Annotated in this window: 55 protein-coding genes, 2 tRNA genes and 1 pseudogene (1 of these 58 running past the window's edge); 41 read left to right on the top strand and 17 right to left on the bottom strand. The window is 53.1% G+C overall.

Annotated features, from left to right (window positions below):
- From cysI to D9738_RS00690, 4 genes and pseudogenes are all read left to right on the top strand, one after another.
- Window positions 1-1,316, top strand: the 3' portion of a protein-coding gene (cysI, locus tag D9738_RS00710; RefSeq protein WP_130259335.1) for an assimilatory sulfite reductase (NADPH) hemoprotein subunit. The gene continues 397 nt to the left of window position 1, outside the view; only the last 1,316 of its 1,713 coding nucleotides appear in the window; its start codon lies beyond the left edge, outside the window; the stop codon is at window positions 1,314-1,316.
- A gap of 73 nt (window positions 1,317-1,389) precedes the next feature.
- Window positions 1,390-2,124, top strand: coding sequence for a phosphoadenosine phosphosulfate reductase (gene cysH / locus D9738_RS00705; RefSeq protein ID WP_130259334.1), 735 nt, complete (start codon window positions 1,390-1,392; stop codon window positions 2,122-2,124).
- Window positions 2,125-2,388: 264 nt separating this feature from the next.
- Window positions 2,389-2,541, top strand: coding sequence for a Hok/Gef family protein (locus D9738_RS00695; protein WP_000956458.1), 153 nt, complete (start codon window positions 2,389-2,391; stop codon window positions 2,539-2,541).
- A gap of 238 nt (window positions 2,542-2,779) precedes the next feature.
- Window positions 2,780-4,162: pseudogene (locus D9738_RS00690) on the top strand (CRISPR-associated endonuclease Cas3''); the annotation flags it as partial.
- Window positions 4,163-4,208: 46 nt separating this feature from the next.
- Here D9738_RS00690 and iap read toward each other — a convergent pair.
- Complete coding sequence (gene iap / locus D9738_RS00685) at window positions 4,209-5,246, bottom strand: alkaline phosphatase isozyme conversion aminopeptidase (RefSeq protein ID WP_130259333.1); 1,038 nt, start codon at window positions 5,244-5,246, stop codon at window positions 4,209-4,211.
- Between the two features lie 250 nt (window positions 5,247-5,496).
- On the opposite strand from iap, the gene cysD reads away from it, so the two are divergent.
- The 12 genes from cysD (at window position 5,497) to rpoS (ending at window position 15,270) form a co-directional block, all read left to right on the top strand.
- Window positions 5,497-6,405 (top strand): sulfate adenylyltransferase subunit CysD, encoded by a 909-nt coding sequence (cysD, locus tag D9738_RS00680; RefSeq protein ID WP_130259332.1) that lies wholly within the window; start codon window positions 5,497-5,499, stop codon window positions 6,403-6,405.
- Window position 6,406: 1 nt separating this feature from the next.
- Window positions 6,407-7,834: a sulfate adenylyltransferase subunit CysN gene (cysN, locus tag D9738_RS00675; protein ID WP_130259331.1), complete on the top strand. Its 1,428-nt coding sequence runs from the start codon at window positions 6,407-6,409 to the stop codon at window positions 7,832-7,834.
- Window positions 7,834-8,439: an adenylyl-sulfate kinase gene (cysC, locus tag D9738_RS00670; protein ID WP_130259454.1), complete on the top strand. Its 606-nt coding sequence runs from the start codon at window positions 7,834-7,836 to the stop codon at window positions 8,437-8,439. The genes cysN and cysC overlap by 1 nt, the downstream gene beginning before the upstream one ends.
- A gap of 49 nt (window positions 8,440-8,488) precedes the next feature.
- A complete protein-coding gene (locus tag D9738_RS00665) occupies window positions 8,489-8,812 on the top strand; it encodes a DUF3561 family protein (RefSeq protein ID WP_064528120.1) in 324 nt (107 codons plus the stop codon).
- 193 nt (window positions 8,813-9,005) lie between these two features.
- On the top strand, window positions 9,006-9,317 hold the full coding sequence (ftsB, locus tag D9738_RS00660) for a cell division protein FtsB (RefSeq protein ID WP_000517476.1): 312 nt from the start codon (window positions 9,006-9,008) through the stop codon (window positions 9,315-9,317).
- 18 nt (window positions 9,318-9,335) lie between these two features.
- Window positions 9,336-10,046 carry a 2-C-methyl-D-erythritol 4-phosphate cytidylyltransferase gene (gene ispD, locus D9738_RS00655; RefSeq protein ID WP_130259330.1) on the top strand — a complete coding sequence of 237 codons (711 nt, stop codon included), beginning with the start codon at window positions 9,336-9,338 and terminating at the stop codon, window positions 10,044-10,046.
- Window positions 10,046-10,525 (top strand): 2-C-methyl-D-erythritol 2,4-cyclodiphosphate synthase, encoded by a 480-nt coding sequence (ispF, locus tag D9738_RS00650; protein WP_001219242.1) that lies wholly within the window; start codon window positions 10,046-10,048, stop codon window positions 10,523-10,525. The genes ispD and ispF overlap by 1 nt, the downstream gene beginning before the upstream one ends.
- Window positions 10,522-11,571, top strand: a complete 1,050-nt coding sequence (gene truD, locus D9738_RS00645; RefSeq protein ID WP_130259329.1) for a tRNA pseudouridine(13) synthase TruD — start codon at window positions 10,522-10,524, stop codon at window positions 11,569-11,571. The genes ispF and truD overlap by 4 nt, the downstream gene beginning before the upstream one ends.
- Window positions 11,552-12,313, top strand: coding sequence for a 5'/3'-nucleotidase SurE (surE, locus tag D9738_RS00640; RefSeq protein WP_001516955.1), 762 nt, complete (start codon window positions 11,552-11,554; stop codon window positions 12,311-12,313). The genes truD and surE overlap by 20 nt, the downstream gene beginning before the upstream one ends.
- The gene (gene pcm / locus D9738_RS00635; protein ID WP_000254703.1) at window positions 12,307-12,933 is read left to right on the top strand and encodes a protein-L-isoaspartate O-methyltransferase; all 627 of its coding nucleotides are present in this window, start codon (window positions 12,307-12,309) and stop codon (window positions 12,931-12,933) included. The genes surE and pcm overlap by 7 nt, the downstream gene beginning before the upstream one ends.
- A 193-nt stretch (window positions 12,934-13,126) precedes the next feature.
- The gene (gene nlpD / locus D9738_RS00630; RefSeq protein WP_240725533.1) at window positions 13,127-14,215 is read left to right on the top strand and encodes a murein hydrolase activator NlpD; all 1,089 of its coding nucleotides are present in this window, start codon (window positions 13,127-13,129) and stop codon (window positions 14,213-14,215) included.
- 62 nt (window positions 14,216-14,277) lie between these two features.
- Window positions 14,278-15,270 carry an RNA polymerase sigma factor RpoS gene (rpoS, locus tag D9738_RS00625; RefSeq protein WP_000081550.1) on the top strand — a complete coding sequence of 331 codons (993 nt, stop codon included), beginning with the start codon at window positions 14,278-14,280 and terminating at the stop codon, window positions 15,268-15,270.
- A 99-nt stretch (window positions 15,271-15,369) separates the two neighbouring features.
- On the opposite strand, the gene D9738_RS00620 is transcribed toward rpoS, so the two are convergent.
- Window positions 15,370-15,777 (bottom strand): MarR family transcriptional regulator, encoded by a 408-nt coding sequence (locus D9738_RS00620; protein ID WP_130207658.1) that lies wholly within the window; start codon window positions 15,775-15,777, stop codon window positions 15,370-15,372.
- A 146-nt stretch (window positions 15,778-15,923) separates the two neighbouring features.
- Between D9738_RS00620 and D9738_RS00615 the strand changes: the two genes are divergently transcribed.
- The 3 genes from D9738_RS00615 to D9738_RS00605 are packed head-to-tail and all read left to right on the top strand — an operon-like array spanning window position 15,924 to window position 18,191.
- Complete coding sequence (locus D9738_RS00615; protein ID WP_130221533.1) at window positions 15,924-16,517, top strand: non-oxidative hydroxyarylic acid decarboxylases subunit B; 594 nt, start codon at window positions 15,924-15,926, stop codon at window positions 16,515-16,517.
- The gene (locus D9738_RS00610) at window positions 16,517-17,944 is read left to right on the top strand and encodes a non-oxidative hydroxyarylic acid decarboxylases subunit C (RefSeq protein WP_130259328.1); all 1,428 of its coding nucleotides are present in this window, start codon (window positions 16,517-16,519) and stop codon (window positions 17,942-17,944) included. Before D9738_RS00615 ends, D9738_RS00610 begins: the two co-directional genes overlap by 1 nt.
- A gap of 10 nt (window positions 17,945-17,954) precedes the next feature.
- Window positions 17,955-18,191: a non-oxidative hydroxyarylic acid decarboxylases subunit D gene (locus tag D9738_RS00605; protein WP_015963262.1), complete on the top strand. Its 237-nt coding sequence runs from the start codon at window positions 17,955-17,957 to the stop codon at window positions 18,189-18,191.
- 40 nt (window positions 18,192-18,231) lie between these two features.
- On the opposite strand, the gene pphB is transcribed toward D9738_RS00605, so the two are convergent.
- The gene (gene pphB / locus D9738_RS00600) at window positions 18,232-18,888 is read right to left on the bottom strand and encodes a protein-serine/threonine phosphatase (RefSeq protein WP_130259327.1); all 657 of its coding nucleotides are present in this window, start codon (window positions 18,886-18,888) and stop codon (window positions 18,232-18,234) included.
- A gap of 105 nt (window positions 18,889-18,993) precedes the next feature.
- The gene (gene mutS / locus D9738_RS00595) at window positions 18,994-21,555 is read right to left on the bottom strand and encodes a DNA mismatch repair protein MutS (protein ID WP_130207648.1); all 2,562 of its coding nucleotides are present in this window, start codon (window positions 21,553-21,555) and stop codon (window positions 18,994-18,996) included.
- A gap of 286 nt (window positions 21,556-21,841) precedes the next feature.
- Between mutS and D9738_RS00585 the strand changes: the two genes are divergently transcribed.
- Window positions 21,842-22,186 carry a nitrous oxide-stimulated promoter family protein gene (locus D9738_RS00585; protein ID WP_021560470.1) on the top strand — a complete coding sequence of 115 codons (345 nt, stop codon included), beginning with the start codon at window positions 21,842-21,844 and terminating at the stop codon, window positions 22,184-22,186.
- A 40-nt stretch (window positions 22,187-22,226) separates the two neighbouring features.
- Here the strand turns inward: D9738_RS00585 and D9738_RS00580 are convergent, their stop codons facing one another.
- From D9738_RS00580 to hypA, 7 genes are all read right to left on the bottom strand, one after another.
- Window positions 22,227-22,655, bottom strand: coding sequence for a TOBE domain-containing protein (locus D9738_RS00580; RefSeq protein ID WP_130259326.1), 429 nt, complete (start codon window positions 22,653-22,655; stop codon window positions 22,227-22,229).
- 44 nt (window positions 22,656-22,699) lie between these two features.
- Window positions 22,700-24,778 carry a formate hydrogenlyase transcriptional activator FlhA gene (gene flhA, locus D9738_RS00575; protein WP_130207640.1) on the bottom strand — a complete coding sequence of 693 codons (2,079 nt, stop codon included), beginning with the start codon at window positions 24,776-24,778 and terminating at the stop codon, window positions 22,700-22,702.
- 71 nt (window positions 24,779-24,849) lie between these two features.
- Entirely contained in the window at window positions 24,850-25,860 is a 1,011-nt protein-coding gene (hypE, locus tag D9738_RS00570) for a hydrogenase maturation carbamoyl dehydratase HypE (protein ID WP_130207638.1), read from the bottom strand.
- Window positions 25,857-26,978, bottom strand: coding sequence for a hydrogenase formation protein HypD (gene hypD, locus D9738_RS00565; protein WP_130259325.1), 1,122 nt, complete (start codon window positions 26,976-26,978; stop codon window positions 25,857-25,859). Before hypD ends, hypE begins: the two co-directional genes overlap by 4 nt.
- Window positions 26,978-27,250 (bottom strand): hydrogenase 3 maturation protein HypC, encoded by a 273-nt coding sequence (hypC, locus tag D9738_RS00560; protein ID WP_000334874.1) that lies wholly within the window; start codon window positions 27,248-27,250, stop codon window positions 26,978-26,980. The genes hypD and hypC overlap by 1 nt, the downstream gene beginning before the upstream one ends.
- Complete coding sequence (hypB, locus tag D9738_RS00555) at window positions 27,241-28,113, bottom strand: hydrogenase nickel incorporation protein HypB (protein ID WP_130259324.1); 873 nt, start codon at window positions 28,111-28,113, stop codon at window positions 27,241-27,243. Before hypB ends, hypC begins: the two co-directional genes overlap by 10 nt.
- Window positions 28,114-28,116: 3 nt before the next feature.
- Entirely contained in the window at window positions 28,117-28,467 is a 351-nt protein-coding gene (gene hypA / locus D9738_RS00550; protein WP_130207634.1) for a hydrogenase maturation nickel metallochaperone HypA, read from the bottom strand.
- Between the two features lie 211 nt (window positions 28,468-28,678).
- Between hypA and hycA the strand changes: the two genes are divergently transcribed.
- From hycA to hycI, 9 genes are all read left to right on the top strand, one after another.
- A complete protein-coding gene (gene hycA, locus D9738_RS00545) occupies window positions 28,679-29,140 on the top strand; it encodes a formate hydrogenlyase regulator HycA (protein ID WP_130259323.1) in 462 nt (153 codons plus the stop codon).
- A 124-nt stretch (window positions 29,141-29,264) separates the two neighbouring features.
- Window positions 29,265-29,876 (top strand): formate hydrogenlyase subunit HycB, encoded by a 612-nt coding sequence (hycB, locus tag D9738_RS00540; protein WP_001079186.1) that lies wholly within the window; start codon window positions 29,265-29,267, stop codon window positions 29,874-29,876.
- Window positions 29,873-31,699 (top strand): formate hydrogenlyase subunit 3, encoded by a 1,827-nt coding sequence (gene hycC / locus D9738_RS00535; protein ID WP_130259322.1) that lies wholly within the window; start codon window positions 29,873-29,875, stop codon window positions 31,697-31,699. Before hycB ends, hycC begins: the two co-directional genes overlap by 4 nt.
- Window positions 31,700-31,701: 2 nt before the next feature.
- The gene (hycD, locus tag D9738_RS00530; RefSeq protein WP_130207628.1) at window positions 31,702-32,625 is read left to right on the top strand and encodes a formate hydrogenlyase subunit HycD; all 924 of its coding nucleotides are present in this window, start codon (window positions 31,702-31,704) and stop codon (window positions 32,623-32,625) included.
- A 17-nt stretch (window positions 32,626-32,642) separates the two neighbouring features.
- A complete protein-coding gene (gene hycE / locus D9738_RS00525; protein WP_001288134.1) occupies window positions 32,643-34,352 on the top strand; it encodes a formate hydrogenlyase subunit HycE in 1,710 nt (569 codons plus the stop codon).
- 9 nt (window positions 34,353-34,361) lie between these two features.
- Window positions 34,362-34,904, top strand: a complete 543-nt coding sequence (gene hycF, locus D9738_RS00520; protein WP_000493785.1) for a formate hydrogenlyase subunit HycF — start codon at window positions 34,362-34,364, stop codon at window positions 34,902-34,904.
- The gene (gene hycG / locus D9738_RS00515) at window positions 34,904-35,671 is read left to right on the top strand and encodes a formate hydrogenlyase subunit HycG (RefSeq protein ID WP_000067399.1); all 768 of its coding nucleotides are present in this window, start codon (window positions 34,904-34,906) and stop codon (window positions 35,669-35,671) included. Before hycF ends, hycG begins: the two co-directional genes overlap by 1 nt.
- The gene (gene hycH, locus D9738_RS00510; RefSeq protein WP_001291925.1) at window positions 35,668-36,078 is read left to right on the top strand and encodes a formate hydrogenlyase assembly protein HycH; all 411 of its coding nucleotides are present in this window, start codon (window positions 35,668-35,670) and stop codon (window positions 36,076-36,078) included. Before hycG ends, hycH begins: the two co-directional genes overlap by 4 nt.
- Window positions 36,071-36,541 carry a hydrogenase maturation peptidase HycI gene (hycI, locus tag D9738_RS00505; RefSeq protein WP_130207626.1) on the top strand — a complete coding sequence of 157 codons (471 nt, stop codon included), beginning with the start codon at window positions 36,071-36,073 and terminating at the stop codon, window positions 36,539-36,541. Before hycH ends, hycI begins: the two co-directional genes overlap by 8 nt.
- A gap of 157 nt (window positions 36,542-36,698) precedes the next feature.
- On the opposite strand, the gene ascB is transcribed toward hycI, so the two are convergent.
- On the bottom strand, window positions 36,699-38,123 hold the full coding sequence (gene ascB, locus D9738_RS00500) for a 6-phospho-beta-glucosidase AscB (RefSeq protein ID WP_130259321.1): 1,425 nt from the start codon (window positions 38,121-38,123) through the stop codon (window positions 36,699-36,701).
- 8 nt (window positions 38,124-38,131) lie between these two features.
- The gene (gene ascF / locus D9738_RS00495) at window positions 38,132-39,589 is read right to left on the bottom strand and encodes a PTS cellobiose/arbutin/salicin transporter subunit IIBC (RefSeq protein ID WP_130259320.1); all 1,458 of its coding nucleotides are present in this window, start codon (window positions 39,587-39,589) and stop codon (window positions 38,132-38,134) included.
- A gap of 259 nt (window positions 39,590-39,848) precedes the next feature.
- Between ascF and ascG the strand changes: the two genes are divergently transcribed.
- The 3 genes from ascG (at window position 39,849) to hypF (ending at window position 43,940) form a co-directional block, all read left to right on the top strand.
- The gene (ascG, locus tag D9738_RS00490) at window positions 39,849-40,859 is read left to right on the top strand and encodes a DNA-binding transcriptional regulator AscG (RefSeq protein ID WP_165383309.1); all 1,011 of its coding nucleotides are present in this window, start codon (window positions 39,849-39,851) and stop codon (window positions 40,857-40,859) included.
- Window positions 40,860-41,007: 148 nt separating this feature from the next.
- Window positions 41,008-41,535 carry an electron transport protein HydN gene (hydN, locus tag D9738_RS00485; protein ID WP_001078777.1) on the top strand — a complete coding sequence of 176 codons (528 nt, stop codon included), beginning with the start codon at window positions 41,008-41,010 and terminating at the stop codon, window positions 41,533-41,535.
- 152 nt (window positions 41,536-41,687) lie between these two features.
- On the top strand, window positions 41,688-43,940 hold the full coding sequence (hypF, locus tag D9738_RS00480) for a carbamoyltransferase HypF (RefSeq protein WP_130259318.1): 2,253 nt from the start codon (window positions 41,688-41,690) through the stop codon (window positions 43,938-43,940).
- Window positions 43,941-44,115: 175 nt separating this feature from the next.
- Here hypF and norW read toward each other — a convergent pair whose 3' ends face one another.
- Window positions 44,116-45,249 carry an NADH:flavorubredoxin reductase NorW gene (gene norW, locus D9738_RS00475; RefSeq protein ID WP_130259317.1) on the bottom strand — a complete coding sequence of 378 codons (1,134 nt, stop codon included), beginning with the start codon at window positions 45,247-45,249 and terminating at the stop codon, window positions 44,116-44,118.
- Window positions 45,246-46,685 carry an anaerobic nitric oxide reductase flavorubredoxin gene (gene norV, locus D9738_RS00470; protein ID WP_130259316.1) on the bottom strand — a complete coding sequence of 480 codons (1,440 nt, stop codon included), beginning with the start codon at window positions 46,683-46,685 and terminating at the stop codon, window positions 45,246-45,248. The genes norW and norV overlap by 4 nt, the downstream gene beginning before the upstream one ends.
- A gap of 186 nt (window positions 46,686-46,871) precedes the next feature.
- On the opposite strand from norV, the gene norR reads away from it, so the two are divergent.
- Window positions 46,872-48,386 (top strand): nitric oxide reductase transcriptional regulator NorR, encoded by a 1,515-nt coding sequence (norR, locus tag D9738_RS00465; RefSeq protein ID WP_130259315.1) that lies wholly within the window; start codon window positions 46,872-46,874, stop codon window positions 48,384-48,386.
- On the opposite strand, the gene gutQ is transcribed toward norR, so the two are convergent.
- A complete protein-coding gene (gene gutQ / locus D9738_RS00460; RefSeq protein WP_001287415.1) occupies window positions 48,383-49,348 on the bottom strand; it encodes an arabinose-5-phosphate isomerase GutQ in 966 nt (321 codons plus the stop codon). The two genes, norR and gutQ, sit on opposite strands and share 4 nt — an antisense overlap.
- 253 nt (window positions 49,349-49,601) lie before the next feature.
- Here gutQ and mltB point away from each other — a divergent pair, with 253 nt between their 5' ends.
- A complete protein-coding gene (gene mltB, locus D9738_RS00455; RefSeq protein WP_130259314.1) occupies window positions 49,602-50,687 on the top strand; it encodes a lytic murein transglycosylase B in 1,086 nt (361 codons plus the stop codon).
- Window positions 50,688-50,725: 38 nt separating this feature from the next.
- Here the strand turns inward: mltB and D9738_RS00450 are convergent, their stop codons facing one another.
- Window positions 50,726-50,965: a hypothetical protein gene (locus D9738_RS00450; protein WP_130259313.1), complete on the bottom strand. Its 240-nt coding sequence runs from the start codon at window positions 50,963-50,965 to the stop codon at window positions 50,726-50,728.
- A gap of 180 nt (window positions 50,966-51,145) precedes the next feature.
- Between D9738_RS00450 and pncC the strand changes: the two genes are divergently transcribed.
- From pncC to D9738_RS00415, 7 genes are all read left to right on the top strand, one after another.
- A complete protein-coding gene (gene pncC, locus D9738_RS00445; RefSeq protein ID WP_130214441.1) occupies window positions 51,146-51,643 on the top strand; it encodes a nicotinamide-nucleotide amidase in 498 nt (165 codons plus the stop codon).
- A gap of 79 nt (window positions 51,644-51,722) precedes the next feature.
- Entirely contained in the window at window positions 51,723-52,784 is a 1,062-nt protein-coding gene (gene recA, locus D9738_RS00440) for a recombinase RecA (RefSeq protein WP_000963153.1), read from the top strand.
- A 237-nt stretch (window positions 52,785-53,021) separates the two neighbouring features.
- The gene (recX, locus tag D9738_RS00435; RefSeq protein WP_130259312.1) at window positions 53,022-53,522 is read left to right on the top strand and encodes a recombination regulator RecX; all 501 of its coding nucleotides are present in this window, start codon (window positions 53,022-53,024) and stop codon (window positions 53,520-53,522) included.
- A 127-nt stretch (window positions 53,523-53,649) separates the two neighbouring features.
- Window positions 53,650-56,280, top strand: coding sequence for an alanine--tRNA ligase (gene alaS / locus D9738_RS00430; protein WP_130259311.1), 2,631 nt, complete (start codon window positions 53,650-53,652; stop codon window positions 56,278-56,280).
- A gap of 234 nt (window positions 56,281-56,514) precedes the next feature.
- A complete protein-coding gene (gene csrA, locus D9738_RS00425; RefSeq protein ID WP_000906486.1) occupies window positions 56,515-56,700 on the top strand; it encodes a carbon storage regulator CsrA in 186 nt (61 codons plus the stop codon).
- A 313-nt stretch (window positions 56,701-57,013) separates the two neighbouring features.
- Window positions 57,014-57,106, top strand: a tRNA-Ser gene (locus D9738_RS00420).
- Between the two features lie 3 nt (window positions 57,107-57,109).
- A tRNA-Arg gene (locus D9738_RS00415) sits at window positions 57,110-57,186 on the top strand.
- The last annotated feature ends 74 nt before the right edge of the window (window positions 57,187-57,260 follow it).

The following is a 57,260-nucleotide window of genomic DNA, read 5'->3' as shown; positions in this document are numbered from 1 at the left end:
CGCACCAGATGCTGCACTCGGTCGGTCTGGATGCGTTAGCCACCGCCAACGACATGAACCGTAACGTGCTGTGCACCTCGAACCCGTTCGAGTCGCAGCTGCATGCGGAAGCCTATGAATGGGCGAAGAAAATCTCTGAACATCTGCTGCCGCGTACTCGCGCTTACGCGGAGATCTGGCTCGATCAGGAAAAAGTCGCCACTACTGATGAAGAGCCGATCCTTGGTCAGACCTACCTGCCGCGTAAGTTTAAAACCACGGTAGTGATCCCGCCGCAGAACGATATCGATCTGCATGCCAACGACATGAACTTCGTGGCGATCGCTGAAAACGGCAAGCTGGTGGGCTTTAACCTGTTGGTGGGCGGTGGGCTTTCCATGGAGCACGGTAACAAGAAAACCTACGCCCGCACGGCGAGCGAGTTTGGCTATCTGCCGCTGGAGCATACGCTGGCGGTGGCGGAAGCCGTCGTGACAACTCAGCGTGACTGGGGTAACCGAACCGATCGTAAAAATGCCAAAACCAAATACACGCTGGAGCGCGTGGGTGTTGAGACGTTTAAAGCGGAAGTGGAACGTCGCGCGGGGATCAAATTTGAACCGATCCGTCCGTATGAGTTTACCGGACGCGGTGATCGTATTGGCTGGGTTAAGGGCATTGATGATAACTGGCATCTGACGCTGTTTATCGAAAATGGTCGCATCCTTGATTATCCTGGGCGTCCGCTGAAAACCGGCTTGCTGGAGATCGCGAAGATCCACAAAGGCGATTTCCGCATTACGGCGAACCAGAATCTGATCATCGCCGGTGTACCGGAAAGCGAGAAAGCGAAGATCGAGAAGATCGCCAAAGAGAGCGGGTTGATGAATGCCGTCACGCCGCAGCGTGAAAACTCAATGGCTTGCGTGTCATTCCCGACTTGCCCGCTGGCGATGGCGGAAGCGGAGCGTTTCCTGCCGTCGTTTATCGATAACATCGATAATTTAATGGCGAAACATGGCATTAGCGATGAGCATATCGTGATGCGTGTAACAGGCTGCCCGAACGGTTGTGGTCGCGCGATGCTGGCGGAAGTGGGTCTGGTGGGTAAAGCGCCGGGTCGCTACAACCTGCATCTTGGCGGCAACCGCATGGGGACACGTATCCCACGAATGTATAAAGAAAACATCACCGAGCCGGAAATCCTGGCGTCGCTTGATGAACTGATAGGGCGCTGGGCGAAAGAGCGTGAAGCGGGTGAAGGCTTCGGCGACTTTACGGTGCGTGCGGGCATCATTCGCCCGGTGCTCGACCCGGCGCGCGATTTGTGGGATTAACCATCAGCCCGGTCTTGTAGGCCTGATAAGACGCGCCAGCGTCGCATCAGGCAAGGCAAACAGTGAGGAACTTATGTCCAAACTCGATCTAAACACCCTGAACGAACTGCCAAAGGTAGACCGGATTCTGGCGCTGGTCCAAACTAACGCCGAACTGGAAAAACTGGACGCTGAAGGCCGCGTTGCCTGGGCACTGGATAATCTGCCCGGTGAATATGTGCTTTCTTCCAGCTTCGGCATTCAGGCGGCGGTGAGCCTGCATCTGGTGAATCAGATTCACCCGGACATTCCGGTGATCCTCACCGATACCGGTTATCTGTTCCCGGAAACTTACCGCTTTATTGACGAGTTAACGGACAAACTCAAGCTCAACCTGAAAGTGTACCGTGCTACCGAAAGCGCAGCCTGGCAGGAAGCGCGCTACGGTAAACTGTGGGAGCAGGGCGTTGAAGGCATTGAAAAATACAATGACATCAACAAAGTTGAACCGATGAACCGGGCGCTGAAAGAACTGAATGCGCAAACGTGGTTTGCTGGCCTGCGCCGCGAGCAATCCGAAAGCCGCGCCAATTTACCGGTACTGGCAATTCAGCGTGGCGTATTTAAAGTGCTGCCGATTATCGACTGGGATAACCGAACTATTTATCAGTACCTGCAAAAACATGGCCTGAAATATCACCCATTATGGGACGAAGGATATTTATCTGTAGGAGATACCCATACAACCCGTAAATGGGAACCGGGCATGGCGGAAGAAGAAACGCGTTTCTTTGGCTTAAAAAGGGAATGTGGATTACACGAAGGGTAAATATTTCCGGATAAAATAAACGCCTCTGTCAGAAATGATGGGGGCGTTTTTATTTTGCGAGCAGCATTCCGGCATTTAAACGTGAGCGTCGCAGGGAGAATTAACAGGTATAGAATGGCATTGGGTGCTTGAGGCTGTCTGGCGTTAAGCATTCGCGAGGTTCCAGATGGACAAAAGCCCCAGGCGATATTTCTATCAACCTGAGGCTTACGTTCGAACCCAAACAATTCGAATGTTAGTCTCTTCTTTGCAGGGAGGCAAGACATGCTGACAAAATATGCCCTTGTGGCAATCATCGTACTGTGCTGTACAGTACTGGGATTCACGCTGATGGTAGGCGACTCGTTGTGTGAGTTGAGTATCAGAGAACGTGGTATGGAGTTTAAGGCAGTTCTCGCTTACGAATCGAAGAAGTAGCCACCACGCGGGGGTAAAACCCCGCGTACTGAATTGTGATGGTTTGGTCTCCTGCACCCTTTTTTAATTTATATTTTTCATGTGAATATTATGCCTGTGTCTATTATTCATATATAGTACAGATGAAAATCATTGAGTTATTCATAATGCAAATATTTTATTGAACGATATATATCACAGATAATTTTTAATATATGCGTAAATATCCTTTAAGTTTTACTGAAGGATAAAAAACATTGTGACTTTCTTTGATTTCTGGGGAAAAACCCGACGTGGCGAGAAAGAGGGTGGCGACGACTATCACCTTCTTTGCTGGCATTCGCTTGATGTAGCCGCAATGGGCTATTTAATGGTCAAAAGCAATTGCTTCGGGCTGGCTGACTATTTTCGTCAATTAGGTATTTCAGATAGGGAACAGGCGGCACAATTTTTCGCCTGGTTGCTGTGCTGGCACGATACTGGAAAATTTGCCCGCTCTTTTCAGCAACTTTACCTGCATCCACAACTCAAGGTTCCGGAAGGCGCCAGAAAGAATTACGAAAAGATCTCTCATTCAACGCTGGGCTATTGGTTATGGAATCATTATTTAATTGAATGTGAAGAGTTGCTTCCTTCCTCTTCACTCTCTTCCCGCAAACTTAAACGGGTAATAGCGATGTGGATGCCCATGAGCACGGGGCATCATGGTCGCCCACCTGACCGCATTGATGAACTGGCTAATTTTCTTCCTGAAGACAAAGCTGCCGCGCGAGATTTTCTCCTTGCAATTAAGCCACTGTTTCCGCGAATAGAGCTCCCCGCATTCTGGGATGATGACGAGGGCGTTGAACTTTTAAAACAACTTTCCTGGTATATCTCTGCAACCGTCGTACTCGCAGACTGGACGGGTTCGTCAACGCGGTTTTTTCCACGCGTCGCACGTGCTATGGATATTGAAGATTACTGGCAGAAAATTTTAGTTCAGGCTCAAAACGCATTAACCGTCTTTCCGCCCAAAGCAGAAACTGCACCTTTCACCGGAATTAATACGCTGTTTCCTTTTATTGAGCACCCGACACCGTTACAGCAAAAGGTGCTGGATCTGGATATCAGCCAGCCAGGGCCACAATTATTTATTCTGGAAGATGTGACTGGCGCAGGTAAAACAGAAGCGGCGCTTATCCTGGCGCACAGGTTGATGGCTGCGGGGAAAGCACAGGGGTTGTTTTTTGGCCTGCCAACAATGGCAACGGCCAATGCCATGTACGATCGGTTGGTCAAAACCTGGCTTGCTTTCTATTCTCCAGAATCTCGCCCCAGCCTGGTGCTGGCACACAGTTCCCGCACATTAATGGACCGCTTTAATGAATCACTCTGGTCCGGTGATTTAGTCGGGTCAGAAGAATCGGATGAACAAACGTTCAGTCAGGGATGTGCGGCCTGGTTTGCCGACAGTAACAAGAAGGCGTTGCTGGCTGAAATTGGCGTCGGCACTTTGGATCAGGCGATGATGGCGGTGATGCCGTTCAAACATAATAATCTGCGGCTTCTGGGGCTGAGTAATAAAATCCTGCTGGCTGATGAGATCCACGCCTGTGACGCTTACATGTCGTGCATTCTTGAAGGGTTGATCGAGCGGCGTGTTCCCCGCGCCAGCGGGGAACTCCCAACTCCCATTTTCAACCCCATCAAGACGCCTTCGCCAGCTCCTTCACCAACGGTAACATTATCCGCATAACATCACGGCAGCGGCGTTCTATTCTTCCAGGAAGTGCCTTATCTATATGCTGTTGATTATCCAGTCTTACGTCATGCCAGCTATTTCCCGCAGGGAATGCGGCTGTTTTTGCTCGTTGCTGATAACCATCCTTATTCCCAAGATTCCAGTTTGTCGCTTCCACCGAAAGTACAGCAATGCCCGCTTTGTCGAATATTTCTGCGTCATTACAACACCCAGTGCCTTTCGGATAGTTTTTATTCAAACCTGGATTTGTGGTGGCGGCAATTCCATGACTGCGGGCAATTGCCAGCGCCCGGTCGCGCGTTAATTTCCTTACTGCTTCAGGTGTTTTTACGCCACTGTTGAAATACAGCTTATCGCCAACAATCAGATTATCGAGGTTAATCACCAATAAAGTATTTTTCTTTTCGGTATCACTCATGCGCTTGAGTAAATTCTCAGCACCTAATTTCCCTTCCTCTTCACCACTGGTGGCAATAAAACGAATCCCATACTCAGTCGGAATATCTTTCAGGCGTTCAGCCAGCTCCAGCATGACACCTAAACCTGCGGCATTATCATCCATTCCTTGTAACGTCAGCCCGCCGAGATTGGCATCTGCATCTGCGTCGCTCTGCGGGGCATAGGTATCCAGATGCGCCATAATGATGATCTGCTGCGGCGTTTTGCCTTCATGAGCGGCAATCACCGAACTTCCCGTCACGTTGTGCCAGTTTTTGCGGTTATCGCGTGCGGTATAAATATATCGGCTATTAAATGTTCGAATATCACTGCGGTAACCCATTTGCTGAAACTGTTGCCGAATATAATCGGCAGATAACATTTCTGCGGGTGTTCCGGTCATTCGTCCCGGAAAGAAAGTGGCAATATGTCGCGCCTGTGTATTGGCAAAATCACCAGGTTTAGGTGATGAGGCGTAAACGGGGAGAATAAAGCATACGCCGAGCGCCAGGGCAGCGGTACGGTGGCGCAATGCGGAAAACATAGTGAGTCCTTAAATACCATGCAAAATTTTTACCGCCATAGTATGAAACTGCCGCTGCGCTAAAACAATTTCAAATCTTCCTAAACGCCCGAAATTCGGTAGCTTAAGCACTTTTTGATATTTGCTTTGCCAAAGCGTTATTCCGTTAAGGAACTACTCATTCCAATTGGTAATTTCATTCGTTCTCCTGCGCTCCCTATAGTCGAAACATCTGATGGCAAGAAAATAGCGGTATTGCAAAGGAACGGTTATGGATCAAAAACGACTTACCCACCTACGACAGCTGGAGGCGGAAAGCATCCACATCATTCGCGAGGTGGCGGCAGAATTCTCAAATCCGGTGATGCTCTACTCCATCGGCAAAGATTCCAGCGTCATGCTGCATCTGGCGCGCAAGGCGTTTTATCCTGGTACGCTGCCGTTCCCACTGCTGCATGTCGATACCGGCTGGAAATTCCGCGAGATGTATGAGTTCCGCGATCGTACGGCGAAAGCTTACGGCTGCGAGTTGCTGGTACATAAAAACCCGGAAGGCGTGGCGATGGGGATTAACCCGTTCGTGCACGGCAGCGCCAAACATACCGACATTATGAAAACCGAAGGTTTGAAACAGGCGTTGAATAAATACGGTTTTGATGCCGCCTTCGGTGGTGCGCGCCGCGATGAAGAGAAGTCCCGCGCCAAAGAACGAATCTACTCTTTCCGTGACCGATTTCATCGCTGGGATCCGAAAAACCAGCGTCCGGAGTTGTGGCACAACTATAACGGGCAGATCAACAAAGGCGAAAGCATCCGCGTCTTCCCGCTCTCTAACTGGACCGAGCAGGATATCTGGCAATACATCTGGCTGGAAAATATCGACATTGTTCCACTGTATCTCGCCGCTGAACGTCCGGTTCTGGAACGCGACGGTATGTTGATGATGATTGATGACAACCGTATCGACCTGCAACCGGGCGAAGTGATTAAAAAACGGATGGTGCGCTTCCGCACGCTGGGCTGCTGGCCGCTGACCGGTGCGGTTGCGTCGAATGCACAAACGCTGCCGGAGATCATCGAAGAGATGCTGGTTTCCACCACCAGTGAACGTCAGGGGCGCGTGATTGACCGCGACCAGGCAGGCTCTATGGAGCTGAAAAAACGTCAGGGGTATTTTTAAGATGAACACCGCACTTGCACAACAAATCGCCAATGAAGGCGGCGTCGAAGCCTGGATGATTGCGCAACAACATAAAAGCCTGCTGCGTTTTCTGACCTGTGGTAGCGTCGATGACGGCAAAAGTACCCTGATTGGTCGCCTGCTGCACGATACCCGCCAAATCTACGAAGATCAGCTCTCATCGCTGCATAACGACAGTAAACGTCACGGCACCCAGGGCGAAAAACTGGATCTGGCGCTGCTGGTGGACGGCCTGCAAGCGGAACGCGAACAGGGCATCACTATCGATGTGGCTTATCGCTATTTCTCCACCGAGAAGCGTAAATTTATTATCGCCGATACCCCTGGGCATGAGCAGTACACCCGCAATATGGCGACCGGCGCGTCAACGTGTGAGCTGGCGATCTTATTGATCGACGCCCGTAAAGGCGTGCTCGATCAAACCCGTCGTCACAGTTTTATCTCCACGCTGTTGGGGATCAAACATCTGGTTGTAGCGATCAACAAAATGGATCTGGTGGATTACAGTGAAGAGACATTCACCCGCATTCGTGAAGACTACCTGACTTTTGCCGAACAATTGCCGGGCAATCTGGATATTCGCTTTGTGCCGCTCTCTGCGCTGGAAGGCGACAATGTAGCTTCGCAAAGTGGAAGAATGCCGTGGTACAGCGGCCCAACATTACTTGAAGTGCTGGAAACCGTGGAGATTCAGCGAGTGGTTGATGCCCAGCCGATGCGCTTCCCGGTTCAGTACGTTAACCGCCCTAATCTCGATTTTCGTGGCTACGCCGGAACGCTGGCTTCCGGCAGCGTGCAAGTCGGGCAACGTGTCAAAGTGTTGCCCTCTGGTGTGGAGTCAAGCATCGCGCGGATCGTCACTTTTGATGGCGATCGCGGAGAAGCTTTTGCTGGAGAAGCGATCACCCTGGTGCTGACGGACGAGATCGATATCAGCCGTGGCGATCTGCTGCTGACAGCAGATGAAGCGTTACCGGCAGTGCAGAGCGCGTCAGTTGATGTGGTATGGATGGCGGAGCAACCGCTTTCCCCTGGGCAGAGTTACGACATCAAAATCGCCGGTAAGAAGACGCGCGCCCGCGTTGATGGTATTCACTATCAGGTTGATATTAATAACCTTACCCAGCGTGAAGTTGAAAACCTGCCACTGAATGGGATCGGCCTCGTGGATCTCACCTTTGACGAGCCGTTGGTGTTAGATCGTTATCAACAAAATCCGGTGACGGGTGGGCTGATTTTTATCGATCGCCTGAGCAACGTGACTGTTGGTGCCGGTATGGTGCATGAGCCGAAAAACGAGGCCGCCGTTGCGCCGTCGGAATTTAGCGCATTCGAGCTGGAGCTGAATGCGTTAGTACGCCGCCACTTCCCGCACTGGGGAGCGCGCGATTTACTGGGAGATAAATGATGGCGCTGCATGACGAAAACGTCGTCTGGCATAGCCATCCGGTTACTGCACAACAACGCGAGCACCACCACGGTCATCGAGGTGTTGTGCTGTGGTTTACCGGCCTCTCTGGTTCCGGTAAATCAACGGTCGCGGGGGCGCTGGAGGAGGCGTTACATAAACTTGGCGTCAGTACATATTTACTGGATGGCGACAATGTCCGCCACGGTTTATGCAGCGATCTCGGTTTTAGCGATGCCGATCGCAAAGAAAATATCCGTAGGGTCGGTGAGGTGGCGAATTTAATGGTCGAAGCCGGACTGGTGGTGCTGACGGCGTTTATCTCACCACACCGTGGCGAACGGCAGATGGTTCGCGAACGTGTAGGAGAAGGGCGGTTTATCGAAGTGTTTGTCGATACGCCGCTGGCGATTTGTGAGTCTCGCGATCCAAAAGGCTTATATAAAAAAGCACGCGCTGGTGAACTGCGTAACTTTACCGGAATAGATTCCGTTTACGAAGCGCCTGAATCGGCAGAAATTCATCTCAATGGTGAACAATTAGTAACAAATTTGGTTCAGCAATTATTAGATCTACTGAGACAGAACGATATTATCAGATCCTGAGACACCACCGGGTTTTCATGCCCGGTTCGTCAAAGTAACAGGATCTGATATGCGTAATAGCCATAACATTACACTAACAAATAGTGATAGCCTTACCGAGGATGAAGAAACCACATGGTCGCTACCAGGGGCCGTGGTCGGTTTTGTGTCCTGGCTGTGTGCACTGGCGATTCCGATGTTGATTTATGGCTCTAACACGCTGTTTTTCTTTATCTACACCTGGCCTTTCTTTCTGGCGCTGATGCCTGTTGCGGTGGTGGTAGGTATTGCGCTGCATTCCTTGATGGACGGGAAATTACGCTACAGTATTGTTTTCACTTTTATCACCGTTGGCATTATGTTTGGTGCACTGTTTATGTGGTTGTTGGGCTAATCTGTTCTTTCCTGTTCATTCTGTCCATAATTCAAACCGTAACCAATAATGAGATTATGTTCTGCGCGCCCTGGGTATACGTAACAGTGGACAAATGTGGTACATTTGCCCGCGTTGTCGCGGTATCCCCAACAGAGGATGTAGAGTCGTCTTCGGATGCATGGGATGAGGATGCCGTTTTTCAGGGGGCAGGATGGGTAAACTAACGCTGCTGTTGCTGGCTATTCTGGTCTGGCTACAGTATTCGCTGTGGTTCGGTAAGAACGGTATACATGACTATACCCGCGTCAATGATGATGTGGCGGCACAGCAAGCTACAAACGCGAAACTTAAAGCGCGAAACGATCAGCTTTTTGCCGAAATTGACGATCTCAATGGCGGCCAGGAGGCGCTCGAAGAGCGTGCGCGTAATGAACTCAGCATGACCAGGCCGGGCGAAACTTTTTATCGTCTGGTGCCTGACGCGTCGAAGCGCGCGCAGTCTGCGGGGCAAAACAATCGATAAAACAGCCCAGGAATTAACATGGCAACCACTCATTTGGATGTTTGCGCCGTGGTTCCGGCGGCCGGATTTGGCCGCCGAATGCAAACGGAATGTCCTAAGCAATATCTCTCAATCGGTAATAAAACCATTCTTGAACACTCGGTGCATGCGCTGCTGGCGCATCCCCGGGTGACGCGTGTCGTCATTGCAATAAGCCCTGGCGATAACCGCTTTGCTCAACTTCCTCTGGCGAATCATCCGCAAATCACCGTTGTTGCTGGTGGTGAAGAGCGTGCTAATTCCGTGCTGGCAGGTCTGAATGCCGCTGGCGATGCGCAGTGGGTGTTAGTGCATGACGCCGCTCGCCCTTGTCTGCATCAGGATGACCTCGCGCGCCTGTTGGCGTTGAGCGAAACCAGCCGTACGGGGGGGATTCTCGCCGCGCCGGTGCGCGACACGATGAAACGCGCCGAGCCTGGCAAAAACACCATTGCCCACACCGTTGATCGCAACGGCTTATGGCACGCGCTTACGCCGCAATTTTTCCCTCGTGAGCTGTTACATGACTGCCTGACACGCGCTTTAAATGAAGGCGCTACCATTACTGACGAAGCCTCAGCGCTGGAATACTGCGGTTTTCATCCGCAGCTTGTCGAGGGCCGAGCGGATAACATTAAAGTCACGCGCCCGGAAGATTTGGCGCTTGCCGAATTTTATCTCACCCGAACCATCCATCAGGAGAATACATAATGCGAATTGGACACGGTTTTGATGTTCACGCCTTTGGCGGCGAAGGCCCAATTATCATTGGTGGCGTGCGCATCCCTTATGAAAAAGGGCTGCTGGCACATTCTGATGGCGACGTGGCGCTGCACGCGCTGACCGATGCATTACTTGGTGCAGCGGCGCTGGGGGATATCGGCAAGCTATTCCCGGATACCGATCCGGCATTTAAAGGCGCTGACAGCCGCGAGCTGCTACGCGAAGCCTGGCGACGCATTCAGGCGAAGGGCTATACCCTCGGCAACGTCGATGTCACTATCATCGCTCAGGCACCGAAGATGCTGCCACATATTCCACAAATGCGCGTGTTTATTGCCGAAGATCTCGGCTGCCATATGGATGATGTTAACGTGAAAGCCACTACTACGGAAAAACTCGGATTTACCGGACGTGGGGAAGGGATTGCCTGTGAAGCGGTGGCGCTACTCATTAAGGCAACAAAATGATTGAATTTGATAATCTCACTTACCTCCACGGCAAACCGCAAGGAACCGGGCTGCTGAAAGCTAACCCGGAAGATTTTGTAGTGGTGGAAGATTTAGGCTTTGAGCCTGATGGTGAAGGTGAGCATATCCTGGTGCGGATCCTCAAAAACGGCTGCAATACCCGTTTTGTGGCCGACGCACTGGCGAAATTCCTGAAAATTCATGCTCGCGAAGTCAGTTTCGCCGGGCAGAAAGACAAACACGCCGTTACGGAACAGTGGTTATGCGCTCGGGTACCGGGCAAAGAGATGCCTGATCTAAGTGCGTTTCAACTGGAAGGCTGCCAGGTGCTGGAGTATGCACGCCACAAGCGCAAACTGCGTTTAGGGGCGCTGAAAGGCAACGCTTTTACCCTGGTGCTGCGAGAAGTGAGCAATCGTGATGACGTTGAACAGCGACTGATCGATATTTGCGTGAAAGGTGTACCGAATTACTTTGGCGCGCAACGTTTTGGTATTGGCGGTAGTAACTTGCAGGGTGCGTTGCGCTGGGCGCAAACCAATACTCCGGTGCGCGATCGCAATAAGCGTAGTTTTTGGTTGTCGGCAGCTCGTAGTGCGTTGTTTAATCAGATTGTTGCTGAGCGTCTCAAAAAAGCAGAAGTTAATCAGGTTGTTGACGGTGATGCGCTACAATTAGCCGGGCGCGGCAGCTGGTTTGTTGCCACGAATGAAGAACTGGCGGAATTACAGCGTCGCGTGAACGATAAAGAGCTGTTAATTACCGCTGCAATGCCGGGTAGCGGCGAATGGGGAACCCAGCGTGAGGCGCTGGCATTCGAACAAGCAGCTGTCGCCGAAGAAACGGAATTACAAGCCTTACTGCTGCGCGAAAAAGTTGAGGCGGCGCGCAGAGCGATGCTGTTATATCCGCAACAATTAAGCTGGAACTGGTGGGATGACGTCACCGTCGAAATCCGTTTCTGGCTTCCGGCAGGAAGCTTTGCAACCAGCGTTGTCAGGGAACTTATCAACACAACAGGTGATTATGCGCATATTGCTGAGTAATGATGACGGGGTACATGCACCCGGTATACAAACGCTGGCGAAAGCTCTGCGTGAGTTTGCTGACGTTCAGGTGGTCGCCCCCGATCGTAATCGCAGCGGCGCTTCAAATTCTCTAACGCTGGAATCCTCCCTGCGCACGTTTACCTTTGAAAATGGTGATATCGCCGTGCAAATGGGAACCCCGACCGATTGTGTCTATCTTGGCGTGAATGCTCTGATGCGTCCGCGCCCGGATATTGTGGTTTCGGGTATTAACGCCGGGCCGAATCTGGGTGATGATGTTATTTATTCCGGCACGGTAGCCGCCGCGATGGAAGGCCGTCATTTAGGCTTTCCGGCACTGGCCGTTTCACTTGACGGGCATAAACATTACGACACTGCTGCAGCGGTCACCTGTTCCATTTTGCGTGCACTGTGTAAAGAGCCGCTGCGTACCGGACGTATTCTCAATATCAACGTACCTGATTTACCGCTGGATCAGATTAAAGGTATCCGCGTGACTCGCTGCGGTACACGACATCCGGCAGATCAAGTGATTCCGCAGCAGGATCCGCGCGGTAATACGCTGTACTGGATTGGCCCGCCGGGCGGTAAGTGTGATGCTGGTCCGGGGACCGATTTTGCTGCGGTAGATGAAGGCTACGTCTCCATCACGCCGCTGCATGTGGATTTAACCGCGCACAACGCGCAAGATGTGGTTTCAGACTGGTTAAACAGCGTGGGAGTTGGCACGCAATGGTAAGCAGACGCGTACAAGCACTTCTGGATCAATTACGTGCGCAAGGTATTCAGGATGAGCAGGTGCTTAATGCACTTGCTGCCGTGCCGCGTGAAAAATTCATCGATGAAGCGTTTGAACAAAAAGCCTGGGACAATATCGCATTGCCGATAGGTCAGGGGCAGACAATTTCGCAGCCGTATATGGTGGCGCGAATGACTGAATTACTTGAACTGACGCCGCAGTCGCGAGTGCTGGAGATCGGCACTGGTTCAGGATATCAAACAGCAATTCTGGCACATCTTGTCCAGCATGTATGCTCGGTCGAGCGGATTAAAGGATTGCAGTGGCAGGCGCGCAGGCGTCTGAAAAATCTTGATTTACACAATGTTTCAACCCGTCACGGCGATGGATGGCAAGGTTGGCAAGCACGTGCGCCGTTTGACGCTATCATTGTAACGGCTGCACCGCCCGAAATTCCGACAGCGTTAATGACGCAACTGGACGAAGGCGGCATTCTCGTCTTACCCGTAGGGGAAGAGCACCAGTATTTAAAGCGGGTGCGTCGTCGGGGAGGCGAATTTATTATCGACACCGTGGAGGCTGTGCGCTTTGTTCCCTTAGTAAAGGGGGAGCTGGCTTAGCGCGTGAGGAAAATACCTGGAATTTTCCTGGTTATTTTGCAGCAGGTCAGCGTATCGTGAACATCTTTTCCAGTGTTCAGTAGAGTGCCTTGCACGGTAATTATGTCACTGGTTATTAACCAATTTTTTTCCTGGGGGATAAATGAGCGCGGGAAGCCCAAAATTCACCGTTCGCCGTATTGCGGCTTTGTCACTGGTTTCGCTATGGTTGGCTGGCTGTTCTGACACTTCAAATCCACCGGCACCTGTCAGCTCCGTCAATGGCAATGCACCTGCAAATACCAATTCTGGTATGTTGATTACGCCGCCACCGAAGATGGGGACGACGTCTACAACGCAGCAACCGCAAATTCAGCCGGTACAACAGCCACAAATTCAATCGGCTCAACAGCCGCAAATCCAACCGGTACAGCCTGTTGCCCAACAACCTGTGCAAATGGAAAACGGACGCATTGTCTATAACCGTCAGTACGGAAATATTCCGAAAGGCAGTTATAGCGGCAGTACTTACACCGTGAAAAAAGGCGACACGCTTTTCTATATCGCCTGGATTACCGGCAACGATTTCCGTGACCTTGCCCAACGCAACAATATTCAGGCGCCTTACGCTCTGAACGTAGGTCAAACCTTACAGGTGGGGAATGCTTCCGGTACGCCAATCACTGGCGGAAATGCCATTACCCAGGCCGACGCAGCAGAGCAAGGAGTTGTGATCAAGCCTGCACAAAATTCCACCGTTGCTGTTGCGTCGCAACCGACAATTACGTATTCTGAATCTTCGGGTGAACAGAGTGCTAACAAAATGTTGCCGAACAACAAGCCAACTGCGACCACGGTCACAGCGCCTGTAACGGTACCAACAGCAAGCACAACCGAGCCAACTGTCAGCAGTACAACAACCAGTACGCCGATCTCCACCTGGCGCTGGCCGACTGAGGGCAAAGTGATTGAAACCTTTGGCGCTTCTGAGGGAGGCAACAAGGGGATTGATATCGCAGGTAGCAAAGGACAGGCAATTATCGCGACCGCAGATGGCCGCGTTGTTTATGCCGGTAATGCGCTGCGCGGCTACGGTAATCTGATTATCATCAAACATAATGATGATTACCTGAGTGCCTACGCCCATAACGACACAATGCTGGTCCGGGAACAACAAGAAGTTAAGGCGGGGCAAAAAATAGCGACCATGGGTAGCACCGGAACCAGTTCAACACGCTTGCATTTTGAAATTCGTTACAAGGGGAAATCCGTAAACCCGCTGCGTTATTTGCCGCAGCGATAAATCGGCGGAACCAGGCTTCTGCTTGAATGTTCCGTCAAGGGATCACGGGTAGGAGCCACCTTATGAGTCAGAATACGCTGAAAGTTCATGATTTAAATGAAGACGCGGAATTTGATGAGAATGGAGTTGAGGTTTTTGACGAAAAGGCCTTAGTTGAAGAGGAACCCAGTGATAACGATTTGGCCGAAGAGGAGCTGTTATCGCAGGGCGCAACACAGCGTGTGCTGGACGCGACTCAGCTTTATCTTGGTGAGATTGGTTATTCGCCACTGTTAACGGCCGAAGAAGAAGTTTATTTTGCGCGTCGCGCACTGCGTGGTGATGTCGCCTCTCGCCGCCGGATGATCGAGAGTAACTTGCGTCTGGTGGTAAAAATTGCCCGCCGTTATGGCAATCGTGGTCTGGCGCTGCTGGACCTTATCGAAGAGGGCAACCTGGGGCTGATCCGCGCGGTTGAGAAGTTTGACCCGGAACGTGGTTTCCGCTTCTCAACTTACGCAACCTGGTGGATTCGCCAGACGATCGAACGGGCCATCATGAACCAAACCCGTACTATTCGTTTGCCGATTCACATCGTAAAGGAGCTGAACGTTTACCTGCGAACCGCACGTGAGTTGTCCCATAAGCTGGACCACGAACCGAGTGCGGAAGAGATCGCAGAGCAACTGGATAAGCCAGTTGATGACGTCAGCCGTATGCTTCGTCTTAACGAGCGCATTACCTCGGTAGACACCCCATTGGGTGGTGATTCCGAAAAAGCGTTGCTGGATATCCTGGCCGATGAAAAAGAGAACGGTCCGGAAGACACCACGCAAGATGACGATATGAAACAAAGCATCGTCAAATGGCTGTTCGAACTGAACGCCAAGCAGCGTGAAGTGCTGGCACGTCGATTCGGTTTGCTGGGGTACGAAGCGGCAACACTGGAAGATGTAGGTCGTGAAATTGGCCTCACCCGTGAACGTGTTCGCCAGATTCAGGTTGAAGGCCTGCGCCGTCTGCGTGAGATTTTGCAGACTCAGGGGCTGAATATCGAAGCGCTGTTCCGCGAATAAGCAAGCATCTGTCAGAAAGGCCAGTCTCATATGAGGCTGGCCTTTTTCTTTTGTATAGGGAGTTGGTGTGTTTTGTCGCCTGGATAAGATGCGACAGCGTTATGTGTTCATCATTTTTCGCACCAGCTGCATAAACAGCTCTTGCTCATCTCTACTCAAACGCCCCAAAAATTCTTCATCCACGCCGTCACCAATGGGGATAGCTGCCGCAAGTACCTTTTCTCCTTCGGCAGTCAGCCAGACAAAGCGACGCCGCTTATCGATGGTGTCATGCTCTCGTCTGACCAGGCCACGATTTTCCATTCTTGCCAACATTTCCGCCAGCGTAGCCTTCGTGCTGACAGCTGCTTCTATCAGCGCAACCTGCTCTATACCGGGGTGTTCAGCAATAGCGCGCATCACCGCATACTGCGGTTTGGTCAGATCAGGTAACTCATGCTGCCAGCGAGACGTGTGCTGCTGAAAAAGCTGTCGTAACTGATGGAACGCTTTATTTCGTAACGCCATGTAAACTCCGGGCTAATTCTCTGCCGTTATCATAGCGGTTTTTTAGTGACGAAGAAGATGTTGTTACTTTTCTGCACTTGCCGCTACGTGAATAGAAGGGTATGTTAATAATAACGTTCGTGTACGAACAATTAAGGGAATAAAAAATGAGACTGATCGTCGGGATGACTGGGGCTACAGGTGCGCCTCTTGGTGTGGCATTACTGCAAGCACTAAAGAAGATGCCCGGTGTTGAAACACATCTCGTGATGTCGAAGTGGGCGAAAACCACCATTGAACTGGAAACGCCCTACAGCGTCCACGATGTCGCAGCCCTGGCAGACTATTGCCATAACCCGGCGGATCAGGCGGCGACTATCTCCTCAGGTTCCTTTCGTACCGATGGCATGATCGTTATTCCGTGCAGCATGAAGACGCTGGCTGGTATTCGTGCTGGCTATGCCGATGGGCTGGTGGGGCGCGCAGCTGATGTTGTTCTCAAAGAAGGGCGCAAGCTGGTGCTGGTGCCGCGTGAAATGCCGCTCAGTACTATCCACCTTGAAAATATGCTCGCGCTTTCCCGTATGGGCGTGGCGATGATACCGCCCATGCCTGCCTTCTATAACCATCCCGAAACGGTAGATGACATTGTCCACCACGTGGTTGCCCGCGTGATGGATCAGTTTGGCCTCGAACATCCTCAAGCCAGGCGCTGGCAAGGATTGCCGCAGTCCGGGAGTTTTTCTCTGGAGAATGAATAATGGCTTTTGATGATTTACGCAGCTTTTTACAGGTACTTGACGACCAGGGGCAATTGCTGAAAATCAGTGAAGAGGTTAACGCCGAGCCAGATCTGGCCGCTGCTGCCAACGCCACCGGGCGTATCGGCGACGGCGCACCCGCGCTGTGGTTTGATAATATTCGCGGCTTTACCGATGCCCGCGTGGCGATGAATACCATTGGGTCCTGGCAGAACCACGCGATTTCCCTCGGCCTGCCGCCGAACACGCCGGTTAAAAAACAGATTGATGAGTTTATCCGCCGCTGGGATAACTTCCCGATTGCCCCGGAGCGCCGCGCCAATCCAGCCTGGGCGCAGAACACTGTCGATGGCGAAGAGATTAACCTGTTCGATATTCTGCCGCTGTTTCGCCTGAACGATGGCGATGGCGGTTTCTATCTCGATAAAGCCTGCGTGGTTTCCCGCGATCCGCTCGACCCGGATAACTTCGGCAAGCAGAATGTCGGCATCTACCGTATGGAAGTGAAGGGCAAGCGTAAGCTCGGCCTGCAACCGGTGCCAATGCACGATATCGCCCTGCATCTGCATAAAGCGGAAGAGCGTGGAGAAGATTTGCCGATAGCCATCACCCTTGGTAACGATCCGATCATCACGCTGATGGGCGCTACACCGCTGAAATACGATCAGTCTGAGTACGAAATGGCGGGCGCACTGCGCGAAAGCCCATACCCGATCGCTACCGCCCCGCTGACCGGTTTTGATGTGCCGTGGGGCTCAGAAGTGATCCTCGAAGGGGTTATCGAAAGCCGCAAACGCGAAATCGAGGGGCCGTTCGGTGAGTTTACCGGCCACTACTCTGGCGGGCGCAACATGACCGTGGTGCGCATCGATAAAGTCTCTTACCGCACGAAACCGATTTTCGAATCGCTCTATCTCGGTATGCCGTGGACTGAAATCGACTACCTGATGGGGCCAGCCACCTGTGTGCCGCTGTATCAGCAACTGAAAGCCGAGTTCCCGGAAGTGCAGGCGGTGAACGCCATGTACACCCACGGCCTGCTGGCGATAATCTCCACCAAAAAACGCTACGGCGGCTTTGCCCGCGCGGTGGGTCTGCGTGCGATGACCACGCCGCACGGTCTGGGCTATGTGAAGATGGTGATTATGGTCGATGAAGACGTTGATCCGTTCAACCTGCCGCAGGTGATGTGGGCGCTCTCGTCGAAAGTGAACCCGGCGGGCGACCTGGTGCAGTTGCCAAATATGTCAGTGCTGGAACTCGACCCAGGCTCAAGTCCGGCGGGGATCACCGACAAGCTGATTATCGACGCCACCACGCCTGTCGCCCCGGACAACCGTGGTCACTACAGCCAGCCGGTGGTGGATTTACCGGAAACTAAAGCCTGGGTTGAAAAACTGACCGCTATGCTGGCCGCACGTAAATAAGGAGAAGAAGATGATTTGTCCACGTTGTGCCGATGAACAGATTGAAGTGATGGCGAAATCGCCGGTGAAAGATGTCTGGACGGTCTACCAGTGCCAGCATTGCCTTTATACCTGGCGCGATACCGAACCGCTACGTCGCACCAGCCGCGAACATTATCCGGAGGCGTTCCGTATGACGCAAAAAGATATTGATGACGCGCCGATGGTGCCGAGCATTCCGCCGCTGCTGGCGGAAGATAAGCGTTAATAAAAAATGCCGGGTAGAGGATTTACTTTACCCGGCTACGTTATTTAATTTTATAAAACGACAGGCGTCCGCTTTTCGGCGATCCGGTATCAATGTAAATCTGGTTAGCGAACGTCTGAATGTTATCAAACATCATATGTCCAAATATAAAATAGTCAGCGCCGTTTATTTCTTCTAACTCGCCATTAAGCGATTTCTGCACACGATCAACAGGCCAGAGTAATTCGCTTTCCGCTATTTCTTTGTCAAAGAGATATTCATTCCACGGATAATCTGCATGTGCGATGACATATTTTATTATGTCGTTGGTAATTTCAATAATATGCGGAAGGTGATGGAATTTCAGTAACAGGTCTATTGCCTCTTGTTGTTCCGTATCATTTAAATCGAAAAACCAGTCACCGCCGCTGGCTAACCACTTATTACCATCACCAGTAGCGAACGCATCAAGCGCCATCGCTTCGTGGTTGCCTTTTACGGTGGTAAACCAGGGCTGGTTTAACAGGCGCAGCACATTAAGACTCTCCGGCCCACGATCAATGTTATCGCCGACGGAAATAAGTAAGTCTGTTTCAGTGCAAAATGATAATTGATGTAAACGGGATTGTAATAATTGATAATCCCCATGAATATCACCAACGGCCCATATATGGCGATAGTGATGGGCATTGATTTTTTGATAGCGTGTAGATGGCATGGTTTTACCCTGTAAAATAATATCTACTATTATACAGGGTATTTTTATTTGATTTGTCAGTTGTCGTTAATATTCCCGATAGCAAAAGACTATCGGGAATTATTTTTACACCAAACTTTTCAACCGATAAATCCACTCTAACGCCTGACGCGGGGTGAGTGAATCTGGATCGAGATTTTCCAGAGCTTCGACCGCAGGCGAAGTTTCTTCTGGTACTGATAGCAAAGACATTTGCGTACCATCCACCTGCGTAGCGGCGGCATTCGGTGAAATGCTTTCCAGCTCGCGCAGTTTTTGCCGCGCGCGTTTGATCACCTCTTTCGGCACGCCTGCCAGCGCAGCAACCGCCAGGCCGTAGCTTTTGCTCGCCGCGCCGTCCTGCACGCTGTGCATAAAGGCGATGGTGTCGCCGTGCTCCAGTGCATCGAGATGCACGTTGGCGACGCCTTCCATTTTCTCCGGTAGTTGAGTCAGCTCGAAGTAGTGGGTGGCAAACAGCGTCAATGCCTTAATCTTATTCGCCAGATTTTCCGCGCACGCCCATGCCAGTGACAGACCATCGTAAGTGGACGTCCCGCGTCCAATCTCATCCATCAACACCAGACTGTACTCGGTGGCGTTATGCAGAATATTAGCGGTTTCGGTCATCTCCACCATAAAGGTTGAACGCCCGGATGCCAGATCGTCCGCCGCGCCCACACGGGTAAAGATACGGTCAATCGGGCCAATCTCGACTTTTTGTGCCGGTACATAGCTGCCGATATAGGCCATCAGCGCAATCAGTGCGGTCTGGCGCATATAGGTACTTTTACCGCCCATATTCGGGCCAGTAATGATTAACATGCGACGCTGTGGCGACAGGTTCAGCGGGTTAGCGATAAACGGCTCATTCAGTACCTGTTCAACCACCGGATGGCGGCCTTCGGTAATGCGAATGCCAGGTTTATCAATAAAGGTCGGGCAGGTGTAGTTCAGGGTATAGGCCCGTTCTGCCAGGTTCACCAGCACGTCGAGTTCTGCCAGCGCGCTCGCGCTCTGTTGCAGCGCTTCCAGATGCGGCAACAGCAGGTCGAACAACTCTTCATAAAGCTGTTTTTCCAGTGCTAGTGCTTTGCCTTTTGAAGTGAGGACTTTGTCTTCGTACTCTTTCAGCTCTGGAATAATGTAACGTTCAGCGTTTTTCAGCGTCTGGCGGCGCATATAATTGATTGGCGCCAGATGGCTTTGCCCACGGCTGATCTGAATGTAATAACCATGAACCGCGTTAAAGCCGACTTTCAGCGTGTCCAGGCCGGTACGTTCACGCTCGCGGATTTCCAGACGCTCCAGATAATCGGTCGCGCCGTCAGCCAGCGCCCGCCACTCATCCAGTTCTTCGTTATAGCCTGGTGCGATAACACCACCGTCGCGTACCAAGACCGGCGGCGTGTCGATGATTGCGCGCTCCAGCAGATCGCGCAGCTCGGCAAACTCGCCCATCTTCTCACGTAGCGCCTGCACCGGTGCACTATCGACAGTTTCTAACTGCGCGCGCAGTTCTGGCAGTTGTTGGAAAGCGTGACGCATACGGGCCAGATCGCGCGGGCGAGCAGTACGCAACGCCAGGCGTGCCAGAATACGTTCCAGGTCGCCCACCTGACGCAGCACAGGCTGTAACTCAGCGGTAAAATCCTGCAATGCGCCAATAGTTTGCTGGCGCTCTAGTAACACGCGGGTATCGCGCACTGGCATATGCAGCCAGCGTTTCAGCATACGGCTACCCATCGGCGTGACGGTGCAATCAAGCACAGAAGCCAGAGTATTTTCCGCACCGCCCGCCAGGTTCTGGGTAATTTCCAGATTACGGCGCGTCGCGGCATCCATAATGATGCTGTCCTGCTCACGTTCCATGGTGATAGAACGAATATGCGGCAGAGTCGTACGTTGGGTATCTTTCGCATACTGCAACAGGCAACCGGCAGCACAAAGCCCGCGTGGCGCGTTCTCGACGCCGAAACCAATCAGATCACGAGTGCCAAATTGCAGGTTCAACTGCTGGCGCGCGGTGTCGATTTCAAACTCCCACAGCGGGCGACGACGCAGGCCGCGACGACCTTCAATCAGCGACATCTCGGCGAAATCTTCTGCATACAGCAGCTCTGCCGGATTGGTGCGTTGCAGCTCTGCCGCCATCGTTTCGCGGTCAGCCGGTTCGCTCAGACGAAAACGCCCGGAGCTGATATCCAGCGTCGCATAGCCAAAACCTTTGCTGTCCTGCCAGATAGCCGCCAGCAGGTTATCCTGGCGCTCTTGCAACAGGGCTTCATCACTGATAGTCCCCGGCGTGACGATACGGACAACCTTGCGCTCAACCGGCCCTTTGCTGGTTGCAGGATCGCCAATCTGTTCGCATATAGCGACGGACTCGCCCTGATTCACCAGTTTGGCGAGATAGTTTTCCACTGCATGGTAGGGGATACCCGCCATCGGGATCGGCTCGCCCGCAGACGCGCCGCGTTTGGTCAGCGAAATATCCAGCAGCTGCGACGCCCGTTTTGCGTCGTCATAAAATAGCTCGTAAAAGTCACCCATCCGGTAGAACAGCAGGATCTCAGGATGCTGGGCTTTCAGCTTGAGATACTGCTGCATCATAGGCGTATGGGCGTCGAAATTTTCTATTACACTCATGGAATTAGATCCGGTTCCCTGATGTTAAATGTAGTGTGATGGTTTTTATTTTCGTTGTAATCACATAAGGCGCACATGATACCGGAGTTAATCATTTCAGGGGAAGACGCGAAAGGTCAGTTCTTGATGCCGGTTCCGCGAAAAATGCTGCTTTGCAGCTTTTGCGTGATGACTATGAAACAAGATCGCAAAATTACATCGGTTGAAGAAACCTCCTCCTTCAGAGCCATAGTCCCCTTTAGAATTAAGTTGTAATATAAATGCACCTTAAGAGTATGGAGGCAGCATGTCCGGCAAGCGTATCTCTCGTGAAAAACTGACGATTAAAAAAATGATCGATCTTTATCAAGCGAAATGCCCGCAGGCGTCAGCGGAGCCGGAGCATTACGAGGCGTTGTTTGCTTACGCGCAAAAACGGCTGGATAAATGTGTGTTTGGCGAAGAGAAACCTGCCTGTAAACAGTGTCCGGTGCACTGTTACCAGCCTGCGAAGCGTGAAGAGATGAAGCAGATTATGCGGTGGGCGGGGCCGAGAATGCTGTGGCGTCATCCGATCTTAACCGTGCGTCATCTGATTGATGATAAACGTCCAGTGCCAGAACTGCCGGAAAAATATCGCCGGAAGAAATAAATTTGCCGGAGGAATTTATTCTCTCCGGCAAATACGGCGCTTACGCTTTGGTCGCAATCAGGATTGCTGATGCCTTGATCAATGCAATAACGCGCGATCTTGTGGTGAGTTTCATTTCATCCTGGCTTTCATTGGTTACCACTGCCACAACTTCAAAACCCGCATCTGTTTTGATATGGACAGTGGCATTCACTGCGCCTTCGGTGATTTTCGAAACGCTGCCAGCAAACTGGTTGCGAGCAGAGAATTTCAGTCCACAGTCTTCCGTTGCCAGCGTTACCCACGGGGCTTTAATCAGGGCAATCGCTTCTTTCCCTTTTGCCAGCCCCAGGGCTTGCTGGCTACTGTGGGTAACAACCGCTACCAGCTTTGCGCCACCTGCCAGCGTCAGTTCTACTTCATCATTCACCGCGCCCATTGCGACTGCGCTAACTGTTCCGGTTAATTGATTTCTTGCTGAAACTGCCATACTGCCTCCTTTCATTGAATGTTGATCGAGTATAACCACATCTGTTAAACCAATGCCGCTTTATCTATCCCCAGCCGCTTCATCCGTGACAGCAGAGTGGTGCGTTTTAACCCCAGACGTTGTGCAGCGCCTTTTGGCCCGGCAACCACGCCATTAGTCTCTTTTAATACGCGGACAATCAGTTGATATTCATCTTCGCCTTCCTGGGCGACGACCGTCGCGGCCGGTGGTGTTTCAGGTTCTGACAGAGGGATATCGGGTAAAGAGAGTTGTAGGACGTTACCGCGAGTCAGCAACACCGCGCGCTCAATGACGTTTTCCAGTTCGCGCACGTTACCTGGCCATTCCATATTGCTCAATGCGCGCAGAGTCTCGGCAGGAATGCTGTCAATATTACGACCCAGGCGGCGGGCAATTTTAAATGTAAAGGCTTTAGCCAGCAGCGGAATATCTTCCGGGCGCTCGCGCAGCGGCGGCAGATGAATCGGGAAGACGTTCAGGCGGTAGTAGAGATCGCTACGGAACTCGCGGTCGGCGACCATTTTTTTCAGATCGCGGTTAGTCGCGGCGATTAAACGCACGTCCGTCTGAATGATTTTGTTGCTCCCGAGGCGTTCAAACTCCTGTTCCTGCAATACGCGCAGCAACTTCGGCTGTAACTCCAGTGGCATATCGCCCACTTCATCGAGGAACAGCGAGCTTTTATCCGCCAGTTCAAAACGACCAATGCGCTGAGCGCTGGCACCAGTAAAGGCACCACGCTCATGACCAAACAGGTCACTTTCCAGTAATCCCGCAGGCATGGCGGCGCAGTTCATCTTCACCATTCGCCGACCATTGCGGTTGCTAAGATTGTGGATCGCGCGGGCAATCAGTTCCTTACCCGTCCCCGTTTCACCGAGAATGAGTACGGTACTGTCGCTTTGCGCTACCATCTCAACCTGCTTGAGCACGCTATACATGGCTTCGCTGCGACCAATAATCTCGCCAAATTCGCTATCCACATTATTGAGCTGTTCGGTCAGAGCAAGGTTTTCGTCAACCAGGCGCTCTTTCAGACGGTGGATTTCCTGATAGGCGAGGGCGTTATCTACGGCAATCGCCACACGTTCCGCAATCTGGCGCAGCAAACTCAGGTTAGTGGTGGTAAAGGTTTTCTCTTCGCACTGCGCCAGTTTCAGCACGCCCAGCATGGTGTTGCCAGACATCAACGGTAGCAGGCACAGCGTCTGGATCTGGTTGCCCCAGGTGTCGAACAACATGCGTTCGTAGGGGGCTAAATTGTCTCGCTCGTGGAGATTAAGCAGCAGCATCTCTTTGCTTTTAAATACGCGCTCGGTGAGGGTTCCGGCCTCATCAACTTCACTCTGTTCGTGAGTGGGATGCTGTTTATCGAGATAGTGAGTAGAGTAAACGTTGAGTTTGTTTTTGCGGTGGCTACGTAAGACGATGCTGATATCGTCGATATCGAAGTAGTAGTGGATTTCTTTAGCCACTTCGCTGACCAGCTCGTCCATGTCCAGGCGAGAAAGTACCGCGTTGGTGATGGCAACCAGGATGCGGAAGTTATCCCGTTCCCGGCATAGCAGTTCGTAGTCGACATTGTTGATGACGCGGCTCTGAATTTGCTCGCTGACAACAGAAACAATCTGCGTAAATGTTTGCAGTCGATTAAACTCTTTTTCGCTCCACGGGCGATCGTCATAACGAATAAATTCACAACCGCCAAAAATATGTCCTTCCGCGGCCTGCGGCATCAGGCAATAGTGACCAAATTTGGGGTATAGCCCACTCGTAGCCAGTTGCGGCCAGGTGTCACAAAATTCTTCGTAGCTGCAGTGCAGTGTGTCAGGGCGCGATAAAATGCTGCGCACCGGACCATGTGCCAGAATGGTTTCGTCTTCGTATTTAATGGGATTGTCTTTGTCACGCGACGCGTAATAAGTCGCACGTTGAGTCTGCGCTTGCCACAACACAATAGCTGCGTTGTCGGCGAGCGCAGAACGCTTTACCAGTTGCGAAAGAGCCTCACACAGCGAGGCCAGATCGGGCTGCTGCAATAGTGTCCGAGTGATGTCGAACAACCCTTGTTGCCCGAGATCACTCATCGGTGTATACGACATGTTGTTCTTCCAGGAAAGCACCGCTAAGCGGTGCAAAAGGTAAATGACAAATTCCAGGGGCTAGATTTTTATTAGCATATACGAGGTAGCGGTTCGGCGTGTGGTAGGTCGAGAGTTCGTTTCACGCCATAAAGTCCAGCGAGACGAACACCTTTACGCTCAACCACTTCGCCAATTAATGCTGCATCTTGTCCCAGTGGGTGGGAACGCAGCGCCGCCAGCACTTGCTCTGCCGCGTTACGCTCTACAGCAATCACCAGCTTACCTTCGTTGGCAAAGTTAAGGGCATCAAGACCCAGCAGCTCGCAAACGCCACGCACGGCAGGTTTAACCGGTAGCGCTGCTTCTGAAAGTTCAATACCGCAACCGCAGGCTGCCGCGAACTCATGAACTACCGCGTTCACTCCACCACGGGTAGCATCGCGCAGCGCTTTCACGCCGGGAATGTCGCGCAGCGTCTGAATCAGTGGCGTCAGTACCGCGCAATCGCTGACCAGTTCGCCATCCAGCCCCAGCTGCTCGCGCAGGTTAAGGATAGTCGCCCCGTGGTCGCCGAGCGTACCGCTAACCAGCAACACATCGCCTGCGGTTAGCGTCTGTGCTCCCCAGTGAATATTCGCCGGAATTGCGCCCATGCCAGCGGTGTTGATAAACAGTTTATCAGCCGCGCCGCGCTGTACTACTTTGGTGTCGCCAGTAACGATGGCAATGCCTGCCGCGCGGGCGGTTTCTGCCATGCTGGTAACCACGGCTTTCAGCGTCTCCATCGGCAATCCTTCTTCGAGGATAAATCCACAGGAGAGATAGCGCGGAATAGCGCCGCTGACCGCAACGTCATTGGCCGTGCCGCAAATCGCCAGCTTGCCGATATTACCGCCAGGGAAGAACAGCGGGTCGATGACGTAGCTGTCAGTGGAGAAGGCCAGACGATCGCCTTCTGCCATTAATTGCGCCAGGTCAAGACGTGCCTGATCTTCCTGTTCTGCCAGCCACGGATTGGCAAAGGCTTCCATAAACAGGCTGTTGATTAATTGCTGCATCGCCTGGCCGCCGCTGCCGTGGGCGAGTTGGATATTGTTCACACTTCACTCTCCTGCTGACGATACTGATACCATGCGGCACATGCTCCTTCGGAGGAAACCATAAGTGCGCCGAACGCGGTTTGAGGATTACAGGTGTTACCAAACAGCGGGCATTGATGCGGCTTACATTTGCCGGTCAATACTTCACCACAACGTGCGCGCGGGTCATCGCAAACCTGCTGCGGTGCTGGGCGGAAATGTGCTTCGGCATCGAATCGTTGATAATCCGGCGTCAGGTGCACACCAGACGATTCAATCACGCCTAAGCCGCGCCATTCGCTGTCGCCATTGACGCAGAAGACGTCAGCAATCGCCTGTTGTGCCAGCAAATTACCCGCATCTGGCACCACTCGCCGGTACTGATTCTCTACCTTGCTGTGGGCCGCTATTTTCTGCTCTACCAGCATCACCACGCCTTGCAGTAGATCAATAGGTTCGAAACCAGCGACCACCAGAGGACGATGAAAATCGCTGGCGATAAAATTATAGGCGTCGGTGCCAATTACCATACTGACGTGGCCCGGCGCGAGGAACGCGTCGATGCCATTGTCCGGCTGTTCCAGCAAACTGCGCAGCGTGGGGATCAGCGTAATGTGCTGGCAGAAGAAGTAAAAATTCTGCACATCGCGGGCTTTTGCCTGTTGCAGAGTGATGGCAGTGGTCGGCATGGTGGTTTCAAACCCTAAGCCGAAGAACACCACTTTACGAGTTGGGTTCTCCTGCGCCAGTTTCAACGCATCCATTGGCGAGTAGACGATGCGCACATCAGCACCGCGTGCTTTTGCCTGCAACAACGACCCCTGTTTCCCCGGTACGCGCATGGCGTCGCCAAAGGTACAGAAGATGACTTCCGGATGGCTGGCAATCTCCACGCAGGTGTCGATTCTGCCCATCGGCAGAACGCACACCGGGCAACCAGGTCCGTGGATAAACTCAACGTTTTCCGGCAGTAACTGGTCGAGGCCGAATTTAAAGATGGCGTGGGTATGACCGCCGCACACTTCCATAATCCGCAGAGGGCGTTCGGCGGTGTATGAAAGATGTGAAGCACGTTCGCGCAGATGCTCAATTAACTGCATCACCTGTTCCGGCGCGCGATATTCATCAACAAAACGCATTATTTTTCCTCGCCATACAACAGCGCACCGACATCCGGCTCAACATCAAACATATTTTGTAAGGCGTCGAGAGTGTCACGCGCTTCGGCTTCATTAATTACGCTCATGGCAAAGCCAACGTGAACCAGTACCCACTGGCCCACGCGTGGCTGACCGTTTTCATCGCAGCTGCCGACTAGCGTTAAATCAACATCGCGCTGAATGCCGCAGACGTCGACTTTCGCCAGGTTGCCGTCAATGGTGCGAATCTGGCCAGGAACGCCTATGCACATCGCTGTGCCTCCAGCCAGTTCAGCCACTGGCCCATCCCTTCGCCGCTGGTGGCGGAAATAAGGATGATTTCAATTTCTGGATTGACTTCGCGGGCGCAGGCGATGCACTTCTCAACGTCAAAGTTGAGATACGGCAGCAAGTCAACTTTGTTGAGCAGCATCAGTGAGGCGGCGGCAAACATATGTGGATATTTCAGCGGTTTGTCTTCGCCTTCAGTGACGGAAAGTACCGCGACTTTGTGTTTTTCTCCGAGATCGAAGCTCGCCGGGCATACGAGGTTACCGACGTTTTCGATAAACAGAATACCGTTATCGTCCAGTGGCAGGCGCGGTGCGGCATCAGCGATCATCTGTGCATCGAGATGGCAGCCTTTACCGGTATTCACCTGAATAGCTGGTGTGCCGGTAGCGCGAATGCGGGCTGCATCGTTCACGGTTTGCTGGTCGCCTTCAATCACCGCACACGGAACGCTATCTTTCAGGCGCATTAAAGTTTCCGTCAGCAGGGTGGTTTTACCGGAACCAGGGCTGGAAACCAGGTTGAGTACCAACTGATTGCGGGCAGCAAAGCGCGCGCGGTTGCGTTCAGCCAGACGGTTGTTTTTGTCCAGCACGTCAATTTCGACTTCCAGCATCCGACGCTGGCTCATACCCGGTGCATGAGTGCCAGCTTCGCCGTGACCATAATGCAGGTCGCCTTCTTCGGTCTGGCTGGGGGTAAATTCAGGCGCTTTAATGCCGGTGATTTTCATCTTCGGCCGTGCCGCCGGGGCAAATGGCGCGCTACGAAACGCGGAATGAGGGTTATGTTCATCACCCTCGATATACAGGTTGCCTTCACCGCAACCGCATGTTGTACACATCGCTCACTCCTGGTCTATTTCTATCCGCCGAATCTGTAAACCGTCGTCTGCCACAATGCGCAGCATGTCGCCATGACACTGTGGACAGCGGCGGACGCGCTGGGTCAGTAGCGTTACATACTGCTGGCATGTTTCACACCAGCACTCGGCCTCTTGTTCTTCGAGGTGCAGTTTACAACCTTCTGCCACGCTGCCGCGGCAAACCAGATCAAAACAAAAGGCAAGAGAGCTGGTTTCGACACAAGAAAATGCGCCAATTTTGAGCCAGACCGCAGTTACGCGTTTTGCGCCGTGTTGTATGGCCTGCTGTTCGATCAATTCCAGTGCCCGCTGGCAGAGGGTTATTTCGTGCATATCGCCTCCCATTAACTGTTGCCCGTGATAAGCAATAATTATGCCAGTGTTGATTATCCCTGATGTGAACAATGTCGATGATGTCGAAATGACACGTCGTCATGGCGTCGAAAGTCGGCTGTATTATGAAAAGTATAAAAATAACAATGAATTAAAAATTGGCACAAAAAATGCTTAAGGCTGGCATCTCTGTTAAACGGGTAACCTGACAATGACTATTTGGGAAATAAGCGAGAAAGCCGATTACATCGCACAGCGGCATCGTCGCCTACAGGACCAGTGGCATATCTACTGCAATTCGCTGGTTCAGGGGATCACGTTATCAAAAGCGCGTCTGCACCACGCCATGAGTTGCGCGCCAGATAAAGAACTCTGTTTCGTACTTTTTGAACATTTTCGCATTTACGTCACCCTGGCGGATGGTTTTAACAGCCACACCATCGAGTACTACGTCGAAACGAAAGACGGCGAAGTCAAGCAGCTGATTGCACAGGCTCAGTTAAGCATTGACGGCATGATTGATGGCAAGGTCAACATCCGCAATCGCGAACAGGTTCTGGAACACTATCTCGAAAAAATCGCTGGTGTTTACGACAACTTATACACCGCCATTGAGAACAATACGCCGGTGAATTTAAGCCAACTGGTAAAGGGACAAAGCTCAGCAGCATGAGCTGAGGCTTTGTCCGGTTTGCAGGCATCATGCCTGTTTGGGGATGGGCGTGTCGATGAGTGTCGAAAATGACATTTCATCGGCATGTTTTCGTCAAAAATGACAATCACCTGAGGAATGCCCGGTGAATCGTTTTGTAATTGCTGACTCCACGCTCTGTATCGGCTGCCACACCTGTGAGGCCGCCTGTTCAGAGACGCATCGCCAGCACGGCCTGCAATCAATGCCGCGCCTGAGAGTGATGCTAAATGAAAAAGAATCTGCGCCGCAGCTCTGTCACCACTGTGAAGATGCGCCCTGTGCGGTGGTCTGCCCGGTTAATGCTATCACTCGTGTTGATGGGGCCGTGCAGCTGAATGAAAGCCTGTGCGTAAGCTGCAAACTGTGCGGCATCGCCTGTCCGTTCGGCGCAATCGAATTTTCCGGCAGCCGTCCGCTGGATATTCCTGCAAATGCCAATACCCCGAAAGCGCCACCGGCACCGCCTGCTCCGGCGCGTGTCAGCACGCTGCTTGACTGGGTGCCAGGTATTCGCGCGATCGCCGTCAAATGTGACCTTTGTAGCTTTGATGAACAAGGTCCGGCCTGCGTGCGGATGTGCCCGACCAAAGCCCTGCACCTGGTGGATAACACCGATATCGCCCGCGTTAGCAAACGTAAGCGTGAGCTGACCTTTAACACGGACTTTGGCGATCTCACCTTGTTTCAGCAGGCTCAAAGTGGAGAGGCTAAATGAGCGCAATTTCCCTGATCAATAGCGGCGTGGCGTGGTTTGCCGCCGCCGCTGTTCTGGCATTTCTCTTTTCTTTTCATAAGGCACTAAGCGGCTGGATTGCCGGAATTGGCGGCGCGGTTGGTAGCCTGTACACCGCAGCGGCAGGTTTCACCGTGCTGACTGGCGCGGTTGGCGTGAGCGGTGCGCTGTCACTGATAAGCTACGATGTGCAAATCTCTCCGCTTAACGCGATTTGGCTGATTACGCTCGGCCTGTGCGGTCTGTTTGTCAGCCTCTACAACATTGACTGGCATCGCCACGCGCAGGTGAAGTGCAACGGCTTGCAGATCAATATGTTGATGGCTGCGGCCGTCTGTGCCGTCATCGCCAGCAACCTGGGCATGTTAGTTGTGATGGCAGAAATCATGGCCCTGTGCGCGGTGTTCCTCACCAGCAACAGTAAAGAGGGCAAACTGTGGTTTGCGCTGGGGCGTCTTGGTACTTTGCTGCTGGCGATTGCCTGCTGGCTGGTCTGGCAGCGTTACGGCACGCTGGATCTGCGCCTGCTGGATCTGCGCGTGCAGCAACTGCCGCTCGGTTCCGATATCTGGCTGCTCGGTGTGATTGGCTTTGGCCTGTTGGCCGGGATTATTCCTCTGCACGGCTGGGTGCCGCAGGCACATGCTAACGCCTCTGCGCCAGCTGCCGCGCTGTTTTCTACGGTGGTGATGAAAATTGGCCTGCTGGGCATTTTAACCCTGTCGCTGCTGGGTGGTAACGCGCCGCTGTGGTGGGGGATCGCGCTGCTGGTGCTCGGCATGATCACCGCGTTCGTCGGCGGTCTGTATGCGTTGATGGAGCACAACATCCAGCGTCTGCTGGCTTACCACACCCTGGAAAATATCGGCATTATCCTGCTGGGGCTGGGCGCTGGCGTAACGGGTATCGCGCTCGAACAACCGGCGCTGATTGCCCTTGGTCTGGTCGGTGGTCTGTACCATCTGCTTAACCATAGCCTGTTCAAAAGCGTACTGTTCCTCGGGGCCGGGAGCGTCTGGTTCCGTACCGGTCATCGCGATATCGAAAAACTCGGTGGTATTGGCAAGAAAATGCCGGTTATCTCCATCGCTATGTTAGTCGGGCTGATGGCAATGGCTGCGCTGCCGCCGCTGAACGGGTTTGCCGGGGAATGGGTTATCTATCAATCCTTTTTCAAACTGAGCAATAGTGGCGCGTTTGTTGCCCGTCTGCTGGGGCCGCTGCTCGCTGTGGGGCTGGCAATTACCGGTGCGCTGGCGGTGATGTGTATGGCGAAAGTCTATGGCGTCACGTTCCTCGGTGCGCCGCGTACCAAAGAAGCCGAAAACGCCACTTGTGCGCCGCTCCTGATGAGCGTCAGCGTGGTGGCACTGGCGATTTGCTGCGTAATTGGCGGTGTTGCTGCGCCGTGGCTGCTGCCGATGCTGTCGGCTGCTGTACCTCTGCCGCTGGAACCCGCCAACACCACCGTTTCTCAACCGATGATCACACTGCTGCTGATTGCCTGCCCGCTGCTGCCATTCATCATCATGGCGATTTGCAAAGGCGACCGTTTGCCGTCACGTTCCCGCGGCGCGGCCTGGGTGTGCGGCTACGACCACGAAAAATCAATGGTGATTACCGCTCACGGTTTTGCCATGCCGGTTAAACAGGCGTTTGCGCCAGTGCTGAAACTGCGCAAATGGCTGAATCCGGTGTCGCTGGTGCCGGGCTGGCAGTGCGAAGGTAGTGCGTTGCTGTTTCGCCGGATGGCGCTGGTTGAACTGGCGGTACTGGTGGTGATTATTGTTTCACGAGGAGCCTGAGAATGAGTGTTTTATATCCGTTAATTCAGGCGCTGGTGTTATTTGCCGTTGCGCCGCTGCTCTCCGGTATAACCCGCGTGGCGCGCGCCCGTCTGCATAACCGTCGCGGGCCGGGCGTGTTGCAGGAGTATCGCGACATTATCAAACTGCTGGGCCGCCAGAGCGTTGGCCCGGATGCCTCCGGCTGGGTGTTCCGCCTGACGCCGTATGTGATGGTGGGTGTCATGCTGACTATCGCTACTGCGCTGCCGGTAGTAACCGTTGGTTCTCCGCTGCCGCAACTGGCTGATTTGATCACCTTACTGTATCTCTTCGCCATCGCGCGTTTCTTCTTTGCCATTTCCGGTCTGGATACCGGTAGCCCGTTTACCGCTATCGGCGCGAGCCGTGAAGCGATGCTTGGCGTGCTGGTCGAACCGATGCTGCTGCTTGGTCTGTGGGTCGCCGCGCAGGTTGCTGGTTCCACCAATATCAGCAACATCACCGACACCGTTTATCACTGGCCGCTGAGCCAGAGCATCCCGCTGGTGCTGGCGCTTTGTGCCTGTGCATTCGCCACTTTTATCGAAATGGGCAAACTGCCGTTCGACCTGGCGGAAGCCGAGCAGGAGTTGCAGGAAGGCCCGCTCTCTGAATACAGCGGTAGCGGTTTTGGCGTAATGAAATGGGGTATCAGCCTGAAACAGCTGGTGGTGTTGCAGATGTTCGTCGGGGTGTTTATTCCGTGGGGACAAATGGAAACCTTCACCGCTGGTGGGCTGCTGCTGGCGCTGGTGATTGCCATCGTCAAACTGGTGGTCGGCGTACTGGTTATCGCGCTATTCGAAAACAGCATGGCCCGTCTGCGTCTTGATATTACTCCGCGCATTACCTGGGCTGGTTTTGGTTTTGCATTTTTAGCGTTCGTCTCCTTGCTGGCGGCGTGATTAAAGAGAGTTTGAGCATGTCTGAAGAAAAATTAGGTCAACATTATCTCGCCGCGCTGAATGAGGCATTTCCGGGCGTCGTGCTGGACCACGCCTGGCAGACCAAAGATCAGCTGACTGTCACCGTGAAGGTGAACTATCTGCCGGAAGTGGTGGAGTTCCTCTACTACAAACAGGGCGGCTGGCTGTCGGTGCTGTTTGGTAACGACGAACGCAAACTGAACGGTCATTACGCCGTTTACTACGTGCTGTCGATGGAGAAAGGCACCAAGTGTTGGGTAACCGTGCGCGTTGAAGTTGACGCCAACAAACCGGAGTATCCGTCCGTGACGCCACGCGTTCCGGCGGCGGTGTGGGGCGAGCGCGAAGTGCGCGATATGTACGGTTTGATTCCGGTTGGTTTGCCGGATGAACGTCGTCTGGTGCTGCCGGATGACTGGCCGGATGAACTCTACCCGCTGCGTAAAGACAGCATGGATTATCGTCAACGTCCGGCACCGACCACCGATGCTGAAACCTACGAGTTCATCAACGAACTGGGCGACAAGAAAAACAATGTCGTGCCGATTGGTCCGCTGCACGTCACTTCTGACGAACCGGGTCACTTCCGTCTGTTCGTCGATGGCGAAAACATTATCGACGCCGACTACCGCCTGTTCTATGTCCATCGCGGCATGGAAAAACTGGCGGAAACCCGCATGGGTTACAACGAAGTGACCTTCCTCTCTGACCGTGTGTGCGGGATCTGCGGCTTCGCCCACAGCACCGCCTACACCACGTCAGTGGAAAACGCGATGGGTATTCAGGTGCCAGAACGCGCGCAGATGATCCGCGCCATTCTGCTGGAGGTGGAACGCCTGCACTCGCACCTGCTGAACCTCGGCCTGGCCTGCCACTTCACTGGCTTTGACTCCGGTTTTATGCAGTTCTTCCGCGTGCGTGAAACCTCAATGAAAATGGCGGAGATCCTTACCGGTGCGCGTAAAACTTACGGCCTGAACCTGATCGGCGGGATTCGTCGCGATCTGCTGAAAGATGACATGATCCAGACCCGTCAACTGGCACAGCAGATGCGTCGTGAAGTGCAGGAGCTGGTGGATGTGCTGCTGAGCACTCCGAACATGGAACAGCGCACCGTTGGCATTGGTCGTCTGGACCCGGAAATTGCCCGCGATTTCAGTAACGTTGGCCCGATGGTCCGCGCCAGCGGTCACGCCCGCGATACCCGTGCCGATCACCCGTTTGTTGGTTATGGCCTGCTGCCAATGGAAGTCCACAGCGAGCAGGGCTGCGACGTTATTTCCCGTTTGAAGGTGCGTATCAACGAAGTCTATACCGCGCTGAACATGATCGACTACGGTCTGGATAACCTACCGGGCGGCCCGCTGATGGTGGAAGGCTTTACCTACATTCCGCACCGTTTCGCGCTGGGCTTTGCCGAAGCGCCGCGCGGCGATGATATCCACTGGAGCATGACCGGTGACAACCAGAAGCTGTACCGCTGGCGCTGCCGTGCCGCGACCTACGCGAACTGGCCGACCCTGCGCTACATGCTGCGTGGCAACACTGTTTCCGATGCGCCGCTGATTATCGGTAGCCTGGACCCTTGCTACTCCTGTACCGACCGCATGACCGTGGTCGATGTGCGTAAGAAGAAGAGCAAAGTGGTGCCGTATAAAGAACTCGAGCGCTACAGCATTGAGCGTAAAAACTCGCCGCTGAAATAAGGAATCGCCATGTTTACCTTTATCAAAAAAGTTATCAAAACCGGCACGGCGACCTCGTCTTATCCGCTGGAGCCGATTGCGGTTGATAAAAACTTCCGTGGTAAGCCAGAGCAGAACCCGCAGCAGTGCATCGGCTGCGCGGCCTGCGTCAATGCCTGCCCGTCAAACGCCTTAACGGTTGAAACTGACCTCGCCACCGGTGAGCTGGCCTGGGAGTTCAATCTTGGCCGCTGCATCTTCTGTGGACGCTGCGAAGAAGTCTGCCCGACGGCGGCGATCAAACTGTCGCAAGAGTACGAACTGGCGGTGTGGAAGAAAGAAGATTTCCTGCAACAGTCCCGATTCGCGCTGTGCAACTGCCGCGTCTGCAATCGTCCTTTCGCCGTCCAGAAAGAGATCGACTACGCCATTGCGCTGCTTAAGCACAACGGCGACAGCCGCGCGGAAAACCACCGCGAAAGCTTTGAGACTTGCCCGGAATGTAAGCGCCAGAAATGCCTGGTGCCGTCCGACCGTATTGAACTGACTCGCCATATGAAAGAGGCCATCTGATGAGCAATTTATTAGGCCCCCGTGACGCCAACGGCATTCCGGTCCCGATGACGGTGGATGAGTCCATCGCCAGCATGAAGGCGTCGTTACTGAAAAAAATCAAACGTTCTGCCTACGTTTACCGCGTGGACTGCGGCGGCTGCAACGGCTGCGAAATCGAAATTTTCGCCACGCTTTCGCCACTTTTCGATGCAGAACGCTTCGGCATTAAAGTCGTTCCGTCACCGCGTCATGCGGATATTTTACTGTTTACCGGCGCGGTCACCCGTGCAATGCGATCCCCTGCGCTACGTGCGTGGCAGTCCGCGCCGGACCCGAAAATCTGTATCTCCTACGGTGCCTGCGGCAACAGCGGCGGCATTTTCCACGATCTTTACTGCGTGTGGGGCGGTACGGATAAAATCGTCCCGGTGGATGTTTATATCCCTGGCTGCCCGCCAACACCAGCCGCCACGCTGTACGGCTTTGCAATGGCACTCGGCCTGCTGGAGCAGAAAATTCACGCCCGTGGCCCGGGTGAGCAGGATGAACAACCGGCTGAGATCCTGCATGGCGATATGGTGCAGCCGCTGCGCGTGAAAGTGGATCGCGAAGCACGCCGCCTGGCGGGTTACCGCTACGGTCGTCAGATTGCCGATGACTTCCTGACACAGTTAGGGCAGGGGGAAGAACAGGTTGCACGCTGGCTGGAAGCGGAAAACGATCCGCGTCTGAACGAGATTGTCAGCCATCTGAATCATGTTGTTGAAGAGGCGCGTATCCGATGAGTGAAAAGGTGGTGTTCAGTCAACTGAGCCGTAAATTTATTGATGAGAACGATGCCACGCCCGCAGAGGCGCAGCAGGTGGTCTATTACAGCCTGGCGATTGGTCACCACCTTGGGGTTATCGATTGCCTGGAAGCGGCGCTCACCTGCCCGTGGGATGAATATCTGGCATGGATTGCTACTCTGGAAGCGGGCAGCGAAGCCCGCCGCAAAATGGAAGGCGTGCCGAAATATGGTGAGATCGTCATCGACATTAACCATGTGCCGATGCTGGCCAACGCATTCGATAAAGCCCGGGCAGTGCAAACTTCGCAGCAGAAGGAATGGAGTACAATGCTGTTAAGTATGCTGCACGATATTCATCAGGAAAACGCCATCTATTTGATGGTGAGGAGATTGCGTGACTGACGTTTTACTCTGTGTTGGCAATAGCATGATGGGCGATGATGGCGCAGGTCCGCTGCTGGCGGAAAAGTGCGCCGCCGCGCCGAAAGGTAACTGGGTGGTGATTGATGGCGGTAGCGCACCGGAAAACGACATTGTCGCCATCCGCGAACTGCGCCCGACACGACTGCTGATTGTCGACGCCACTGATATGGGACTAAACCCCGGCGAGATCCGCATCATCGACCCGGATGACATCGCCGAGATGTTTATGATGACTACCCATAACATGCCGTTGAACTACCTTATCGACCAGTTGAAAGAAGATATTGGCGAAGTGATTTTCCTCGGCATCCAGCCGGATATCGTCGGCTTTTACTACCCGATGACCCAGCCGATTAAAGATGCGGTTGAAACCGTTTATCAACGACTGGAAGGCTGGGAAGGGAACGGCGGATTTACGCAGTTAGCGGTGGAAGAAGAGTAGTTTTTCAGTAAGGAATCAGGACAGGGATGTTCTTGATGAGGGAATCAGAACTGATAGCAAACGCCAGATTGCCCGATGCGCTGTGCTTATCGGGCCTTCCTGGTTCGTGCGACACGTAGGCCGGATAAGGCGTTCACGCCGCATCCGGCACTGTTACTTACTCTAAATCTTCACCGTTACTGGCAATCACTTTTTTATACCACCAGAACGATTTCTTACGCGTGCGCGCCAGCGTACCGTTGCCTGCGTCGTCACGGTCTACGTAGACAAAACCGTAGCGCTTGCTCATTTCACCCGTTGAGGCGGAAACTAAATCAATACAGCCCCAGGTGGTGTAGCCCATCAGCGGAATGCCGTCTGCAATCGCTTCGCCCATTGCGCGGATATGTTCGCGTAAATAGCTGATGCGATAGTCATCGTTAATCTCACCATTAGCAGCAAATTCATCTTTTGCGCCCAGGCCGTTTTCCACCAGAAACAGCGGCTTCTGATAACGGTCGTACATCATATTCATGGTGATACGCAGACCGAGTGGATCAATACCCCAGCCCCAGTCGCTTACCTGTAGATACGGGTTACGCAGCGATTTCACCACGTTCGCCGCACTGCTGTTGTTGGCGTTCATCTCCGCCGAGGCGCAGCGCGAGGCGTAATAGCTGAAAGAGACAAAATCGACGGTATTTTTCAGGATTTCATCATCGCCAGGCGCTTTGTCGATGGTTACCCCTTTTTCACGGAATACGCGGGCAGAGTAAGCCGGATACGCGCCCCGCGCCTGCACATCGATAAAAAACAGGTTTTCCCTGTCTTTCTCCAGCGCTGCCCAGACATCTTCCGGCTTGCAACTGTAAGGGTAGAAGTTACCGCCTGCCAGCATACAGCCCACCTGATTTTGCGGGTTAACCTCATGGGCGATTTTGGTGGCTAATGCACTGGCAATCAGTTGGTGATGCGCGGCCTGATATTTTACCTGATCCTGATTTTCACCTTCTTCAAACACCAGACCCGCGCCGGAAAACGGGCTATGCAACATAATGTTGATTTCATTGAAGGTTAGCCAGTATTTCACCAAGCCATCAAAGGCTTCAAAGCAGGTTCTGGCGTAGCGGCTGAAAAACTCCACCAGCTTGCGGTTACGCCAGGAGCCATATTCGGTGACCAGATGCATCGGCACATCGAAGTGGCATAACGTGACCAGCGGTTCGATGCCGTACTTTTTACACTCTTCAAAGACCGAACGATAAAAAGCAATGCCCTGCTGGTTGGGCGTCAGTTCATCGCCCTGCGGAAAGAGGCGGCTCCAGGCAATCGAAGTACGGAAAACCTTGAATCCCATCTCTGCCATCAGAGCGATATCTTCTTTATAACGATGATAAAAATCCGTCGCCTCATGGCTGGGATAAAACTCGTCATCGCGCAACTGAAAACGTTTTTCCAGCCCCAGTTTCACCGCCATTCGATGCTCGCCGTGTGGGATCATATCGACCGTGGTCAGCCCTTTGCCACCTTTACGGTACGCACCTTCAGACTGGTTGGCGGCAAGCGCGCCGCCCCATAAAAAACCTTGCGGAAATACTGACATTTTCATCCTCAATTAAGACTTACTTCTTTGGCGACGGTCGGTTGTGCGCTCTGATGCTTTCGCGCCTCGGCAGCCGCTTCCTCAACAGGAATATCCTCAAAGCCGAGCAACAGTGTGAGGATAAACGACAGCACAACCGCCAGCGCCATGACGGCGAACACCCAGACGATGCTCATTGGATTCGCCGGGTCGAAGAACTGCACGCTGGTAAATAACCCCGGCGCTGCCATTGAGTGGCTGGCAAGCCCCGCCATACCGGCAACCGCGCCGCAAAGAAAACCGCTGATAAGACTGGCGATAAGCGGACGTTTCAGGCGGATCGCCACGCCGTATAACGCCGGTTCGGAAATCCCCGCCATAATGGCTGATGCCGCCGCAGCCAGCGCCGTCTGGCGCAGTTCCGGGTTTTTCGTTTTCCACGCCACCGCCAGTGATGAACCGCCCAGCGACAGGTTAGCGCCGATCTCGGACGGCATGACCATCCCTTCTTTGCCGGTTTCGGCAATGGTCTGAATGATGGTTGGCGTAAAGACGCGGTGCATCCCGGTCATTACCAGCAGAGGCCACAGCGCGCCCATAATGGCGACTGAAAGCCAGCCCAGATAACCATGAATGGTGTAAACCAGCGCCGAAATGGCGCTACCGATCCAGATACCAATCGGGCCAATTAGCAGGATTGCCAGTGGTGCGGCAATCAACACAATCAGCATCGGCTTGAGGAAGTTTTTGGTTACCGCCGGTGTAATGCTGTCCACCCATCGTTCGATATATGACAGGCACCAGGTCATCACCAGCGCCGGGATCACCGTGTAGGTATATTTCACCGCGGTGACCGGAATCAGGGCAAATTCGACATGTTCACCCTGGGCCGCTTTCGCCATCAGTTCAATAAAACTCGGATGTACCAGCACACCCGCGATGGCAATCGCCAGCGACATATTGGTTTTAAATTTGATGGCGGCCGAAGCCGCGACCATCAGCGGCAGGAAGAAGAAAGCACCGTCACCAATCACATTCAGAATGGTTAAGGTCGGCGATCCTTTTGTCAGCACGCCGCTCATCTCGAGGATCATCGCCAGCAGTTTGACCATCGATCCGCCGATAATCGCCGGGATCAGCGGTGACATGGTGCCGATCAGCGCATCAAGGATCCCCGCACCAATGCGACGTAGCGTGAGTTTGGGTTTACCCACGGGCTGTGCGGGCTGCATATCTCCCGGCAGCAGACTGACGACTTCCTGAAAGGCTTGCGAAACGGTATTGCCGATAATTACCTGACACTGGTTGTCACTACGTACCACGCCGAGCACGCCGGGGATGGTTTTTAACGTCGGGCTGTCGATAAGCTGGTCATCTTTGATAACAAAGCGCAAACGCGTCATACAGTGCGTGACTGCCGAGATGTTATCAACGCCGCCCAGTGCCGCTATCACCGAGCGTGCCAGCGCCGCATAATTTTTGGCCATCGGATTTTATCCTGTTATCAGTAGGGTAGATGTAGTGGTTATCAGTCGACGGGACGGAAAAATGCCGATGCTGAAACGGAATTAAGAAACCGGTTTCACAAAATCATGAATAGTTGTCAAAAAATAAGCAAGAAAGTTAATTGTTCATTTTTTATATTTGTGAAACCGGTCACCTGAATATTTTTCCCGCCGATTGCGCAAGGACAATCGGCAAACGGTGCAGTACACTCCGTTGATTGCGTGTAAAGGGATGAAAATGATGACGACGATGCTGGAAGTGGCGAAGCGCGCCGGGGTTTCAAAAGCGACCGTTTCCCGTGTGCTTTCAGGTAATGGCTACGTCAGCCAGGAGACTAAAGATCGCGTGTTTCAGGCGGTAGAAGAGAGCGGTTACCGCCCAAACTTGCTGGCGCGTAATCTGTCGGCGAAGAGTACTCAGACGCTGGGGCTGGTAGTGACCAACACGCTTTACCACGGCATTTATTTTAGTGAATTACTGTTTCATGCCGCGCGAATGGCGGAAGAGAAAGGGCGACAGTTGCTATTGGCAGATGGCAAACATAGCGCCGAAGAGGAGCGCCAGGCGATTCAGTATCTGCTGGATTTGCGCTGCGACGCCATCATGATTTACCCGCGTTTTTTAAGCGTGGATGAGATCGATGACATCATTGACGCGCACAGTCAGCCGATAATGGTGCTTAATCGCCGCCTGCGCAAAAACAGCAGCCATAGCGTCTGGTGCGATCATAAACAGACCAGCTTTAATGCCGTGGCAGAGTTGATAAACGCCGGACATCAGGAGATTGCTTTCCTTACCGGCTCGATGGATTCCCCCACCAGCATTGAACGTCTTGCCGGGTATAAAGACGCGCTGTCGCAGCATGGTATTGCTCTCAATGAAAAACTTATCGCTAACGGTAAATGGACGCCCGCCAGCGGGGCCGAAGGGGTAGAAACGTTGCTCGAACGTGGGGCTAAATTTAGCGCGTTAGTTGCCAGTAACGACGATATGGCGATAGGTGCGATGAAAGCGTTACACGAGCGCGGCGTAGCGGTGCCAGAGCAGGTATCGGTGATTGGATTCGATGATATCGCAATTGCCCCCTACACCGTTCCGGCGCTCTCCAGCGTAAAAATTCCGGTGACTGAGATGATTCAGGAAATTATTGGGCGGCTGATTTTTATGCTCGATGGCGGGGATTTCTCACCGCCGAAAACCTTCAGCGGAAAACTGATCCGCCGCGACTCACTCATTGCTCTTTCGCAATAAACACTGTCATCACATGTCATCGTCACTAGTGTCGATGACATCGTTTTTCCTGCATCGCAGAAATTAATTTCCTTAAATAACAGTAAATTAAAAACTGGCATGATTTGTGAATGTATCGGCGCATTAACTGTCATTGCTGGAGAATTTGATGAACCGTTTCATCATTGCTGACGCGAGTAAATGTATTGGTTGCCGTACCTGTGAAGTGGCGTGCGTGGTTTCTCATCAAGAGAATCAGGACTGTGCATCGCTGACCCCGGAAACTTTTTTACCGCGAATCCATGTCATTAAAGGTGTGAACATTTCCACGGCAACAGTCTGCCGTCAGTGTGAAGATGCACCGTGCGCTAACGTCTGCCCGAATGGTGCTATCAGCCGTGATAAAGGGTTTGTTCATGTGATGCAGGAACGTTGCATTGGTTGCAAAACCTGCGTTGTGGCTTGCCCGTATGGCGCGATGGAAGTGGTGGTACGTCCGGTGATTCGCAACAGCGGCGCGGGGCTGAATGTACGTGCTGACAAAGCTGAAGCCAATAAATGCGACCTGTGCAACCATCGTGAAGACGGCCCGGCGTGTATGGCGGCTTGCCCGACCCATGCGCTGATTTGTGTCGATCGTAATAAACTTGAACAACTGAGCGCAGAAAAACGCCGCCGCACGGCGCTGATGTTCTAAAAATCTTACAGAACTGTTCTGGCATCAAAGGAATTCCCGGAAATATTCGTAGAATACGGTGCGGGCGGTATCGCCGACCTATGGCTGCCGGATGCGACGCTGTCGTGTCCGGCTGGGCGGGTTACGCAATTCATGATGGCGGGAATAACTCAATGGCAAAAAACACATCTTGCGGTGTCCAACTGCGTATTCGTGGCAAAGTGCAGGGCGTCGGTTTTCGTCCGTTTGTCTGGCAGCTGGCACAGCAATTAAATCTTCACGGCGATGTCTGTAATGACGGCGATGGCGTAGAAGTCCGGCTGCTGGAAGACCCGGAAACGTTTCTTGTTCAATTACATCAGCACTGTCCGCCGCTGGCGCGTATTGATAGCGTCGAGCGTGAGCCGTTTATCTGGTCACAACTGCCCACTGAGTTCACCATCCGCCAGAGCGCAGGCGGCGCCATGAATACGCAAATTGTTCCCGATGCCGCCACTTGCCCTGCTTGCCTTGTCGAAATGAATACCCCAGGCGAACGGCGTTATCGTTATCCGTTTATCAACTGTACCCACTGCGGCCCGCGTTTCACCATTATTCGCGCGATGCCTTACGACCGCCCGTTTACCGTGATGGCGGCGTTTCCGCTGTGTTCGGCTTGTGACAAAGAGTACCGTGACCCGCTCGATCGTCGCTTCCACGCCCAGCCGGTGGCCTGCCCGGAGTGTGGCCCGCATCTTGAATGGGTAAGTCATGGTGAACATGAGGAACAAGAGGCGGCATTACAGGCAGCTATCGCACAGTTAAAAATGGGCAACATTGTCGCCATCAAAGGGATTGGCGGATTTCATCTCGCCTGCGATGCGCGTAACAGTAACGCGGTGGCGACACTTCGGGCGCGCAAACATCGCCCAGCGAAACCGCTGGCGGTTATGTTGCCAGCGGCAGACGGTTTACCAGACGCTGCCCGCCAGTTGCTCACCACGCCCGCCGCGCCGATTGTGCTGGTGGATAAAAAATACGTTCCTGAGCTTTGTGATGATATCGCCCCTGGCCTTAACGAAGTCGGGGTGATGTTGCCTGCGAATCCGCTCCAGCATTTGCTGTTACAGGAATTGCAATGCCCGCTGGTGATGACCTCCGGCAACCTGAGCGGTAAACCACCGGCTATCAGCAACGAACAGGCGCTGGAGGATTTGCAGGGCATTGCCGACGGATTCTTGATACATAACCGCGACATCGTGCTGCGGATGGATGATTCAGTGGTGCGCGAAAGCGGCGAAATGCTGCGCCGTTCGCGGGGGTATGTGCCGGACGCGCTGGCTTTGCCTCCGGGCTTTAAAAATGTTCCGCCTGTGCTGTGTCTCGGCGCGGATCTGAAAAATACCTTCTGCCTGGTGCGCGGTGAACAAGCGGTGTTGAGTCAGCATCTGGGCGATTTAAGTGACGATGGCATCCAGATGCAGTGGCGCGAAGCGTTACGCCTGATGCAAAACATCTACGATTTTACCCCGCAATACGTTGTGCATGACGTGCATCCGGGCTATGTCTCCAGCCAGTGGGCGAGCGAAATGAATCTGCCGACGCAAACGGTGCTGCATCATCATGCTCACGCGGCGGCGTGTCTGGCAGAACATCACTGGCCACTGGATGGCGGGGATGTCATTGCTTTGACGCTCGACGGTATCGGTATGGGGGAGAACGGCGCTTTGTGGGGCGGCGAGTGCCTGCGGGTGAACTATCGCGAATGCCAGCACCTGGGCGGCTTGCCTGCAGTGGCGCTTCCGGGGGGCGATTTGGCTGCAAAGCAGCCGTGGCGAAACCTGTTGGCGCAGTGCCTGCGCTTTGTGCCGGAGTGGCAGAATTATCCTGAAACGGCAAGTGTGCAACAGCAAAACTGGAGCGTGCTGGCGCGGGCCATTGAGCGTGGAATTAACGCGCCGCTGGCGTCATCGTGTGGGCGTTTGTTCGATGCCGTAGCGGCGGCACTGGGCTGTGCGCCAGCCACGTTAAGTTATGAAGGTGAAGCGGCTTGTGCCCTGGAGGCACTCGCAGCTTCGTGCCACGGAGTGACGCATCCGGTGACGATGCCGCTGGTGGACAATCAACTGGATCTCGCCACTTTCTGGCAGCAGTGGCTGAACTGGCAGGCACCGGTTAATCAACGCGCGTGGGCGTTTCATGATGCGCTGGCGCAGGGTTTTGCCGCGTTGATGCGTGAGCAGGCCACGATGCGCGGTATCACTACGCTGGTATTTAGCGGTGGGGTTATTCATAACCGTTTGCTGCGTGCACGTCTGGCGCATTATCTCGCTGATTTCACATTGCTCTTTCCGCAGAGTTTACCGGCGGGTGATGGCGGATTGTCTCTGGGGCAGGGGGTTATTGCTGCGGCTCGTTGGTTAGCGGGTGAAGTCCAGAACGGATAAAACGTGTTGCATTTGGCCACCATTGCCGGATGCGCTCCCCGTAGGTCGGATAAGACGCGCGAGCGTCGCATCCGACATTTTGGATACAGTAGCTGGATGCGACATGAACGCATTATGTGACCAACACATGCGCTCCCCGTAGGTCGCATCCGACATTTTAGGCACAGTAGCCCGCCTACATCGGCAACGTTTTCAACAATCCAAATGCCTCTTTCATCCGATCCTCACTGACCACAAAGGCGCGAAGCTGGTCTGCATCGTCAACGCCGCGCGCCACCATTCCCTGGCGTTCGGTATTAATCTGCCAGCGTAAATCCTGACGCTGGGTTTCGCCTGCCAGATGCAGCGGTAATTCCGGCGTTTTGATTTTCACCAGCATCGCCGGTAGTTTCAGCGGCGTGTTATTGCCGAGAAGATTTTTTGCCAGCACCATCGCGCTAAGTTGAATCGGCTGGAGGAACGGCAATACCTGACCGTTAATTTCCGCGCAATCGCCCAGCGCATAAATATCGGCATTACTGGTTTGCAGATAACTGTCGACGCAAACGCCGCGATTAATCGTCAGCCCGGCGCGTCGTGCCAGGGCGGTTTCCGGGCGCAGTCCGGTGGCGGCAATTACCGCATCCACTTCGATGCTACGCTGGCGGTTCAGCGTTGCCAGAATGCCAGAATCCGTTTTTTCCAGCCCCTGCAACTGAGATTTTAACAGCAGATGAACGCCCATCTCCGTCAACCGATGCTGCAAGCGGCTGCTTACTTCCGGCGGCATTAACGACGCCAGAATGCTGGCGGCGTTATCAATCAGCGTGACCGCTTTGCTTGCCCGACAAAAATCCATCGCCAGTTCGCTACCAATCAAACCACCGCCGACAATCAACACGCGTTGGGCATCCTGCAGTTGTGTTTCACAGGCGCGATACTCTTGCTGACTATTTAACGTCAGCATTAACTCACGCCCAGGCACTGGCGGGACAAAGGCGCTGGCACCGGTTGCCAGCACTAACTTGTCGTATTGCCACTGATTATTCTGACTTTTCACCACATGGGCTTCGGCATCGATATCCGTCACCCAGGTGTGCGGAAACAGGAGCAGATTAAACTGCTCGGCAAATTCACCTGCCGTCTGGCGGGTAAGGTCGTCGGCACGTTGCCCCTGGCTGATAACATGGCTGAGGTCAGGTTTGTTGTACTCATCCATGCTGTCGGCGGCAATCAGGGTTAATGGAATAGTAGCGTCCTGTTTGCGGATATTTTTCACCAGTTGGCGGGCGGCGAAGCCCGAACCAATGATCACAATGCCGTAACTCATTTTGCCTCCGATGCCAGTTCGTCGAAGACATCTTTGCCGAGGGAACATTCCGGGCAGAGGAAGTTGTCCGGAACTTCACTCCACGGCGTTCCCGGCGCGACGTCCTGCATTGGCTCGCCTTTTGCCGGATCGTAAATCCACTGGCAGACGCTGCACTGCATCCGTGGGCCGAGGTCAGCCGTCGTGGTGGCAGAGGTTTCTTCTTTAACTACCGTATTCACCGTGATTTGTGGCAGCGGCGCGAGCGCCCACTGACGGGCGATTTCGCGACCGTGTTCACGGCATAATTCCAGTGCATCCTGGTCCGGTCGCCATTTGGCTTTCAGGCTAAGTGACATTTCGAAACCTGCATCCTGCAAGCGCGTGGAAAGACGATCCACCGCACCGCCGCTCCAACCATGAGAGCCGAAAGCACTGGCGCGTTTGTTACGGAAGCGTAATCCGGTCATCTCCTCCACCAGCCCGGCGATTTTCGGCATCATCACGTTATTCATCGTCGAAGTCCCAACCAGTACGCCTTTTGAGCGGAAGACATTGGTCAGGATTTCGTTTTTATCGCTTCGGGCGACGTTGAAAATTTTCACCGCTACGCGCGGGTCGGTTTCCGCAATCCCCTGGGCGATAGCGTCAGCCATCATGCGGGTATTATTCGACATGGTGTCGTAGAAAATGGTGATTCTGTCTTCCTGATAATCCGCCGCCCATTTCAGGTACAGCTCGACAATTTGCGTCGGGTTATCGCGCCATACCACGCCGTGAGAGGTCGCTATCATATCGACTGGTAAGTTAAAGCCCAGGATCTCGGTAATTTTCGGCGTTACCAGGCGGCTGAACGGCGTCAGGATATTGGCGTAGTAACGCTGGCACTGCTCGAAAAGCTCCGTCTGATCCACTTCATCGTTGAACAGATGCTCGTCGCAGTAGTGCTGACCGAAAGCATCGTTACTGAACAGCACCGCGTCGCCTGTCAGGTAAGTCATCATGCTGTCCGGCCAGTGCAGCATTGGCGTTTCGACAAAAATGAGCTGTTTGCCGTTGCCGATATCCAGCGTGTCGCCAGTTTTCACCACATTAAAATTCCACTCCGGATGATGGTGATGACCATTTATCGAGTTGATAGCGTTGGCAGTACAGTAAATCGGCGTATCGGGAATTTGCGCCATCAGTTCGGTCAGCGCCCCGGCGTGGTCCTCTTCTGCATGGTTAATAACGATGTAGTCGATATCCGCCAGATCGATTTCATTACGCAGGTTCTGCACAAATTCGCGGCTGAATTTATGGTCGACGGTGTCGATCAGCACGTTTTTTTCTTCGCGGATGAGGTAGCTGTTGTAGCTGCTGCCGCGCAGCGTTTTATATTCTGTACCGTGAAAATCACGCACTTCCCAGTCACGTTGACCAACCCAATGAATGTTATTTTTCACCACAATAGACATAGCAACCTCAATTTATTCAGCGTGTTCTAAAAAGATGTCTTGCTAATTGCAGATTGCGTGCCAGTTTTTTATCTAATTGTTTTTACAATATAAATAAAATCATGCTCATTAATGAGTAGTCAAAATGACTATTAATGAAATGGTCGATATGACAATATCTATAGTCAAATTGACAGTGAGGCAAAGATGAGTTTTTCCGTTGATGTGCTGGCGAATATCGCCATCGAATTGCAGCGTGGAATTGGTCATCAGGATCGTTTTCAGCGCCTGATCACCACGCTGCGTCAGGTGCTGGAGTGCGATGCGTCTGCGTTGCTACGTTACGACTCGCGGCAGTTTATTCCGCTTGCCATCGACGGGCTGGCGAAGGATGTACTCGGTAGACGCTTTGCGCTGGAAGGTCATCCGCGGCTGGAAGCGATTGCCCGCGCCGGGGACGTGGTGCGTTTTCCCGCAGACAGCGAATTGCCCGATCCCTATGACGGTTTGATTCCCGGGCAGGAGAGTCTGAAGGTTCACGCCTGCGTTGGCCTGCCGTTGTTTGCCGGACAAAACTTGATCGGCGCACTGACGCTCGACGGGATGCAGCCCGATCAGTTCGATGTTTTCAGCGACGAAGAGTTACGGCTGATTGCTGCGCTGGCGGCGGGAGCGTTAAGTAATGCGTTGCTGATTGAACAACTGGAAAGCCAGAATATGCTGCCAGGCGATGCCGCGCCGTTTGAAGCGGTGAAACAGACGCAGATGATCGGTCTGTCGCCAGGTATGACGCAATTGAAAAAAGAGATTGAGATTGTGGCGGCGTCCGATCTCAACGTCCTGATCAGCGGTGAGACGGGAACCGGTAAGGAGCTGGTGGCGAAAGCGATTCATGAAGCCTCGCCAAGGGCGGTGAATCCGCTGGTCTATCTCAACTGTGCCGCACTGCCGGAAAGTGTGGCGGAAAGTGAGTTGTTCGGGCATGTGAAAGGAGCGTTTACTGGCGCTATCAGTAACCGCAGCGGGAAGTTTGAAATGGCGGATAACGGCACGCTGTTTCTGGATGAGATCGGCGAGTTGTCGTTGGCATTGCAGGCCAAGCTGCTGAGGGTGTTGCAGTATGGCGATATTCAGCGCGTTGGCGATGACCGCAGTTTGCGGGTCGATGTGCGCGTGCTGGCTGCGACTAACCGCGACTTACGCGAAGAGGTGCTGGCAGGGCGATTTCGCGCCGACTTGTTTCATCGCCTGAGCGTGTTTCCACTTTCGGTGCCGCCGCTGCGTGAGCGGGGCGATGACGTCATTCTGCTGGCAGGGTATTTCTGTGAGCAGTGTCGTTTGCGGCTGGGGCTTTCCCGCGTGGTATTAAGTGCCGGAGCGCGAAAATTACTGCAACACTATAATTTTCCGGGAAATGTGCGCGAACTGGAACATGCTATTCATCGGGCGGTAGTGCTGGCGAGAGCCACTCGCAGCGGCGATGAAGTGATTCTTGAGGCGCAACATTTTGCTTTTCCTGAGGAGGCGTTGCCGCCGCCAGAAGCGGCAGCGGTGCCCGTTGTTAAGCAAAACCTGCGTGAAGCGACAGAAGCGTTCCAGCGTGAAACTATTCGTCAGGCACTGGCACAAAATCATCACAACTGGGCTGCCTGTGCGCGAATGCTGGAAACTGACGTCGCCAACCTGCATCGGCTGGCGAAACGTCTGGGAATGAAGGATTAAATAATCCCGGCCTGATAGAAATCCTGCAGGTTAATTGCGCCGGTGAGTTTGCCGTTTTCATCCACCACCGGTGCGGCAGTGATTTTGCGCTTCATCAGGATCTCTTTGGCGTCGATGGCGCGACTTTGTGCCTGTAATGTCGTGCCGCCTGTCGTCATCGCTTCATTAACTGGCGTGGTGAGTGCGCCGCCGCCAACCAGCCAGCGGCGTAAATCGCCGTCGGTAAAGACGCCTTGTACCTGTTGTTGGGCGTCACATACCGCCACCAGCCCCAGACCGGTGCGGCTGAGTTCCAGCATCGCATCCATCACGCTGGCGGTTAACGCCACTTGCGGGATGGCGTCATCACGGCGCATCAGGTGATGCACTTTGTTCAGCAAGCGAGCGCCCAGTGCCCCAGCTGGGTGGGAGCGGGCAAAATCTTCTTCATTAAATCCGCGTGCCTGCATGACCGCCATCGCCAGCGCATCACCCATCATCAGGGTATTGACGGTGCTGGAGGTCGGAGCAAGGTGCATCGGACAGGCTTCGCGTTCTACGGAGATATCCAGCACCGCTTTCGCCGCGAGTCCCAGCGGTGACGTCGGTTTGCCCGTCATCGCCAGCAGCGCGATAGATTTGTCTTCCAGACGCGGAATAATCAGATCCAGTTCCTTCGCTCCACCGGAGTAAGAGATAAACAACATCACATCGCGGCTTTCAATCATCCCCAGATCGCCGTGCAGTGCTTCTGCCGGATGGACAAAAAAAGCCGGTGTGCCGGTGCTGGCAAGTGTTGCGGCGATTTTCTTACCAATGTGGCCCGATTTGCCAATTCCCGAAACTACCACTTTGCCTTCGCAGTGCAGGATGATATTGGCGGCGCGAACAAAATCATCGCCCAGACGTTCCGGTAAACGGCTTGCTTCCTGCAACTCCAGCATTAACGTCTGACGTCCCGCGTTCAGTAGTGCTTCACTCATTGCTCTCTCCGGTTAAGGTCCATTTATTTATTCCAGCCAGGGATTGATGGCCGGAATGAGCGCTCATTATCCAGCGCTATGGGAAGGGAAACAACATATGTGAATTTAGTTACAACATACTTTAAGAAAAAATATGAACTGAAAGAAGAGACTAAAGAGAAATGGAGTGCCGAAAACAGACTACCGCTTCCTTGTGCTGGGCGGGATGCTTTACCATACTTGCCCCTGGTTGAATTTGTTAAATGGACCCCTCATGTTCAAGCATCGTTATGTAACATTGCTTCCCCTTTTTGTGTTACTTGCCGCCTGTAGCAGCAAGCCAAAACAGACTGAGACTGAAACAACCACCGGAACGCCGTCCGGCGGCTTCCTGCTTGAGCCGCAGCACAATGTGATGCAGATGGGCGGAGATTTCGCCAATAACCCCAATGCGCAGCAGTTCATCGAAAAAATGGTGAACAAACATGGTTTCGATCGTCAGCAATTGCAGGAAATTCTCTCTCAGGCGAAACGTCTGGATTCGGTACTGCGGCTGATGGATAACCAGGCACCAACCACATCGGTGAAACCGCCATCTGGTCCGAACGGCGCATGGCTGCGTTATCGCAAAAAATTTATTACGCCGGATAACGTGCAGAACGGCGTGGTTTTCTGGAATCAGTATGAAGATGCGCTGAATCGCGCGTGGCAGGTGTATGGCGTACCGCCGGAAATTATCGTCGGGATTATCGGCGTCGAAACCCGCTGGGGGCGCGTGATGGGGAAAACCCGCATCCTCGATGCGCTGGCAACGCTGTCATTTAACTACCCACGCCGCGCGGAGTATTTCTCTGGCGAGCTGGAAACCTTCCTGCTGATGGCGCGCGATGAGCAGGACGATCCGCTCAATCTGAAAGGTTCCTTTGCCGGGGCGATGGGCTACGGACAGTTTATGCCGTCGTCTTACAAACAATATGCGGTAGATTTCAGCGGCGACGGGCATATCAACCTTTGGGATCCGGTTGATGCGATCGGTAGCGTGGCGAACTATTTCAAAGCGCACGGCTGGGTAAAAGGCGATCAGGTCGCGGTAATGGCAAATGGTCAGGCTCCAGGCTTGCCAAATGGCTTCAAAACCAAGTACAGCATTTCGCAGCTTGCCGCGGCAGGTTTAACGCCACAGCAGTCGCTGGGCAACCATCAACAGGCCAGCCTGCTGCGTTTGGATGTTGGAACAGGTTATCAGTACTGGTACGGTCTGCCGAACTTCTACACCATTACCCGTTATAACCACAGCACACATTACGCAATGGCGGTCTGGCAGTTAGGACAAGCCGTGGCGCTGGCGCGCGTACAGTAACTATCTGCAAGAGGGAGGTTAAACTTCCCTCTGCTTTCTTACTGTTTATTCGAATGACGTAATTGCCTGATTTTTTTTGACAGCGATATCGCATATCCCAGGCAGACAACGCCTAACGCAGCCTGACCGAAGTCGAAAGGTTCAAGATAGCCAGAAGATAAAATCTTACATATCACTGAAACCAGTGCGCTGATGCCACCAATGATGACCCACATACGTATTTGCGTGGTCTGTTTAAGCACGTTTTGGGGGGTGTTATCCGTTTTCTTTGTTGTCATTATTTTTCTCTCCTTGTGAATACCTGGCAATATGAACGCTGCATGGTAGCGTTTTTCTTTACCGGTTGGCCGCAACAGTCTTATTTCGGAATGCGACTCGTAAAATGAATCGCTGGTCCCCATCTTCTGCGGGAAAGTGCTATCTTGTCCGGCATAAATTTTTGACTGACAGAGGTTGTGATGACTGACAGTGAACTGATGCAGTTAAGCGAGCAGGTAGGGCTGGCGCTGAAATCCCGTGGCGCAACCGTAACAACCGCTGAATCCTGTACTGGCGGTTGGGTAGCGAAAGTGATTACCGATATTGCCGGCAGTTCCGCCTGGTTTGAACGCGGATTTGTCACCTACAGTAACGAAGCCAAAGCGCAGATGATCGGCGTACGCGAAGAGACGCTGGCGCAGCATGGCGCGGTGAGTGAACCTGTTGTGGTGGAAATGGCGATAGGCGCACTGAAAGCGGCTCGTGCTGATTATGCGGTTGCTATCAGTGGCATCGCCGGACCGGATGGCGGCAGCGAAGAGAAGCCTGTCGGCACCGTCTGGTTTGCTTTTGCCACAGCCCGCGGCGAAGGCATTACCCGCCGGGAATGCTTTAGCGGCGACCGCGATGCCGTGCGTCGTAAGGCGACGGCTTATGCCTTAAATACGCTGCGGCAACAATTTCTACAAAATACTTGATACTGTATGACTATACAGTATAATTGCTTCAACAGAACATATTGACTATCCGGTATTACCCGGCATGACAGGAGTAAAAATGGCTATCGACGAAAACAAACAGAAAGCGTTGGCGGCAGCACTGGGCCAGATTGAGAAACAATTTGGTAAAGGCTCCATCATGCGCCTGGGTGAAGACCGTTCCATGGATGTGGAAACCATCTCTACTGGTTCGCTTTCACTGGATATCGCGCTCGGAGCAGGTGGTCTGCCGATGGGCCGTATCGTCGAAATCTACGGACCGGAATCTTCCGGTAAAACCACGCTGACGCTGCAGGTGATTGCCGCTGCCCAGCGCGAAGGTAAAACCTGTGCGTTTATCGATGCTGAACACGCGCTGGACCCAGTCTATGCACGTAAACTGGGTGTCGATATCGACAACCTGCTGTGCTCCCAGCCGGACACCGGCGAGCAGGCACTGGAAATCTGTGACGCTCTGGCGCGTTCTGGCGCAGTAGACGTTATCGTCGTTGACTCCGTGGCGGCACTGACGCCGAAAGCGGAAATCGAAGGCGAAATCGGCGACTCTCACATGGGCCTTGCAGCACGTATGATGAGCCAGGCGATGCGTAAGCTGGCGGGTAACCTGAAGCAGTCCAACACGCTGCTGATCTTCATCAACCAGATCCGTATGAAAATTGGTGTGATGTTCGGTAACCCGGAAACCACTACCGGTGGTAACGCGCTGAAATTCTACGCCTCTGTTCGTCTCGACATCCGTCGTATCGGCGCGGTGAAAGAGGGCGAAAACGTAGTGGGTAGCGAAACCCGCGTGAAAGTGGTGAAGAACAAAATTGCAGCGCCGTTTAAACAGGCCGAATTCCAGATCCTCTACGGTGAAGGCATCAACTTCTACGGCGAGTTGGTTGACCTGGGCGTGAAAGAGAAGCTGATCGAGAAAGCAGGCGCGTGGTACAGCTACAAAGGTGAGAAGATCGGTCAGGGTAAAGCGAATGCGACTGCCTGGCTGAAAGATAACCCGGAAACCGCGAAAGAGATCGAGAAGAAAGTACGTGAGCTGCTGCTGAGCAACCCGAACTCAACGCCGGATTTCTCTGTAGATGACAGCGAAGGCGTAGCAGAAACTAACGAAGATTTTTAATCGTCTTGTTTGATACTCAAGGGGCGCATCTGCGACTCTGAGACGGATGACAAACGCAAAATTGCCTGATGCGCTACGCTTATCAGACCTACATGTTCTCTGCAATGTATTGAAGTTGCACGGTTTGTAGGACGGATAAGGCGCTCACGCCGCATCCGGCATGAACAACGCCACTTTGTCAGCAAAACCAGGGTCGCATCTGCGGCCCTTTTGTTTTTTAAGTTTTAAGGATATGCCATGACAGACTCAACATCCCGTCGCTCGGCATATGCTCGTCTGTTGGATCGAGCGGTACGCATTCTGGCGGTGCGCGATCACAGTGAGCAAGAATTGCGACGTAAACTCGCGGCACCGATTATGGGCAAAAATGGCCCGGAAGAGATTGATGCTACGGCAAAAGATTACGCGCGCGTTATTGCCTGGTGCCATGAACATGGCTATCTCGATGACAGCCGATTTGTTGCGCGCTTTATTGCCAGCCGTAGCCGCAAAGGCTATGGTCCGGCGCGTATTCGTCAGGAACTGAATCAGAAAGGTATTTCCCGCGAAGCGACAGAAAAAGCGATGCGTGAATGTGACATTGACTGGTGCGCGCTGGCACGCGATCAGGCGACGCGAAAATATGGCGAACCTTTGCCAACTGTCTTTTCAGAAAAAGTTAAGATCCAGCGTTTTCTGCTCTATCGTGGCTATCTGATGGAAGATATCCAGGAGATTTGGCGAAATTTTGCCGACTGAACGCATACGGTATTTTACTTCCCAGTCAAGAAAACTTATCTTATTCCCACTTTTCAGTTACCAGCCCGGCGGTTAAGACACGCTGTAGCTGGTGGCGATATTTCGTTAGCTTGATTTCAGGATAATTATGAGCAAGAGCACCGCTGAGATCCGTCAGGCGTTTCTCGACTTTTTCCATAGTAAGGGACATCAGGTAGTTGCCAGCAGCTCCCTGGTACCCCATAACGACCCAACTTTGTTGTTTACCAACGCCGGGATGAACCAGTTCAAGGATGTCTTCCTTGGGCTCGACAAGCGTAATTATTCCCGTGCTACCACTTCCCAACGCTGCGTGCGTGCGGGTGGTAAACACAACGACCTGGAAAACGTCGGTTACACCGCGCGTCACCATACCTTCTTCGAAATGCTGGGCAACTTCAGCTTCGGCGACTATTTCAAACACGATGCCATTCAGTTTGCATGGGAACTGCTGACCAGCGAAAAATGGTTTGCCCTGCCGAAAGAGCGTCTGTGGGTTACCGTCTATGAAAGCGACGACGAAGCCTACGAAATCTGGGAAAAAGAAGTAGGGATCCCGCGCGAACGTATTATTCGCATCGGCGATAACAAAGGTGCGCCATACGCATCTGACAACTTCTGGCAGATGGGTGACACTGGTCCGTGCGGCCCGTGCACCGAAATTTTCTACGATCACGGCGACCACATTTGGGGTGGCCCTCCGGGAAGCCCGGAAGAAGACGGTGACCGCTACATTGAGATCTGGAACATCGTCTTCATGCAGTTCAACCGCCAGGCAGATGGCACGATGGAACCGCTGCCGAAGCCGTCTGTAGATACCGGTATGGGTCTGGAGCGTATTGCCGCCGTGCTGCAACACGTAAACTCCAACTATGATATCGACCTGTTCCGTACGCTGATTCAGGCGGTGGCTAAGGTGACTGGCGCGACCGATCTGAGCAATAAATCGCTGCGCGTTATCGCTGACCACATTCGTTCTTGTGCGTTCCTGATCGCGGATGGCGTAATGCCGTCCAACGAAAACCGTGGTTATGTGCTGCGTCGTATCATTCGTCGCGCAGTGCGTCACGGCAATATGCTGGGCGCGAAAGATACCTTCTTCTACAAACTGGTTGGTCCGCTGATCGACGTTATGGGCTCTGCGGGTGAAGACCTGAAACGCCAGCAGGCGCAGGTTGAGCAGGTGCTGAAGACTGAAGAAGAGCAGTTTGCCCGTACTCTGGAGCGCGGTCTGGCACTGCTGGATGAAGAGCTGGCAAAACTTTCTGGTGATACGCTGGATGGTGAAACAGCTTTCCGCCTGTACGACACCTACGGCTTCCCGGTTGACCTGACGGCTGACGTTTGCCGTGAGCGCAACATCAAAGTTGACGAAGCTGGTTTTGAAGCAGCAATGGAAGAGCAGCGTCGTCGTGCGCGCGAAGCCAGCGGCTTTGGTGCCGATTACAACGCAATGATCCGTGTTGATAGTGCATCTGAATTTAAAGGCTATGACCATCTGGAACTGAACGGCAAAGTGACCGCGCTGTTTGTTGATGGTAAAGCGGTTGATGCCATCAATGCAGGCCAGGAAGCTGTGGTCGTGCTGGATCAAACGCCATTCTATGCAGAATCCGGCGGTCAGGTTGGCGATAAAGGCGAACTGAAAGGCGCTAACTTCTCCTTTGCGGTGGAAGATACGCAGAAATATGGCCAGGCGATTGGTCACATCGGTAAACTTGCTGCGGGTTCTCTGAAAGTGGGCGACGCGGTACAGGCAGATGTAGATGAAGCTCGTCGCGCTCGTATTCGTCTGAATCACTCCGCAACGCACCTGATGCACGCTGCGCTGCGTCAGGTTCTGGGTACTCATGTCTCCCAGAAAGGTTCGCTGGTTAATGACAAGGTGCTGCGTTTTGACTTCTCGCATAACGAAGCGATGAAACCAGAAGAGATTCGTGCTGTCGAAGATCTGGTGAACGCGCAGATTCGTCGTAACTTGCCTATCGAAACCAACATCATGGATCTCGAAGCGGCGAAAGCGAAAGGTGCGATGGCGCTGTTCGGCGAGAAGTATGATGAACGTGTACGTGTGCTGAGCATGGGCGATTTCTCCACCGAGCTGTGTGGTGGTACTCACGCCAGCCGCACCGGTGATATTGGTCTGTTCCGTATCATTTCTGAATCGGGTACTGCTGCAGGCGTTCGTCGTATCGAAGCGGTAACCGGAGAAGGTGCTATCGCCACCGTTCATGCAGACAGCGATCGCTTAAGCGAAGTCGCGCATCTGCTGAAAGGCGATAGCAATAATCTGGCTGATAAAGTGCGCTCAGTACTGGAACGTACGCGTCAGCTGGAAAAAGAGTTACAACAGCTTAAAGAACAGGCTGCCGCACAGGAGAGCGCAAATCTTTCCAGTAAGGCAATTGATGTTAATGGTGTTAAGCTGTTGGTTAGTGAGCTTAGCGGTGTTGAGCCGAAAATGTTGCGCACCATGGTTGACGATTTAAAAAATCAGCTGGGGTCGACAATTATCGTGCTGGCAACGGTAGCCGAAGGTAAGGTTTCTCTGATTGCAGGCGTATCTAAGGACGTCACAGATCGCGTGAAAGCAGGGGAACTGATTGGTATGGTCGCTCAGCAGGTGGGCGGCAAGGGTGGTGGACGTCCTGACATGGCGCAAGCCGGTGGTACGGATGCTGCGGCCTTACCTGCAGCGTTAGCCAGTGTGAAAGGCTGGGTCAGCGCGAAATTGCAATAATATAAGTGTCAGGCAATGCCGTGGACTTGCTTCACGGCATTCGCATCGACGCTATCGACAATGATAAAGTCAGGTTGAAGTTGTGTATATCGGCTAAACTTAGGTTTAACAGAATGTAATGCCATGACTGCTTAGATGTAATGTGTTTGTCATTGCTTACTTTTTGGCGTTATATGATGGATAATGCCGGGATACAGAGAGACCCGACTCTTTTAATCTTTCAAGGAGCAAAGAATGCTGATTCTGACTCGTCGAGTTGGTGAGACCCTCATGATTGGGGATGAGGTCACCGTGACAGTTTTAGGGGTAAAGGGCAACCAAGTACGTATTGGCGTAAACGCCCCGAAGGAAGTTTCTGTTCACCGTGAAGAGATCTACCAGCGTATCCAGGCTGAAAAATCCCAGCAGTCCAGTTACTAATCTTTCCGCGTCTCATCTTTAACGGTGAGACGCACCCTCAAAATTTCTCTTTCACTTCATTTTTTTCGCGTTACTCCCGTTCATTTAACTTTTGCCTTCATTTTTCTCTATCACTGCTACCTGTCAGAGGCCTGTTTTTCTGTTGATAAAACACTCTTTTTGACGTTTTTACAGACTAATTGAGCGCGAAGTGTGCAAACGATAAAAGTGTGGGAAAAATTGTTTGACTTATAAGTCTCAGAAAGTAATATGTGCGCCACGCAGCGACGATGAGCGATAAACAAGTTCTTCGAAGCACTCGTAAGAGGCGTGTGGTGAGGTGGCCGAGAGGCTGAAGGCGCTCCCCTGCTAAGGGAGTATGCGGTCAAAAGCTGCATCCGGGGTTCGAATCCCCGCCTCACCGCCATTTGCATCCGTAGCTCAGCTGGATAGAGTACTCGGCTACGAACCGAGCGGTCGGAGGTTCGAATCCTCCCGGATGCACCATCTCTTACTTGATATGGCTTTAGTAGCGGTATCAAAAATCTGCAGTAAAGTAAGTTTCCCGATGCATCCGTAGC

This window comes from Escherichia sp. E10V5, from assembly GCF_004212315.1.
GTDB lineage: Bacteria > Pseudomonadota > Gammaproteobacteria > Enterobacterales > Enterobacteriaceae > Escherichia.
This window is presented reverse-complemented; position numbering and strand designations above follow the sequence as displayed.

Bases quoted from the DNA above. Each gene is read 5' to 3' on its own strand.
- hypF (WP_130259318.1), top strand. From the start codon at position 41,688: ATGGCAAAAAACACATCTTGCGGTGTCCAACTGCGTATTCGTGGCAAA.
- recA (WP_000963153.1), top strand. From the start codon at position 51,723: ATGGCTATCGACGAAAACAAACAGAAAGCGTTGGCGGCAGCACTGGGC.
- alaS (WP_130259311.1), top strand. From the start codon at position 53,650: ATGAGCAAGAGCACCGCTGAGATCCGTCAGGCGTTTCTCGACTTTTTC.
- cysH (WP_130259334.1), top strand. From the start codon at position 1,390: ATGTCCAAACTCGATCTAAACACCCTGAACGAACTGCCAAAGGTAGAC.
- recX (WP_130259312.1), top strand. From the start codon at position 53,022: ATGACAGACTCAACATCCCGTCGCTCGGCATATGCTCGTCTGTTGGAT.
- hycH (WP_001291925.1), top strand. From the start codon at position 35,668: ATGAGTGAAAAGGTGGTGTTCAGTCAACTGAGCCGTAAATTTATTGAT.
- hycG (WP_000067399.1), top strand. From the start codon at position 34,904: ATGAGCAATTTATTAGGCCCCCGTGACGCCAACGGCATTCCGGTCCCG.
- hycC (WP_130259322.1), top strand. From the start codon at position 29,873: ATGAGCGCAATTTCCCTGATCAATAGCGGCGTGGCGTGGTTTGCCGCC.
- gutQ (WP_001287415.1), bottom strand. From the start codon at position 49,348: ATGAGTGAAGCACTACTGAACGCGGGACGTCAGACGTTAATGCTGGAG.
- ispF (WP_001219242.1), top strand. From the start codon at position 10,046: ATGCGAATTGGACACGGTTTTGATGTTCACGCCTTTGGCGGCGAAGGC.
- cysN (WP_130259331.1), top strand. From the start codon at position 6,407: ATGAACACCGCACTTGCACAACAAATCGCCAATGAAGGCGGCGTCGAA.
- pcm (WP_000254703.1), top strand. From the start codon at position 12,307: ATGGTAAGCAGACGCGTACAAGCACTTCTGGATCAATTACGTGCGCAA.
- hycE (WP_001288134.1), top strand. From the start codon at position 32,643: ATGTCTGAAGAAAAATTAGGTCAACATTATCTCGCCGCGCTGAATGAG.
- ispD (WP_130259330.1), top strand. From the start codon at position 9,336: ATGGCAACCACTCATTTGGATGTTTGCGCCGTGGTTCCGGCGGCCGGA.
- rpoS (WP_000081550.1), top strand. From the start codon at position 14,278: ATGAGTCAGAATACGCTGAAAGTTCATGATTTAAATGAAGACGCGGAA.
- ascF (WP_130259320.1), bottom strand. From the start codon at position 39,589: ATGGCCAAAAATTATGCGGCGCTGGCACGCTCGGTGATAGCGGCACTG.
- truD (WP_130259329.1), top strand. From the start codon at position 10,522: ATGATTGAATTTGATAATCTCACTTACCTCCACGGCAAACCGCAAGGA.
- mltB (WP_130259314.1), top strand. From the start codon at position 49,602: ATGTTCAAGCATCGTTATGTAACATTGCTTCCCCTTTTTGTGTTACTT.
- D9738_RS00610 (WP_130259328.1), top strand. From the start codon at position 16,517: ATGGCTTTTGATGATTTACGCAGCTTTTTACAGGTACTTGACGACCAG.
- hypA (WP_130207634.1), bottom strand. From the start codon at position 28,467: ATGCACGAAATAACCCTCTGCCAGCGGGCACTGGAATTGATCGAACAG.
- D9738_RS00620 (WP_130207658.1), bottom strand. From the start codon at position 15,777: ATGGCGTTACGAAATAAAGCGTTCCATCAGTTACGACAGCTTTTTCAG.
- pphB (WP_130259327.1), bottom strand. From the start codon at position 18,888: ATGCCATCTACACGCTATCAAAAAATCAATGCCCATCACTATCGCCAT.
- iap (WP_130259333.1), bottom strand. From the start codon at position 5,246: ATGTTTTCCGCATTGCGCCACCGTACCGCTGCCCTGGCGCTCGGCGTA.
- D9738_RS00605 (WP_015963262.1), top strand. From the start codon at position 17,955: ATGATTTGTCCACGTTGTGCCGATGAACAGATTGAAGTGATGGCGAAA.
- pncC (WP_130214441.1), top strand. From the start codon at position 51,146: ATGACTGACAGTGAACTGATGCAGTTAAGCGAGCAGGTAGGGCTGGCG.
- hypC (WP_000334874.1), bottom strand. From the start codon at position 27,250: ATGTGCATAGGCGTTCCTGGCCAGATTCGCACCATTGACGGCAACCTG.
- D9738_RS00695 (WP_000956458.1), top strand. From the start codon at position 2,389: ATGCTGACAAAATATGCCCTTGTGGCAATCATCGTACTGTGCTGTACA.
- cysC (WP_130259454.1), top strand. From the start codon at position 7,834: ATGGCGCTGCATGACGAAAACGTCGTCTGGCATAGCCATCCGGTTACT.
- D9738_RS00615 (WP_130221533.1), top strand. From the start codon at position 15,924: ATGAGACTGATCGTCGGGATGACTGGGGCTACAGGTGCGCCTCTTGGT.
- surE (WP_001516955.1), top strand. From the start codon at position 11,552: ATGCGCATATTGCTGAGTAATGATGACGGGGTACATGCACCCGGTATA.
- hycA (WP_130259323.1), top strand. From the start codon at position 28,679: ATGACTATTTGGGAAATAAGCGAGAAAGCCGATTACATCGCACAGCGG.
- ftsB (WP_000517476.1), top strand. From the start codon at position 9,006: ATGGGTAAACTAACGCTGCTGTTGCTGGCTATTCTGGTCTGGCTACAG.
- norW (WP_130259317.1), bottom strand. From the start codon at position 45,249: ATGAGTTACGGCATTGTGATCATTGGTTCGGGCTTCGCCGCCCGCCAA.
- D9738_RS00580 (WP_130259326.1), bottom strand. From the start codon at position 22,655: ATGGCAGTTTCAGCAAGAAATCAATTAACCGGAACAGTTAGCGCAGTC.
- hycD (WP_130207628.1), top strand. From the start codon at position 31,702: ATGAGTGTTTTATATCCGTTAATTCAGGCGCTGGTGTTATTTGCCGTT.
- norV (WP_130259316.1), bottom strand. From the start codon at position 46,685: ATGTCTATTGTGGTGAAAAATAACATTCATTGGGTTGGTCAACGTGAC.
- D9738_RS00665 (WP_064528120.1), top strand. From the start codon at position 8,489: ATGCGTAATAGCCATAACATTACACTAACAAATAGTGATAGCCTTACC.
- norR (WP_130259315.1), top strand. From the start codon at position 46,872: ATGAGTTTTTCCGTTGATGTGCTGGCGAATATCGCCATCGAATTGCAG.
- D9738_RS00450 (WP_130259313.1), bottom strand. From the start codon at position 50,965: ATGACAACAAAGAAAACGGATAACACCCCCCAAAACGTGCTTAAACAG.
- cysD (WP_130259332.1), top strand. From the start codon at position 5,497: ATGGATCAAAAACGACTTACCCACCTACGACAGCTGGAGGCGGAAAGC.
- hycF (WP_000493785.1), top strand. From the start codon at position 34,362: ATGTTTACCTTTATCAAAAAAGTTATCAAAACCGGCACGGCGACCTCG.
- hypB (WP_130259324.1), bottom strand. From the start codon at position 28,113: ATGTGTACAACATGCGGTTGCGGTGAAGGCAACCTGTATATCGAGGGT.
- hypD (WP_130259325.1), bottom strand. From the start codon at position 26,978: ATGCGTTTTGTTGATGAATATCGCGCGCCGGAACAGGTGATGCAGTTA.
- csrA (WP_000906486.1), top strand. From the start codon at position 56,515: ATGCTGATTCTGACTCGTCGAGTTGGTGAGACCCTCATGATTGGGGAT.
- hydN (WP_001078777.1), top strand. From the start codon at position 41,008: ATGAACCGTTTCATCATTGCTGACGCGAGTAAATGTATTGGTTGCCGT.
- D9738_RS00585 (WP_021560470.1), top strand. From the start codon at position 21,842: ATGTCCGGCAAGCGTATCTCTCGTGAAAAACTGACGATTAAAAAAATG.
- ascB (WP_130259321.1), bottom strand. From the start codon at position 38,123: ATGTCAGTATTTCCGCAAGGTTTTTTATGGGGCGGCGCGCTTGCCGCC.
- flhA (WP_130207640.1), bottom strand. From the start codon at position 24,778: ATGTCGTATACACCGATGAGTGATCTCGGGCAACAAGGGTTGTTCGAC.
- mutS (WP_130207648.1), bottom strand. From the start codon at position 21,555: ATGAGTGTAATAGAAAATTTCGACGCCCATACGCCTATGATGCAGCAG.
- ascG (WP_165383309.1), top strand. From the start codon at position 39,849: ATGACGACGATGCTGGAAGTGGCGAAGCGCGCCGGGGTTTCAAAAGCG.